This is a genomic window from Geodermatophilus sp. CPCC 205761 (assembly GCF_051383655.1).
In the GTDB taxonomy this organism is placed as follows: Bacteria; Actinomycetota; Actinomycetes; order Mycobacteriales; family Geodermatophilaceae; genus Geodermatophilus.
The window spans coordinates 1-55,994 of the sequence record NZ_JALPKQ010000006.1; the positions used below are offsets into that span (position 1 = coordinate 1).

Below are 55,994 nucleotides of genomic sequence, written 5' to 3' on the forward strand. Positions count from 1 at the left end.
CGACGCCGTCGAGGCGATCAAGGGCCACACCGGCGGCTTCGGGGTCGACGTCGCGATCGACGCCGTCGGCCACCCGGCGGTGTTCGAGCAGGCCTTCTACGCCCGCGACCTGGCCGGCCGCGTCGTCCTGGTGGGTGTCCCCACCCCGGACATGACGATCGAGCTGCCGCTGATCGAGATCTTCGGCCGCGGCGGTGCGCTGAAGTCCTCCTGGTACGGCGACTGCCTGCCCTCCCGCGACTTCCCGATGCTGGTCGACCTGTACCTGCAGGGCCGCTTCGACCTCGACGCCTTCGTCTCGGAGACCATCGGCATCGACGACGTCGAGTCCGCCTTCGAGAAGATGCACCACGGCGACGTGCTGCGGTCGGTCGTGGTCTTCAAGTGACGGCGAGGATCGACAAGACCGTCGTCAGCGGGGTCTTCAGCCTCGACGGTCAGGACTTCGACGTCGACAACAACGTCTGGCTGGTCGGCGACGACAGCGAGGTGCTCGTCATCGACGCCCCGCACCGCGCCGAGCCGATCGTCGAAGCGATCGGCGGGCGCACGGTCACGGCGATCGTGCTCACCCACGGGCACAACGACCACATCACCGCCGCGGTCGACCTCCGCGAGGCCACCGGCGCGCCGATCTGGTTCAACCCGGCCGACCGGATGCTCTGGGACGTCGTCCACCCCGACGCGGCCCCCGACTCCGAGCTGGCCGAGGGCACCCGCTTCGAGGTGGCCGGGACGACGCTGACGGCGCTGCACACCCCCGGCCACTCGCCGGGCAGCACCTGCCTGCACGCGCCCGACCTCAACACGGTGTTCACCGGGGACACGCTGTTCTGCGGCGGCCCCGGCGCCACCGGGCGCTCCTACAGCGACAAGCCGACGATCCTGAGCTCGATCCGGTCGCGGTTGCTCACGCTGCAGGGCGACACCGTGGTGAAGACCGGCCACGGCGACGACACCACCGTCGCCGCCGAGGTCGACAACATCAACTGAGGTTCAGGCAACCGGCACACGGCGCTGGGCGGAGGCGAAGCCCAGCCACGTGTGCCGGTTGCCGGCCCAGCACCAGCCGACCTTGGGCGCGTCCCGCCGCTCGCGGCCGTCGCGGCCGGTCCCGTTGCTGAGCCAGAGCGCCGGCGTCCGGGCGTCGAGCGTGCCGTTCGGCCTGCGCCGCCGGGAGCCGATCGTCATGAAGCAGTGGTTGCGGTCGAGGACCTCGGGGGCCTGCAGGACCCACTGCACGCCCTCCCCGAGGGTCAGCGGCGTCCGGCCGGCACCGGTGACCGCCGGCAGGGCCTCGTCCGGGCTCCAGTTCGCCATGGCGTCCCCGCGGTCGAGCCCCTCGACGAGGTAGACCGGGCCAGGGGGCAGGTCCACGTCCGCGATGGGGGCGAACGCGTCGACGTCGGTCATGTCGCCGACGACGAAGCCGCGGCGGCCCCGCACCTCCAGCAACGGCGCCAGCGCCGAGGCGGGCGCCCGGTCGGGGTGCAGGACGAGCAGCCCGCACCGGTCGCGCGCGGCCGCCGCGACCTCGCGCAGGTCCGCGGCGGAGACCCCCGCGACCTCGTGCGCCCCGACGGCGACGAGCCGCTCGGCCTGGTCCGCGACGGAGGGCAGGGTGGTGAGGGCGACCGGCACGGACACCTCCGGATCGGCGGGGCACGGGCTGGGGGTCAACGCGCCGGTCGCCGTCCTGGTTCCCGGCCGTGACGACCCCTCGGACCGCGGAACGTGGGCACGGTCACCGTGGGGCGCCGCGGGAACGGAGCCCGCCCCGGTACCGTGGTCTGCGTGCCACGCGGTGACGGACGGCTGACGCACGACCTCGACCCCCACTCTCCCGGTCCCCAGGACGCCTGCGGCGTCTTCGGGGTCTGGGCGCCGGGGGAGGAGGTCGCGAAGCTGACCTACTTCGGTCTCTATGCCCTGCAGCACCGTGGTCAGGAGGCCGCCGGGATCGCAGTCTCCGACGGCGCCTCGGTGGTCGTCTACAAGGACCTCGGGCTGGTCAGCCAGGTCTTCGACGAGGCGACGCTGGGCAGCCTGCGCGGCCACCTCGCCGTCGGCCACACCCGGTACTCCACGACCGGCGCCTCGACGTGGGAGAACGCCCAGCCGACGTTCCGGACGACGGACGCCGGCACCGGCCTGGCGCTGTGCCACAACGGCAACCTGGTGAACACCGCCGAGCTGGCCAGCCGGGCCGCCGACGCCGGTGTGCCGGGCGCCTTCGCCTCCACGACCGACTCCGACCTGGTGACGGCGCTGATCGCCGCCCGGCCGGACCTCTCGGTGGAGGCCGCGGCGATGGAGGTGCTGCCGCAGCTGCGCGGCGCCTTCAGCTTCACCTTCATGGACGAGACCACGCTCTACGCCGCCCGCGACCCGCAGGGCGTGCGCCCGCTGGTGCTGGGCCGGCTGGAGCGCGGCTGGGTGGTCGCCAGCGAGACCGCGGCCCTGGACATCGTCGGCGCCTCCGTCGTGCGCGAGGTCGAGCCCGGTGAGCTCATCGCGATCGACGAGGACGGCCTGCGCAGCCAGCACTTCGCCGCGGCGCAGCCGAAGGGCTGCGTCTTCGAGTACGTCTACCTGGCCCGCCCCGACACCACGATCAGCGGCCGCGGCGTGCACGCCGCCCGGGTGGAGATCGGCCGTCGGCTGGCCAAGGAGCACCCGGCCGACGCCGACCTGGTGATCCCCGTCCCCGAGTCCGGCACCCCCGCCGCGGTCGGGTACGCCGAGGCCTCCGGCATCCCCTACGGCCTGGGCCTGGTCAAGAACTCCTACGTCGGCCGCACGTTCATCCAGCCGTCGCAGACCATCCGGCAGCTCGGCATCCGGCTCAAGCTCAACCCGCTGCGCGACGTCATCCGCGGAAAGCGGCTGGTCGTCGTCGACGACTCGATCGTGCGCGGCAACACCCAGCGGGCCCTGATCCGCATGCTGCGCGAGTCCGGCGCCCTCGAGGTGCACGTGCGGATCTCCTCGCCGCCGGTGAAGTGGCCCTGCTTCTACGGCATCGACTTCGCCAGCCGCGCCGAGCTCATCGCCAACGGCCTGGACGTCGACGGCGTGCGCGCCTCGATCAACGCCGACTCGCTGGGCTACGTCTCCGAGCAGGGCCTGATCGCGGCCACCGAGCAGCCGGTCAACCGGCTGTGCACCGCCTGCTTCACCGGCCAGTACCCGATCTCCCTCGGGGAGAGCGAGGTGCTGGGCAAGCACGTGCTCGAGGGCATCGAGCGTCGGGTCGACGGCACCCGCGCGGTCAGCGGCTGGACCGGCCAGCAGGCCGGCAGCGCCACCGTGCCCGGCGGTGCCGACGACGCGCTCACCCGCCCGTGAGCCCTGCCGTGGACGGCGAGTTCACCTACGCCGCCTCCGGCGTCGACATCGACGCAGGCGAGCGGGCCGTCACGCTCATGCGGACGGCGGTCGAGAAGACCAACCGGCCCGAGGTCGTGGGCGGCCTCGGCGGGTTCGCCGGCCTGTTCGCCCTCGACACGACCACGTACCGGCGTCCGCTGCTGGCCTCCTCGACCGACGGGGTGGGCACCAAGATCGCCGTGGCCCGCGCGCTGGACCGGCACGACACCGTCGGCATCGACCTGGTCGCGATGGTCGTGGACGACCTGGTCGCCTGCGGGGCCGAGCCGCTGTTCCTCCAGGACTACGTCGCCTGCGGCCGGGTGGTCCCCGAGCGGATCGCCGCGATCGTCACCGGCATCGCCACCGGCTGCACGCAGGCCGGCGCGGCCCTGGTCGGCGGCGAGACCGCCGAGCACGGGGACCTCATGGCGCCCGACGACTACGACCTCGCCGCGACCGCGGTGGGCGTCGTGGAGGCCGACGCGGTGCTGGGCCCCGAGCGGGTGCGCGACGGCGACGTCGTCGTGGCGATGGCGTCCTCCGGGTTCCACTCCAACGGCTACTCGCTGGTGCGGAAGGTGGTCGCCGCCGCGGGCCTGGACCTGGCCGCGACGCCGGCCGGGCTGGACCGGCCGCTGGGCGAGGAGCTGCTCGAGCCCACCCGCATCTACGCGCTGGACTGCCTGGCGCTGGTCGCCGAGTTCGGCGTCGAGGGCGTGCACGCCTACGCGCACATCACCGGCGGCGGGCTGGCGGGCAACACCGCCCGCGTCGTCCCGGACGGGCTGGCCGCGGTGCTCGACCGCGGCACGTGGGCGCTGCCGGCCGCCGTCTCGCTGCTCGAGGAGCACGGCGTGCCCCGCGCGGAGTCCGAGCGGGCGTTCAACTGCGGCGTCGGGATGGTCGCCGTCGTCGCCCCCGAGGCCGCTGACGGCGTCGTGGCCACCCTCACCGGTCGCGGCGTGCCCGCCTGGGTCGCCGGCACCGTGGGCCCCCGCAGCGGGGACGCCGCCGCCTCCCTGGTCGGCTCCTACCGCTGAGAGAGGACCCCGTCCTCACGCCTCGCACGCTCGGCGCGAGCCTCGGGACGTGGCCACGTGGACGGCTGGGGACGTGCGACGACACCGCGGCTCCCCGGAGGGAGTCGCGGTGTCGTCGCCTCAGACCGCGCGCGTCAGGCGCGGATCAACGGCTGGCTGCCCAGTCGTCGTCCGTGTCGTCGTCCGCCCAGCGGTCGGTGTACTCGTCGTCGTCCTCGTCGTCGTCGGTCGCCCGGTGAGGAGCGGTGTACGACGTCGATGGTGAACCGGCCAGCTCGCGCTGGAGCGCGGAGAGGTCGGTGTTCGGTGAGCTGTACTTGAGCTCACGGGCCACGCGTGTCTGCTTGGCCTTCGCTCGGCCGCGCCCCATCGGCTCGACCCCCTCGTTACGGAGTACGGGAGCCCAGCTCCGGGCTGGACGGCCCGCGTGGCGACCCCGACTGAGTGATTGTGTCTCCAGCGAGCTTACGACACGGATCGACGGCGGGCACGGGTCTCCCCCCGCTGTCCCTCGTCAGGGGGCCGCGAGCGCCGCCGGACCCGTCCGTCCGGGTGTCAGCGGGTCGACCCGGCCCGTGCCTGGTCGGTGGCCGCCCGCGGCCCGGGCACCGTTGCGCCGGCCGTGTCGGACCCGGCGAGTCCCAGCTGGGTGAGGAGGTCCAGCTGGTCGTAGTAGAAGTGGTGCTCCACCGCCACGCCGCCCCGCACGGTGACGATGTCGCACTCGCGGACCCGGATGGCCTTGCCCGTGGCGGGCAGCTCACCTTCCGGTGAGGTGAGCGTCGCCGTGTGCGTCCCGACGATGTAGCCCTCGTCGATGGCGGTGTCGCCGCTCTCGAACTGCCGGCCGTTCTCCCACGACATGTCCGGGAACCCGCGCCGGAAGCCCAACAGGTAGTCGGTGATCGCGTCGGCGCCCTCGAGCCGGGGTCCCTCCGGCCGGTCGGCGACCGCGTCGGGTGCGTACAGCCCGCGCAGGGCATCGGCGTCCCCGCGCACGATCGCCTCGGTCATGCGGTCCGCGATCTCGCGTGCCTGTCCCATGACGACCTCCTCAGCCGTCCGGGCGCCCCCGTCCACATCGACGGCGAGGCGCCGGGCGCCGTCGCGAGCAGCGCGTCCCGGGCCGGGCCCGCGCCTGCGGCGGGACCGCGCCCAGCCTCGTGGGTCCCCCGTGCCGGGGCCAGGGGCGAACGGCCTCGGCGCTCAGCGCGGCAGCCGGATCTGGGCCAGCCGGCCCACCGACCGCATCCGCTCCTCCGCGAGCCGGTCGGCGGCGACGGCGGGGGAGACGCCCTGCTCCTCGGCGGTGCGGAACACCCGGAGGGCGACGTCGAAGATGCCGGCGGCCCGGGCCTCGGCGCGGGGGAACGAGAAGCCGTGCCGCTCGTCCTCGACCTGGATCACCCCGCCGGCGTTGACCAGGTAGTCGGGCGCGTAGAGGATGCCGCGCCGCGTGAGCTGGTCGGGGATGCCGTCGTGGGCCAGCTGGTTGTTCGCCCCGCCGCAGACGACCTCGGCCTCGAGCACCGCGACCGTCTCGTCGTCGAGGGCGCCGCCGAGCGCGCAGGGGGCGTAGACGTCGGACGGCGTGCGCACCAGCGTCGCGGTGTCGGCGACGGCGTCCACGGCCGGGTGGCGGGCCTGCACCCGCTCCACGGCGCCGGCGTCGACGTCGGTGACGACCACGTCGGTACCGTCCTCGACGAGCCGGTCGACCAGCCAGCTGCCCACCTTGCCGACGCCGGCCACCGCGACGGTCCGCCCGGCCAGCGACGGCTTGCCCCAGCGGTGCTGCGCGGCGGCCCGCATGCCCTGGAAGACGCCGAAGGCGGTGAGCACCGAGGAGTCGCCGCAGCCGCCGTTGGCCTCCGACCGGCCGTGCGCGAAGCGGGTCTCGCGGGCGACGACGTCGAGATCGGCGTTGTAGGTGCCGACGTCGCACGCGGTCAGGTAGCGGCCGCCCAGGGCCTCGACGAAGCGGCCGTAGGCGCGCAGCAGCGCCTCGGTCTTGTCGGTGTGCGGGTCGCCGATGATGACCGCCTTGCCGCCGCCGAGGTCCAGCCCGGCGAGGCTGTTCTTGTAGGCCATCGCCCTGGACAGGGCGAGGGCGTCGGCGACCGCGGCCTCCTCGCTGGGGTAGGGGTAGAAGCGCGTCCCGCCCAGCGCCGGCCCGAGCGCGGTGGAGTAGATCGCGATGATCGCGCGGAGCCCGGACCCGGGGTCGGAGCAGAAGACGACCTGTTCGTGCCCGGAGCCGAGAACGTCCACGCGGCGAGCCTAGATCGGGGTCCGTCGCCCGGGGCCCGGGACGCAGGCCTCCCGCCCGGCCCCGCCGGCGGGCGGGCATGATCCTGGGATCGCACACCCCGACGGCTCCCGGGGGTCGACCATGGCTGCTCCCCAGCGACTGCTGGCTCTCGCCGTCGCCGCGCCGCTGCTGCTGGTCGCCTGCTCGACCGACGACGGCAGCGGGGGCGGGAGCGAGGACAGCGGGGACCGCGACCTCACGATCTCGGTGGTCACCCACGGCTCGGCCGGAGACGCCTTCTGGGACGTCGTGCAGAACGGTGCCGACGCCGCCGGCGAGGACCTCGGCGTCTCCGTGGACTACCAGGGCGACGGCGACCCCCAGCGCCAGTCGCAGCTCGTCGACGCCGCGGTCAACCAGGACGTCGACGGCCTGGTCGTCTCGATGGCCAACCCCGACGCGCTGCACGACTCCATCGCCGCCGCCGTCGAGGCCGGGATCCCGGTGGTCACGATCAACTCCGGCGGGGAGCGGTCGGCGGAGTTCGGCGCGATCGGCCACGTCGGCCAGGACGAGGCGATCGCCGGCCGCGGCGCTGGCCGGCGGCTGGCCGCCGACGGGGCGCACGACGTGCTCTGCGTGGTCCACGAGGCCGGCAACGTCGGGCTGGAGCAGCGGTGCGCCGGCGCGGCCGAGGGCCTGGGCCGGGAGCCGGTCCTCCTGGAGGTGGACATCAACGACCTGGAGACGGCGCGGTCGGCGATCACCTCGCAGCTGCAGACCGACGCGGGCATCGACGGCGTCCTCACGCTGAACTCCGCCGTCGCCGCGGTGGCCGTCGCCGCAGCGTCCGACGCGGGGTCCGACGCGCAGATCGCCACCTTCGACCTGAACCAGGACGTCATCCGCGGCATCCAGGCCGGGGACATCTCCTTCGCCGTCGACCAGCAGCAGTACGAGCAGGGCTACCTGCCGATCGTGATGCTCACGCTCTACGCGGAGAACCTCAACACCGTCGGCGGCGGCCGGCCGGTCCTCACCGGGCCGGGCATCGTCGACGCCTCGAACGTCGACGCGATCGCCGACCTCGCCTCCGCCGGTACCCGCTGAGCGCGTGTGCCCCGCCGCACCGCCGGCGGCGCCGGGGTGGCCTGCCGAGAAACCCGCTCGCCTGCCCTCAAGGTCACCCCTCGGGGTGACGAGAACTGAAGGGACAGGAGGGGAGCGGGCGCTCCCGTGAGCACGGTGTGACAACCGTGCCGCGTGTTGCCTTTGTTACTCGATGTGACGATGCGACGCTGCGCCAGCCCCCACGCACCCCTCTTCCCCAGGGAGCGACATGCTGCACTGCCGTGCCCGCCGACGCGGAGCGGAGGCCTCTCCGGCCGCCGCGCGCCGCTCTCGGACGCGCGCCACCGCGGTGCGGGCCCTGCTCGCCGGAGCGGTGACCGGAGCCGTCCTGTTCGGCTCGGCCGCGCCCGCCGGTGCGGTCCCCGCGCCGCCGCCCAACCCCACCGACAGCGACCTCGGGCAGGCGCAGTCCGCGCAGGACGCCGCGGCCGCCGAGGTGGGCCGGATCGCCGCGCTGGTCGCCACCGCCGAGGGGGAGCTCGAGCGGGTGGGTCACCAGGCCGAAGCCGCCGGCGTCGCCTACCTCGTCGCCGAGGAGGCCCTCGTCACCGCGCAGGCCGAGGCGGAGCGGACGGCGGCGGAGCTGCAGGTCGCCGCCGCGGCCGTCGACGCCGCCCTGTCCCGGATCGCCGGCTTCTCCCGCGACAGCTACATGAACGGCAGCTCGCTCTCCACCGCTGCGGTGCTGCTCGACGCCGAGGGGCCGGCCGAGCTGGTCCAGCGCGCCGCCATGCTCGACTTCGTCTCCGCCAACCAGGTCGACGTCCTCGGCCAGCTCGAGGTCGCCCGCGTGCAGCAGGCCAACGCCGACTCCAGCGCCCGCGCCGCCCGCGACCAGATGGCCGCCGCCGAGGCCGAGGCCGAGGCGGCCAAGGCCGCCGCGGACAGCCAGCTGGCCGCTCAGCAGGCCGCCTACGACCAGGTCGCCGCGCAGAAGGCCAGCTACGACCAGCAGCTGCAGGCCGCGCAGATCCGGCTGCTGGAGCTGCAGGGCGCGCGGAACGCCTACCAGCAGTGGGAGCAGCAGAAGGCCGCCGAGGAAGCCGCCGCCGCCGAGGCCGCCCGTCGCGCGGCCGCCGAGGCCGCCGCTGCCGCAGCCGCCGCCCGCAACACCGTCGAGCGGGAGTCCTCCTCCGGGCAGTCCTCGTCGAGCAGCGGAGCCTCCGGGGGCTCGGGCCCGTACGTGAAGCCGACCTCCGGCCGGACGTCGAGCTGCTACGGCTTCCGCTGGGGCACCCTGCACGGCGGCGTCGACATCGCCGCGCCCATCGGGACTCCGGTCTACGCAGCACACTCCGGCGTGGTCCAGCGGGCCGGGACGGCCACCGGCTTCGGCTACGCGGTCTACATCCGCGGGGACGACGGCGCGGTCACCGTCTACGGCCACGTCAACCGCTACTTCGTGAGCGCCGGCGAGCGGGTCTCGGCCGGCGAGGAGATCGCCGAGGTGGGCAACCGCGGCCAGTCCACCGGCCCGCACCTGCACTTCGAGGTGCACCCCGGCGGGGCGCTGCACGGCGGTCAGATCGACCCGGTGCCGTGGCTGCGGGCCCGCGGGGTCACCGTCGGCGGCTGCTGACGAAGGCCCCCTGCAGGGTCCCGCCGCGAGCCTGCGAGCGGTGGGGGCAGGGGGTCCTTTCCCTAGCTCGTCGGCGCCGGGGTGCTGAGGGCGCAGTTCTGGACGACGTAGGTGGTCAGGTTCGTCTGGGCCTGGCCGAGCTCCGCGGTCACCTGGGCCTCGGCGTCGTTGAACTGCTGCTGGCCCTCCGGTGTGTTGAGGTCCAGGCCGGCGGCGGTGTCGGCGAGCCGGCGCAGGGCGTCGAGGATGCCGTTCCAGTCCGGCGCGATGTCCGCCGGCGGCTCCACCGTCTCCAGCGTGGAGATCACCTCGGGCAGCCGCGCGGCCACCTCCGCGTCGGTGGCGGTGCCGAGGGTGGACTCGAGCTGCCCGAACGCCGTCGTCACCTGGGAACAGAACTCGGCGGCGGCCGGGTCGGGCGCGGCGGTCCCGCTCGGGTCGGCGGACGAGGAGGTCGCCGGGCTCGACGACGTCGCGCTGGAGGTGGCCGCCGGCTCGTCGTCCCCGGAACCGCCGCAGGCGGTGAGCAGGACGGCGGCAGCGGCTCCGGCGACGGCCGTGCGGAACAGGGTCGCGGGCTTTCGCATGGCGGCACGCTAGCCGGTACCCGCGCCCGGGCGGGGAGGCGTCACCGATCGGCCCGCGTCCGCTCCTCGCTCGTTCCCCGCCGGTGCTCCCGCGGCCGACGTCCGGCACCGCTAGCGTGCCGGTCGTGCAGATCCCGGCCGACCCGCGCGTCTCGTGGGACCTCCCGGCGCCCGGCGCCATGCCCCGCACGGCCGACCTCGAGCCGCTGGTGACCCGCGTGCTGGCGCCCAACCCCTCCCCGATGACCCTCGACGGGACCAACACCTACGTGGTGGGCGCGCCCGGCAGCGGGCAGGCCGCGCTCGTCGACCCCGGCCCGGACGACCCGGCCCACCTGGCCGCCGTGGAGGCCGCGCTGGCCGAGCGGGGCGCCCGCTGCGTCGCCGTGCTCGTCACCCACCACCACGGCGACCACGCCGAGGCCGCGCTGCCGTGGGGCGCCCGCCTCGGCGCGCAGGTGGCCGCCGCGGACCCGCAGGTGGCGGGGCCCGGTGGGCGCGTGCTCGAGCCCGGGCAGCGGCTGACCCTCGCCGGGACGACGGTCGGTGTCGTCCCCACGCCCGGGCACACCGCCGACCACCTGGCCTTCCGGCTGGAGTCGGGCGCGGTGCTGGTCGGCGACCACGTGCTGGGCCGGGGGACGTCGGTGGTGACCCACCCCGAGGGCGACGTGCTGGCCTACCTGGAGTCGCTGCGCCGGGTGCACGACCTGGGGCCGAGCGCGCTGTACTGCGGCCACGGCCCGGAGCTCACCGAGGACCCCGGCGCGGTTCTCGACTTCTACCTGGCGCACCGGGCGATGCGGGAGGAGCAGCTGCTGGCCGCGCTGCGGACGGGGCCGCGGACGGTCGACGAGCTGGTGGCCGAGGTCTACGCGGCGGTGCCCCGCGAGGTGTGGCCGGCCGCCGCGCAGTCGACCCGCGCCACCCTGGACAAGCTGCTGGCCGAGGGGCGCGTCGAGGGCCGGCTCGACGGGCCGGTGCGGTTGGCGTGAGCGGGGTCGCCGTCGTCCGGGCCGCGGACAGCGAGCGCGACCAGCGCCGCGCGGCGGCGGCGCTGGCCGCCGCCGGCCTGCGTGCCGGCGACCGGCTGCTGGTGTCGGCCGCGTCCTCGCCGGAGCTGCTGGCCGTCGTCCTGGGCGCGCTGCGCACCGGCGTCGTCCCGGTGGTGCTCGACCCCGCGCTCCCCGCCGCCGAGCGGGCCGCGCTCGCCGAGGACGCCGACCCGCGGCTGGACCTCGGCGCCGAGCCGGCGCGGCTGCTGACCGGCACCGCGGAGGGCGAGGTCGCCGAGGCGCCGCTGGCCCGGCCGATGCACTACACCTCCGGGACGACCGGACGGCGCAAGGGCGTGTGGTCCGGCGTGCTGGCCGAGGACGACGCCCGCGCGCTGGCCGCCGAGGAGATCGACCTGTGGGGCTTCGGCCCGGGCGACCGGCACCTGGTGCTGTCCCCGCTGCACCACTCCGCGCCGCTGCGGTTCGCCGTCCACACGCTGCTGGCCGGCGGGGAGGTGCTGCTCCCCGGGCCGTTCGACGCCGCCCGCGCGGCGGAGGCGATCGGCGCGCTGCGGCCCACGACCACGTTCTGCGTGCCCACCCACCTGCACCGCCTCCTCGGGGGCCGAAGTGGCCACCATGGCCCCTCCGAGACCGTCGACTGGTCGTCGTTCCGGCGGCTCGTGCACGCCGGCGCGCCCTGCCCCGCGCCGCTGAAGCGAGCGGTGCTCGCCGCGCTGCCCGAGGGCGCGGTCTGGGAGTTCTACGGCTCGACCGAGGCGCAGTTCACCGTCTGCTCGCCGGAGGACTGGCTGGCGCACCCCGGCAGCGTCGGCCGGGCCCGTCCGGGCCGGCGGCTGGAGACCGACGAGCGCGGCCAGCTGTGGTGCGCGGTGCCGCGGTGGGCGCGGTTCGAGTACTGGCGGGCGCCGGAGAAGACCGCCGCGGCCTGGCGCGGGGACCTCGTCACCGTCGGCGACCTCGGCCGGGTGGACGACGACGGCGTCGTGTGGCTGGACGGCCGCCGCGAGGACCTGGTGATCTCCGGCGGGGTGAACGTCTACCCGGCCGAGGTTGAGGCCGTCCTCGACGCGCACCCCGGGGTGGTGGAGAGCGCGGTCGTGGGCGTGCCCGACGAGCAGTGGGGGCAGCGGGTGGTCGCCGCCTACGTGGGCGATGCGGACCCCGGCGAGCTCGATTCCTGGGCGCGGGAGCGGCTGAGCCCGGCCAAGCGCCCCAAGAGCCTCCACCGGGTGGCCGAGCTGCCGCGGACGTCGACCGGGAAGGTGCGCCGGCTCGACCTGCCGGAGCTCCTGGGCCTGTGACCACGCCGGAGTGGGACGTGGTCGTCGTGGGGGCGGGCACGTCGGGTGCCCCGCTGGCCGCCCGCCTCGCCGACACCGGCCGGCGGGTGCTGCTGCTGGAGGCCGGCGCCGACCACGCCCGGCCCGAGGACTTCCCCGCCGACTTCCGCGACGCCGCCCGGATGGGCGCCGCGGTGCCCGGCCACCCGGCGAACTGGGACCTCACCGGCGTCCTCACCGGAGAGCTGACGTTCCCGGTGCCGCGGGGGCGCGTCGTCGGCGGGTCGAGCGCCCTCAACGGCGGCTACTTCATCCGCGGCACGCCGGCGGACTTCGACGGCTGGGCCGCGGCCGGCAACGACCTGTGGTCCGCCGATCGGGTGCTGCCCGCCTTCGTGCGGCTGGAGGCCGACCGGGACTACGGGGACCGGCCCGGTCACGGCGCCGACGGCCCGGTGCCGGTCGGCCGGCTGCGCGGCGGCCACCCCCTGGTCGAGGCGTTCGGCGCGGCGACCGAGGAGCTCGGCTTCCCCGCGGAACCGGACAAGAACGCCGGCGCCGCGCCCGGCTGGGGGCCGATCCCGTTCAACGTGGTCCGCGGGGTGCGGACCAACACCGCGATGGCCTACCTGTCGCCGCGCCGCGGCTCCCCGGGGCTGACCGTGCGCGGCGGCGTGCACGTGCGGCGCGTCGTCGTCGAGTCGGGCCGGGCGGTGGGGGTGGAGACGGCGGACGGCGTCGTGCGGGCCGGCGAGGTGGTGCTCAGCGCCGGCGCCGTGGGCTCGCCGCAGCTGCTGCTGCTCTCCGGCATCGGGGCGGCCGACCAGCTGCGCGCCCTCGGCATCGCCGTGGTCGCCGACCTGCCCGGCGTCGGCGCCGACTGCACCGACCACCCCGACGTCTACCTCACGTACCGGCCGGCGCGGCGGCTGCCGATGCCGCGCGACCTGCCGCCGCTGCACAGCGTCCTCAACGCCACCTCGGACGGCGCGGCCACCTCCGGCGACCTCGAGGTGCTGCCCTGGCTCAAGCCGTTCAGCCGGGTGATGGTGGGCGGCACCGCGGCGGGAGTGGGTGCCGTCCTGCGCCGGCCCGCGGCCACCCTCCGCGCGCTGCGCGGCACTTCGCTGCACCGGCTGCTGGACACCGCGCGGCGCCGCGACGACATGTTCCTCGGGGTGGCGCTGCAGCGGGAGGACAGCCGCGGCCGGCTGACGCTGACCTCGACCGACCCGGGCGTGCAGCCGCGGATCGAGTACCGCTACCTCACCGAGGAGTCCGACCGGCGGCGGATGCGGGAGGTGGTGCGGCTGGGCGCCGAGCTGCTGCGCACGCCGTCCATGGCCCCGCTGGTCGCCGAGCGGACCGGCCTGCCCGACGACGTCCTGGCCGACGACCGCGAGCTGGACCGCTGGATCGCCCGGCACCTGGCCACCGCCGTCCACCTCTCCGGCACCGCCCGGATGGGACCGGACGGCGACCCCGGGGCCGTGGTCGACCAGCACCTGCGGGTGCGCGGCGTCGAGGGGCTGCGGGTCGTGGACACCTCGGTCATGCCGCGGGTGACCTCGCGCGGGCCGGCCGCGACCGCGGTGATGCTCGGCGAGCGGGCCGCGGAGCTGATGAGCGGGGCCTGAGGGTCAGTTGCCGCCGTTCGGCGGCGGGGGTGCCGGCGGGGGTGCCGGCGGGGGTGCCGGCGGAGGCGGGCCCAGGGGGATGCCCGGCGGCGGGAAGAACACCGGCGGCTCCACCGACAGCACGGGGAACATCGCGTTCCGCCAGATGGGCGCGGCGAGGCCGCCGCCGAACCCGCCGACGTCCACGTTCGCCGTGGGGTTGAACAGCATCACGCTCCCGGCGTAGCGCGGCGTGTAGCCGACGAAGGCGACGGAGGACCGGTCCTGGGCGGTCCCGGTCTTGGTGGCGATCTGGTGACCGGGGATCGCCGCGCGCAGTCCCGTGCCGTACGGCAGCGTCGAGCCGCCGACGAGGATCTGGTTGAGCGTCGTGGCCACCGCCGGGGGGACGGCGTCGGGCGTGCAGGAGGCGCCGTTGCCCACCGGCGCGCCGTCCTCCCGGGTCAGCGGCTGCCCGGACCGGTCGAGCACGTCGACCACCGGTACCGGCGCGCACCGCGTGCCGTTCGCCCCGAGGGTGGAGTAGGCACTGGCCAGCGCCAGCGGGCTGGTCGCCTCCGGACCCAGCGTGAAGGACCCGCGGTTCTGTGCCACGACCTGGTCGGCGACGGGGTCGAGGGAGAACAGGCCCATCCGCTGCGCCATGCGCACCGGGCCCTCGACGCTGCCGAGCTGGTCCTCCAGGGCCACGAAGTAGGTGTTGGAGGAGCGGACCAGCGCCTCCACCATGGTGAGTGTGGGCGGCAGGTCGCCGACGTTCTCGACCGTGTAGGGGTCGAAGCCGTTGCGGTACACGCGGGAGGTGTAGGGGCTCGACGTCGTGATGGTGTTCCAGGGCGGGATCCCGCGCTCAAGCGCGGATGCGGCCACGAACACCTTGTAGGTCGAGCCGGACCCCTTGCTGGCGGCCACGTTGAGGTTGACCGACTCCTGGGTCGGATCGGCCTCGTCGAAGCCGAAGACCCGGTTGGAGCTCATGGCCAGCACGTTGCCGGTGCCCGGCTCCACCACGGTGAAGACCGCGGCGACCGGGTCACCCAGGGGGAGGGCGGCGAGCACGGCAGCGTCGCCGGAGCGCTGCAGGTCCGGCCGGAGCGTGGTGCGGATGGTCAGGCCGCCGTCCTCCAGCCGGTCCTGGGGGATGCCCAGCGCCTGGGTCACGTGCCGCTGCACGAAGTCGCAGAAGAAGCCGCCGATCACGGCGTCGACGCAGCCGTTGGGCGGTGCCGGCGCCGGGGCGGTCTCCACGGGCAGCGCCGAGACCTCGGCCAGCTGCTGGTCGGTGATGTGCCCCTGGGCGTGCATGCGCTCGAGCACGACGTTGCGCCGTTGCCGGGCCTTCTCGGGGTCGGCCAGCGGGCTGTCGGTCGTCGGGGTCTGCACCAGGCCGGCCAGCATCGCCGCCTGCGGGAGGGTGAGGTCGGCGGCGTTGACGCCGAAGTACGTCTGCGCGGCGGCCTGCACGCCGTAGGCGCCCTCGCCGAAGTAGACGATGTTGAGGTAGCGGGTGAGGATCTCCGGCTTGCTGTACGTCTCCTCCAGTGCGATCGCCAGCCGGGCCTCGCGCAGCTTGCGGCCCAGGCTCTGCTCGGTGGCCGCCTGCCGGTCCTCGGGGGTGGTGGCGGTCTGCAGCAGCGTCTGCTTGACCAGCTGCTGGGTGATCGTCGACCCGCCCTCCTGCACCGCTCCGGCGGTCAGGTTCCGCATCAGGGCGCGCAGGGTGCCCTCGAGGTCCAGCCCGCCGTGCTCGTAGAAGCGCTCGTCCTCGATGTCGACCAGCGCCTGCTCCATGACGTCGGCGATCTGGTCGGCCCCCACCGGGGTCCGGTTGTTCCGGAAGAAGTAGGTGATCACCGAGCCGTCCGCGGCGAGCACGACGGTGTTGCCGGGCGGGGTGGCGTCGGTGAGCTCGACCGGCAGCGGCTCCAGGAGCGACGCCGACCTGCTGGCGGCCAGCCCGGGCCCGATGACCCAGGGCATGAGGACCGCGGAGACCAGGGCGCCGGTCAGCGGCAGGACCACCAGCAGCAGTCCGGCGGCGCGCCAACGGGGGTGGGGGCGGCGTTCTCTGACCGACCGTGCCATCTGCGACCTCGCCGAGGCCGGCCCACTCGGAGTGAGCGGGCGGGCGCGGTCCGATGATGACGTACGGAGGCGTTCCGGGACAGGGGAACCGTCGCGGTCCGTCGTCGCACACGCCCGGAGCGTCCCGGCGGCGCGCTGCCCGCAGCCGCCGGGACGCCGGAACCAGGAGCGGTCAGCGGACCGCGGGGATCTCCGACGTGGGAGCCGCCCAGGCGTCGGGGTGGCTGCGGCCGGTGTCGGCCACCCACCCGGTACCGGTGGCCGGTGCACCCGGAGCGCGGGAGGTGGTCGGGCGGGCGCTCAGGCTGACGATGAGGGCGAGCAGGGCGACGAGCCCGACGAGGACACCGCCGACAACCAGGAGCGTCGTGAACATGTACTGACGATATGAGGCGGACCGCTCCGTGCCACAGGGCCAGATCCGACCGACCGCAGCCGGCGATTGCACAGGATCTGCCGGACCCAGACCCGCTGGTCACACCCGTCACGGTCGGATCAGCACAGATGGGCAAGTGGTGCCCGACCGGGTAAGGGACGGTCGACGTCGGCGAAGGAGGACCCCGTGCCCGACCTGCCCCGGACGGCCGGACGCGCTGCCGCCGTCCCGCTCGGTGCCCTGGCCCGCCGGCGGCGCGGGAAGCCGATGCACCCTCGCGGTGTCGTGCTCGACGCCGTCCTCGAGCGGTCCGGCGGCCCGGACGGCTGGGGCGTGCCGTGGCTGGCCGCGACCGCGGAGCAGCGGGTCGTGGTCCGGGTGTCCCGGAGCGTGGGGCTGCCCGCGCCGCTCCCGGACGCGCTCGGCCTCGCCGTCCGAATCCCCGACGGGCCGGTGGACCTGCTGCTCTCCAGCGCCGGCCGCGGCCGGCGCACCCGGCGGCTGATCGTCCCCCGGCGGGACGCGGCGACCGTCTACTCCTCGATCATGGGCTACCGCTCCGCCGCCGGGACGCTGCTGCTCGCCGCGCTGCCGGAGGCGGGGACCGGCCCCCTCCCGTCGGAACCCGAGCCGCTGGCCGCCGCGGTCGCCGGGCGCCGTCCGGCGTTCACCCTCGCGGTGGCCCGGGGCGGCGGGCCGTGGCAGCCCTTCGCCCGGCTGCGGCTGCTCGGTCCGGTCGACGCGCTCGACCCCGACGTGCGCTTCGACGCGGTCCGGAACCCGCCGCCGGGGCTGGTGCCAGACGGCCCGATGGCCCGCTTCCGCGCGCCGGCCTACGCCGCGGCACGGCGGGAGCGCTCCCGGGCGCGCGGCCCCGGGCCGGGGCCGGCGCGGTGACCGCGACGGCGTCCCGCGGCGTCCCGGCCGAGCTGCTGGTGCACCTGCGCCGCGCCCGGGACCACATCGACCGGCACTTCGCCGACGACCTCGACCTGGACCGGCTGGCGCGGGTGGCCGGGGTGTCGAAGTACCACTTCGTGCGCTGCTTCGAGGCCGCCTACGGGGAGACGCCGATCCGCTACCTCACCCGGCGGCGGGTCGAGCGCGGCCAGGACCTGCTCCGCTCGGCGAACCTCACCGTGACCGAGATCTGCATGGCCGTCGGCTTCGCCAGCCTCGGCTCGTTCTCCTCCCGGTTCCGGCAGCTGGTGGGGGAGTCGCCGGTGGCCTACCGCGGCCGGTGGGCGGCCCGCGGCGGCGCGCACGTGCCCGGCTGCTTCCTGTTCATGCGCGGCGTGGTCGACGTCGCCGGGACGACCGGGTCGCGCTGAGCAATCTGGGAGAAGCCGGACGGCGCAGGCGCTCCCTACCGTCGTCGGCATGATCACCCACATCTCGCTGGTCACCGTCTACTGCCTCGACCAGACCAAGGCCCGGGACTTCTACGTCGACGTCCTGGGGTTCGAGCCGCGCACCGACCTCACCATGGGCGAGGGCTTCCGCTGGGTCACCGTCGCCCACCCCAGCCAGCCGGAGCTCGAGGTCACGCTGATGACGCCGGGCCCGCCGCTGGACGACGACGCCGCGGCGTTCGTCCGCGGCCAGCTGGAGAAGGGGTCGATGGGCGGGCTCGGGCTGGCCGTCGACGACTGCCGCGCGACCTACGAGGAGCTCTCGGCCAAGGGGGTGACCTTCCTGCAGGAGCCGGCCGAGCGGCCCTACGGCGTCGAGGCGGTGCTGCGCGACGAGTCGGGCAACTGGCTGGTCCTGGTCGAGCGCCGGGAGTTCAGCCCGGAGGACTTCCGCTGACCGGCGTCGCCTTCCGGACCGTCGCCAGCCCCTCGTCCAGCGCCGTCCACGGGTCCAGCCGGGCGCCGGCGGCCCGCTCGCGGCGGTCCTCGTCGGGGCCGAGCGCTTCGGCGATGGCGTCGGACAGCCGCCGGGCGAGGGGCTGCAGCGGCGGCCAGACGGCGACGCCGAGCTCACGGCGGGCCGCAGCCGCCGACCCGGCCAGCCGGGCGGCCATCGCCGGCTCACCGAGGGCCAGGGCGAGCGCGGCCAGCCCGTCGAGGCAGTAGGCCAGCCCCTCCAGGTCGCGCAGCTGCCGGTGCAGCTCGGCGGCCTCGGCCAGGCTGTCCCGCACGGTGGGCAGGTCGCCGGTCATCAGGGCGTCGAGGGCCAGCTGGTCGTGGAAGGCGGCGGCCAGGTGCTCGTCGCCGATCGTGCGGGCCAGGTCCAGCGCCTCGCGGTGCAGCCCGGTCGCCTCGGCCGGTGCGTCGCCCAACACGGCGACCGCACCCCGGAACAGCAGCGCGAACGCCACCGACCAGGTGTCGCCGCTGGCCCGCAGCGCCGCGACCGCCGCGTCGAGGGTCGGGGCGAGCTCGGCGTCGCCGGGCGGCAGGGTCATCGCCAGGCCGTTGAGCCCGTGGCCGAGCAGCCACTGGTCGCCGCGCGCCCGGGCGTCCTCGACCAGACGCTCCAGCAGCGGCCGGGCCTCCTCGACGCGGCCGAGGGCCACCCGCGTCGCGCCGCGCGCCCACAGCAGCAGACCGGCCAGGTCCGGCGGGAGGTGCGCGGCCGAGGGCAGGCCGGCGGTCCGCTCGGCGAGCTCCGCCATGACGGCGAGCAGCCCGCGCGCCCACCACCAGCGGGCCAGCGGCGCGGCCAGCCGGACGGCGAGCTCGGCGCGGTCGTGGTCCACCGCCCAGCGCAGGGCCGCCTCCAGGTCGGCGGCCTCGGCCTCCAGGCGGGCCAGCCAGAGCCCGTGCTCCGGGCCGGAGAGGCCGGCGCCGGCCTCGGCGCTCAGGTCGGCCAGGTGCATGGCCAGCCGCTCCCTGGTCGCCTCCTCCTCGCCCCGCTCGCGGAGCCGCTCGGCGGCGAAGGCGCGCACCAGTCCCAGCATCCGGAAGCGTGGCTCACCGGCGCCGGGGTCGCTGGAGGTGACCAGGCTGTGTGCGACGAGCTCCGAGAGGGTGTCGACGACGTCGAGGTCGTCGTCGCGGGCGCCGACCGCCTCCGCGGTGTCCAGCGTGCACCCACCGGCGCACACCGACAGCCGGGCCAGCAGCGCGCGCTCGGCCTCGCTGAGCAGGTCGTGGCTCCACGCGATGGTGTCCCGGAGGGTGCGCTGCCGGTCCGGCGCGTCGACGTCCACGGCGCGCAGGTCCAGCGCCCGGCCGAGCCGGCGCAGCAGCAGCGCGGGCGGGAGGGCGCGCACCCGCGCCGCGGCCAGCTCCACGGCCAGCGGCAGCCCGTCGAGCCGGCGCACCAGCTCGGCGACCGCCGCCGCGCTCTCCGGTGTCACGGCGAACGACGGCGCGGCCTGCTGCGCGCGGGCGACGAACAGCTCGACCGCGGGCGCCGCGCCGACCCGGTCGGGCCGCGCCTCACCGGCGTCGGGGACGGCGAGCGGGCCCAGCGGCACGTCGTGCTCGCCGCGCAGTCCGACCACCGAGCGGCTGGTGACCAGCAGCTGGGTGTGTGGGCAGCGGGCCAGCAGGGCCGCGGCCGACGGCGCGGCGTCCAGCACCTGCTCGGCGTTGTCGACCACGAGCAGCACGCGCAGCCCGGCCAGTCGCTCGGCGACCAGGTCCAGCAGCGGACGGCGTCCCTCCGCGGTCACCCCCAGCGCCGCGGCGACCGCGACCGGCACCTCCCGGGGGTCGCGCAGCGGCGCGAGGTCGATCCACCAGACGGCGTCCCGGTCGGGCACCACCCGCTCCGCGACGGCCAGCGCCAGCCGGGTCTTGCCGGTGCCGCCCGGCCCGGTGAGGGTGACCAGCCGCACCGCGGGGTCGGCGAGCATCCCGGTGACCAGCGCGAGCTCGGCCTCCCGGTCGACCATCGGCGTGGGCGGGGTGGGCAGCCAGCCGGAGGACAGGCCCGGGTGCGGCGCGTCCTTCTCGGCAAAGCGCTCGGTGAGCAGCACGGCGAGGTCGTCGGCCACCAGCTCGGCCAGCTGCTCGGGGTCCTCGTACGGCGTCGTCGAGGCCCCGCCCTCGGCCTGGATGCGGGTGATGAGCTCGGTCAGCCGCGGCTCCCGGCCGGGCGCGTCGCGGCGCAGGTAGAGCAGCCGCGGCATGCCCGCCGACAGCTCGAACTCGTCCTCCAGCCCCGAGATCGTCATCCCCGGCGCGGTCCACCCGTAGTGCTCGCCGTAGATGCCGACGAAGACGTCGCTCTGCGCCAGGTAGGCCCGGTAGAGGTCGCGCGGCGGGTGCGGCCGGGCACCGAGCTCGAAGAGGACGGGGGTCAGCCGCATCCGGGTCACCGCGGTCCGGACGGCGCGCCGCTCCTCGGCCAGCTCCTCGATCGTCGAGGAGACGAAGACGCGCAGCCGCTGGTCGGGGGTGGCGATCGGCGGCGGGACGTCGTCGGACGCCGGTTCCGGTCCGACCACGGACACCTCCCCGTCCGGCGCGGTCGGTGGCGCCCAGACCGGCGCTCCTCCCCGGAGTCTAGGGACGGCCCCGGGCTGCGGAAAGGCCGTGACAGCCCGCTGACCCGGTGGTTCGATTCGTCCGTCCGTCCGTCACCGTGCACGGGGGACCGAGGCGCACGGGAGGTCACTTTGGACGCCTCTGCCACGCACACTCCGACTCCGACCGCGCCGCCTCGCACTCTCCTGCCGGGCATTCGGGTGCTGCTGCTCGCCTTCAGCGTGCTCACCGCGCTGGCGGTGGTCGCGCTGTTCGTCCTGGCGCCGCAGACCGACGAGACCTTCGCCTGGACCATCCAGCCGCCGCTGACCGCGGCCTTCCTCGGCGCGGGCTACGCGGCCGGCTGCGTGCTGGTCGTGCTGTCCCTCCGCGACGGGGTCTGGGTGCGCACGCGGGTGCCGCTGCTGACCATCCTGGTCTTCGTCGTGATCACGCTGGCCTCGACGCTGCTGCACCTGGACCGGTTCCACTTCTCGGCCGAGTTCGCCGACCGGTCGATGATCGCGCAGGGCGCGGCCTGGTTCTGGCTGACCATCTACGTCGTCGTCCCCGTGGCGATGCTGGCGCTGCTGCTGCCGCAGGAGCGGACGGCCGGCACCGACCCGCCGCCGCGGCACCCGGTGCCGCGCGTGCTGCGCGGCCTGCTGGGGGTGGAGTCGGTGGTGCTGACCCTGGTCGGGGCGGCGCTGTACGCGGTCCCGTCGACGGCGACCACGCTGTGGCCGTGGCCGCTGACCCCGCTCACCGCCCGGGTGGTGGCCGCCTGGCTGGTCGCCTTCGGCGTCGCGACGGCGCTGGCGGCGCTGGCCGGCGACCTGGAGCGGCTGCGGACGGCGGCGATCGCCTACACCGTCTTCGGCGTCCTGGTGGCCGTGGCCGTGGCGCGCTTCGCCGGCACCGTCGAGTGGGCCGACCCGGCGGCGTGGGTGTTCACCGCGATGGTGGTCGCCGTGATCGGCACCGGAGCGGCCGGGTGGCGGCTCGCGCCGGTCCCGGCGCGGAGGCGGCATGGCTGAGGCGTACCCCGCGGCCCTGGTCGTCGTGTGCCGGGACGAGGCGCCCCGGCTGGCGACCGTCCGTGAGCTCAAGCGGCGCTACGGCGCCGACTACGTGATCATCTCCTGCATCCGCGCCGACGAGGTGCCGGGCGCGCTCGCCGCCTGGGGCGACCCGCCGGTCGCCGCCCTCCTCGGCGGGTTCGGGACGGAGGACCCCGACGGGCTCGCCGTGCTGCGGGCGCTGCACGGTCGCCACCCCGGCGCCCTGGCGGTCGCCCTGATCCGGTGGGGGGCCTGGGAGACGGCCCGCCCGATCTTCGAGGCGCTGACCCTCGGCCAGCTCGACCGGTGGGTCTACGCGCCCGAGGAGAAGGTCGACGAGGACTTCCACCGGGCGCTCACCGAGGTCCTCGACGAGTACTCCGCCCGGCAGGGCGGTGGTCGCGAGGCGGTGGTCATGATCGGCGAGCGCTGGGCACCCCGGTCCCAGCACCTGCGCGACCAGATGAACCGCAACCGGATCCCGCTCGGCTTCTACGAGGCGGGCACCCCGAGGGGCCAGGCGCTGCTCGAGGGTCTGGGGCTGGAGTCGCCGCGGCTGCCGGTGGTGGTCATGCGGTTCCACCCCGAGCGCCCCGTGCTGCAGGACCCCACCGACCTCGAGGTGGCCGAGGCGTTCGGCCTGTTCGAGCCGCTGGACCCCGACGCCGTCTACGACGTCGTGGTGGTCGGCTCGGGACCGGCGGGGCTGGGCGCCAGCGTCTACGCCGCCTCGGAGGGCCTCTCCACGCTGGTCGTCGAGGCCGAGGCGGTGGGCGGGCAGGCGGGGACCAGCTCGATGATCCGCAACTACCCGGGTTTCCCGACCGGGATCACCGGCAACCGGCTGGCCTTCAACTCCTACCAGCAGGCCTGGGCGTTCGGCAGCACCTTCCACTTCATGCGCTACGCCAAGGAGCTGCGCACCGAGGACGGGTTGATCCGCGTCGGTCTCAGCGACGGGACGACGGTGTGCGGGCGGACGGTCATCCTGGCCCTCGGCGCGAGTTGGCGGCGCATCGGCGTCCCGGAGCTGGAGGAGCTGGTCGGCCGCGGCGTCTTCTACGGAGCCGCGGTCAGCGAGGCCCCGGCCATGCGCGGGCGGCACGTCTTCGTCGTCGGCGGCGGCAACTCCGCCGGCCAGGCGGCGGTGCACCTCTCCCGGTACGCCGACCGGGTCACGGTGCTCGTCCGACGGGGCGGGCTGGCCGAGACGATGTCGGACTACCTGATCCGCGAGCTGGAGGCGATCCCGAACATCGACGTCCGGCCGCGGGCGCAGGTGGTCGGCGGGCGCGGCACCGAGTTCCTCGAGTCCTTCACCGTGCGCGACCTCGACTCCGGCGAGGAGACCGAGGAGGCCGGCGTCCTGTTCCTGCTGATCGGCAGCGAGCCGCGCACCGACTGGCTGGCCGGCACGCTCGCCCGCGACCGGTGGGGGTTCCTGCGCACCGGCACCGCGGTGACCGCGCCGGACGCCGACCCGCCCTGGACCCTGGAGCGGTCACCGGCGCTGCTGGAGACGAGCGCGCCCGGCGTCTTCGCGGCCGGGGACGTGCGCTCGGGGTCGGTGAAGCGGGTCGCCTCGGCCGTGGGGGAGGGGGCGCTGGCCATCACCCTGGTGCACGCGCACCTGGCGTCGATGCACCTGACCCCTTCGGGTGGAGGCGCGCACCGAGGGTGACGTCACGGGTTCGGCGTCCGCATGATGGGTACCGGACTGATCCGTACCGTTGACGACGACGTACCGCCCCTGCCGTCGCAGAGCGCGGCCGCAGGAGGACGACGATCGCGTGAGCGTGCCCGGACCTCGGGGGATGCGGGTGGTGACCGTCCCCCACGCCGATGCCTACGTCGACGCCGTCCTGCCGGCGGGCGTGGTCCGCGTCGGGCCGGCGCACGAGCCGAGCCCGTGGCTCGACCCCGCCTACCTCGCGGCGCACGCCGGCCAGGTCGACGTCGTGCACCTGCACTCCGGCTACGGGCACCTGCCCGAGGACGAGGTGGTCAGCTGGACCGAGACGATCCGGCGGACCGGCGTCCCCCTGGTGACGACGGTGCACCAGCTCCGCGACCCGGCGCAGCCCTCGCGGCGCCGGCACGACGCCCACCTCACCGCGCTGCTGGCCACGGCCGAGGTGGTGCTCACCCTCACGCCCGGGGCGGCGGACGAGATCGCCGAGCGGTTCGGCCGGACGGCGATCGTCGTGGCGCACCCCTCGATGGCCACGCCGGTGCCCGGGCTGGGCGCGGAGCGCGGCCTGGTCGGCCTGGCGCTGCGCGGTCACGGACCGGCGCTGCCCGACCCCTCGGGCATGGTGCGGGCCGCCCTGGCGGGTGCGGTGAACGGCGGCGGACGCCTGCGGGTGTTCCTGGCCGACGGCGTCGAGCCCCCGCCGGTACCCGCGGCGGGCGACACCCTCGAGTTCGCGCCGCTCAAGGCGGAGGCGTGGCCGCAGCAGCTGCAGGAGCTGCACGCCGCCGTACTGCCGGAGCAGTGCGGCACCCACTCGCGCGACCTGGAGATCTGCCGGGACGTCGGCACCCGGGTGGTGGCGCCCAGCTGCGGGTGGTTCGCCGACCAGTGGTCCGACGTGGTCGTCTACGACAGCGACGAGGAGAAGGGCTTCGACCCGGTCTCGCTGGACGCCGCGGTCGCCGCCGCGCTCACCCGGCCGGCCCCGCGCCCGGCCGACCGCGCCTGGCGGGACGGTCAGCGCGCCGCCGTGCAGGACGTGCACGAGCAGGTCTACGCCCAGGTCGTCGCCGACCGCACCGGCGGCTGACCGGGGTCCACGCGCGCATGGCGGCGGCTGCGCCGCCGTCCCCGCTGAGCGGGGGAGGGGAGACTGTGTGGGCAGGGGCGGGGTCGAACCGCCGACCTCTCGCTTTTCAGGCGAGCGCTCGTACCGACTGAGCTACCTGCCCCTCCCGGTGTCTCCACCGGGGAAGCGACCCTGACGGGACTCGAACCCGCGACCTCCGCCGTGACAGGGCGGCGCGCTAACCAACTGCGCTACAGGGCCTTGCTGGTGGTGCGTGCCCCCAACGGGGTTCGAACCCGTGCTACCGCCTTGAAAGGGCGGCGTCCTGGACCGCTAGACGATGGGGGCTCGTGTTCGCCGGGGGCAGGACAGAACGATACATGCTCTCCCGATCGGGTCTGACACGGGGTGCCCTCGGTGTCCCGAGCGGGCGCTGCGTTGGTCGCATCTCCGCTGGTGAGAGCGCCGAAAGGTGTCGTACCCCCGGCCTGGGTTCGAGCCGTGTCCAGCGAGAGCGGGTTCGGGGTCGGCCTGGCGGTCGCCGATCCCGGGCTGCCCGCCGAGCTGCCGCCGCCCCCTGGGCGACCGGTGCGGCTGGCCGAGGTGCTGCCGGTCGCGGAGCGGTCGCCGGAGGAGAAGGCGCTGGAGCTGCGGCGGGTGCAGGTGCTGGAGTCCATGCTCGCCGCCTACGAGCTGGAGCTGGTCGCGGGGCTGGCCGCTGACCGGCCCGACTCGGTGGACCGTCGGCCGGAGCAGCCTGGTGCCGCGGCGCCCGAGGATCCGGCCGGGCCGGTGCGGCCGCCGGGTGTGAGTGAGTTCTTCGCCGACGAGCTGGCGATGGTGCTCCGCTGCTCGCGGACGGCCGCCACCGTGCTCACCGAGCAGGCGACCACGCTGACGACCGCGCTGGCCGCGACGCTGGCAGCACTGGCCGACGGCCGGTTTGGACTGGTCGCGGGCGCGCGTGCTGGCCCGGGAGCTGGGGTGGAAGGCCCGCGACACCGATCCTGCGGTGATCTCCGCGGCCTGGGGCCGCAGTGCTGCCCCAGGCCGCTGAGTTGTCGCTCAAGCAGTTGGAGGCGGCAGTGCAGCGGGAGCTGGCCGCCCGCGACGCAGCGGCGTCCGATCGCCGCCGCAAGGAGGCTGCGCAGCTGGCGAACGTGACCGTGCGGCCGGTCGGTGACCGCATGTCGGAGCTGGTGGCGCTGCTGCCGCACGCGCTCGCGTCCGCGTGCCGGCAGGCCGTCGACGGTCTGCTCGGGCGGCCAAGGTCGCCGGGGACGGGCGGCCGCTGGGCGTGCTGCGGGCCGGCGTGCTCGCGGATCTGGTGCTGCGTCCCTGGGCGACCGACCGGGAGCCGGTGGTCGCGCACGTCCAGGTCACCGTGCCGATCGACGTGGTGACGCCGGCCCGCTTCCTGGCCGAGGGCGCGCCACTCCCGGCGGTGTACACCCCCGTCAACGCCGCGGGCGCCGCGGTGCTGCTGCCGCCCGGCTCCATCCCCGCCCCGATCGGGGAGGTGGACGGGCAGCCGATCACCGCCGCGCACCTGCGCGAGCTGCTCACCCAGCTCGACGCGGTGTGTCCCGGCGGGCGCAGGCCCCGGCCGGCGGCAGCCTGGACATCGCCTTCACCGACGCCGGCGGGGCGCTGCGGGCCACCACCACCCGTGTCGGTGACCACTCCCAGCGGCGTGACCCGCACCACCCGACCACCCGGCCAGCACCCGCCAGAGCTGCACCTGCTCGGCCCGCGCGTGCTCGCCGAACCCCCACCCGAGCCACCGCCGGCACCCGACCCCGCCGACGACCCACCACCCTTCTGACCGTCCCGTGCTGCACGGACCTCCGGACCAGGCCGAGGGCTGTCACGCTCACGCCGTGACCCGTCCCGCGGTCCCGCTCGCCGGCTCGTTGCTGCTCTCCGTCGCGCTCCTCGCCGGGTGCGGCGAGGACGGCAGCGCGGCACCGGACGAGACGACCGCGTCCGCCTCGGCCCCCGGTCCGGCGACGGGAGGGCCGACCGGGGGAACAGACGGCGACACCGACACCGACGGCGACGACGACGACGACGGCGGCGATGCGCCGGCTGACGCGCCACCCTTCCCGGCGGACGTCCGCCCCGACACCGGGGAGGCGTCCGCCGACGCGCAGGTCACCGTCACCGACATCAGGACCGGTCGGCACGAGGGCTTCGACCGGGTGGTGTTCGAGGTCGACGGCACCGGGACGCCTGGCTGGGACGTCCGCTACGTCGACCAGGCGACCTCCCAGGGGAGTGGCGCGCCGGTCGAGGTCGCCGGCGACGCGGTCCTGCAGGTCACGCTGACCGGCGTCGGCAACCCGCTCGACACCGGCGTCGAGGAGTGGGCGGGCCCCGATCCGCTGCCCGGCAACGGCACCGAGGTGGTCGCCGAGGTCGCCTGGGACTCGACCTTCGAGGGCACCTCGGTCGCTTTCGTCGGGACGACCGCGGAGTTGCCCTTCCGGGTCTACCCGCTGGATGGCCCCGCTCGCGTGGTGCTCGAGGTGGCCGACCGCGGCTGAGCCACGGCAGCCGGCGCCGGCGGCCGGTCAGCCCAGCGAGGCGGTCACCTCGACGGAGTCGGTCCCCACGGTCGTGCACTCCAGCGTCAGCGGGCCGGCGCTGACCGTCTCACCCTGGGCGCAGGAGACGCTGGCGTCGCCGACGCGCAGCGACGCCCGCCCGTCCTGGACGCCGCCGAAGGCCAGCGACGTCCCGAGGATCTCGACCTCCGAGCCGTCCCCGTCGAGCGTCACCGAGCACGAGCTGCCGCTGCACGAGAAGTTGTTCGAGGTGACCGAGCAGGCAGTGAGCGCGAGCCCACCGGCGAGGGCGGCAGCGGCCAGACGTGCGGCGCGGGTCGTCGTCGTCGCGGACATGGACCGAGGGTAGGGCCGGGACCTCAGTCCGCCGGGGAGGGGGGCGTGACCTCCTCCGTGCCTGCGCCGTCGGACCCGCCGGTGCCGTCCCCGGCCGCCGACGGCGCGACGACGACCCGCTCGATGGTCACCTCGGTCTCACCGAGGCCGCCGAGGGTGATGTCGTCGTAGGCGGTCAGCTCGCCGCTGACCGGGTCGAGGTAGAGCACCGTGCAGGTCAGCGGCTCCGGGAACTCACCCTGCAGGCCGCGCAGACCCGCGCCGCCGGTCGAGCCCTGCACCATCAGCCGGGTGCCGCCGTCGAGCTCGGTGACCTCCCGCTCGTGGGTGTGCCCGGCCAGCACGACCGGGACGACGCCGTCGAGCGGTGTCGCCTGCTCCGGGTCGTGCACCATCGCGATCGCCGGCGGCTCGATCAGCCCCTCGGCGAACGCGGCCAGGCCCTCCCCGCTCTCCTCCAGCGTCTCGGTGTCGCCGTCGGCGCTCTGGTCGGGGGTGAACCGCGGGTCCGGCGTCCCCACGATGCGGATGCCGGCCACGACGGTCGCCGAGTCGTCCAGCACGGTGGCGTTCTGCTGGGCGGCCACCAGCCCGGCGGTCACCCCGGAGTCGTGGTTGCCGCGGACGAAGACGTAGGGGACGTCCAGGTTCCCGACGGCGGTGATCAGCTGGTTCTCCGGCTCGCTGCCCCAGTCGGTGATGTCCCCGGTGTCCAGGACGCCGTCCACGTCGAACTGGTCGACGACCTGGCGCACCAGGTCGAAGCCGGCGGGGTTCAGGTGGAGATCCGACACGTGCAGCAGGGCGACCGTGCTCGCGGCTCCGCCGCCGGGCGGTGGCAGCGCCGACAGGGCCGAGTAGAGGGTGCTGACGTTGCCGACGAGGTCCTCGAGGGAGGCGCGGTAGGCGTCGAAGCGGGCCACGATGTCCTGCGCGCTGCCGATCAGGCTGTTGGCGTTGATCAGCAGCCCGGTGTAGGTCGGTTGCGACAGCGCCTCGGGCCGCCAGGTCGCCGCCGCCAGCCCGGCGGTCCCGGCCACGAGCGCCGTGGACAGTCCCAGCGCGATGAGCGGCTCCTTGCGGCGCCGCAGCACCAGCAGGGACGTCGCCGTCGCCCCCGCCACCGCCGCGACGGCGGTGAGCACGGCCACCCGCTCGACGGCGTCCCGCAGGTCGGCCGCGACCCGGTCGACGACGCCGTCCAGCTGCGCGGGGTTGCTGGCGAGGGCCTGCGCGCGGATCTCGTCGACCCGGCTGATCTGGATCTCCAGCCGCAGGGGGCCGTCGTAGGCGTCGACCTCGAGCGCGCCCAGGGGCGGGACGTCGAGGTCGGCGCCGCCGCCGGCCGGGCGCAGGGCGAGCGTCGCGTCGAACGGGCCCAGCGGAGCGCTCACCCGCCCGAGCACCAGGATGCCGAGCAGCGCGCCGGCCAGCGCGATCAGCAGCCGGACCGACCACCGCCGAGCGCCCCGGAGCAGGGCGGCGCGGCGCGGCGGGCCGGGAGGACTCGGCTCGCTCACCCGGCCCAGGCTAGTGAGCGCGGGGGGAGGGTGCGGTGCTCAGGCCGTGTCGGGGATCTGGTCGCGGAAGATCCACCGCAGCGCGATGAAGCGCATCAGCCCGATCATCGCCGTGACCGCGACGACGCAGGAGACCTGCAGGTAGATGCTCACCGAGCTGAGCGTCGAGTCGAGGACGCCGAGCGTGGCGCTGGTGGCGAACAGGCCGATGACGGTGATGCCGCCGGCCTCCCACTGCGCGGTGAACCAGTGCACGCGCTCACCGGCGCGGAAGGTGAGCCGGCGGTGCATCTCGTTGGCCAGCGCGGTGGACGCCGCCGTCGCCATGATGTGGGCGGGCAGGTACCCGAGCACCTCGAGGGCGATGAAGAGGGCCGCGTAGACCAGCGTCGTCGCCCCACCGACCAGCACGAAGCGGGTGAACTGGCCGAGGGTGTCCTCCGCCCGGACGCGGGCCGTGATGCTGCTGACGGCGCTGCCGACCGCCGGACGGCGGGTGTGCAGCGAAGGGCAGGTCACGACGGTCCTTCCGGTGGTCACGGGAGCAGGGTCCAGGGTGCCCCTGACAATCTCCTGTGGGCCAGCACTTATTCCCTGGTCACCCGGTCGGGGGCTGTGCGGGCGCTCACGTCTGGGCGCGGTCCGACGGCATCGTCGCAGCGCGCCCAGGGTAGAGGCCCGACATGAGCCTCATGGGGATGTTGGACCGGTTGTCGGACGTGGCGGCCTTCGACAAGGCGATCGAGCCGGCCCGCCGCGCGGTGCGGGCCGGGCTTCCGCAGGCCGTCAAGGACGTCCTGCACGGCACCTGGCTCGGCCATCCCCTCCACCCGGTGCTGGTCCAGGTGCCGGTGGGCAGCTGGGTCTCGGCAGGTCTGCTCGACGCCGTCCCGCGGTTCCGCCCCGCGGCCACCGTGCTGATCGGTACCGGCGTCGCCGCCGCGGTGCCGGCCGCGCTCTCCGGTGCCGCCGACTGGGCGGAGCAGGAGGTGGGCGTGCGCCGGCTGGGCGCCCTGCACGCGACCGCCAACACCGTCGCGCTCGGTCTCTTCGTCGGGTCCCTCGCCGCCCGTCGCCGCGGCCGGGACGGGCTGGGCCGGCTGCTCTCGTACGCGGGCCTGGGCGTCGCCACCGGTTCGGCCGCGGTCGGCGGGCACATGTCCTACGCGCAGTCCTCCGGCGCCTCGCACGCGATCACCGCGGCCCGCGCGCTGAGCACCGACTGGATCGACCTCGGTCCGCTGGACGACCTGCCCGAGGGGCGGCCCGCCCGGCGGCCGGGGAAGGGCGCGAGCGTCGACGTGCCGCTGGTCGCCGTCCGCCGCGGCACGCGGGTGGACGTCATGGTCGGGCCCTGCTCGCACCTCTCCGGGCCCCTGTACGACGGGACGGTCGAGGAGGTCCGTGGCCACGAGTGCCTGGTCTGCCCCTGGCACGGGTCGGCGTTCGACCTGGACAGCGGCGAGCCGCGCCGCGGCCCGGCGGCCAACCCGCAGGGGAAGCTCGAGGTGCGCATGGAGGCCGGCCGGGTGATGGCCAGGCTGCCGGGGCGGCACGAGTAGCACCTCCCGGGGTGCGCCGGGCGGTCTTACGCTCCGGCGCCATGAGGCGCGCGGCGGTGGCGGTGGCCGCCGTGCTCTGCGCGGCCTGCGGTGCCGACCCCTCCGCGGCTCGGCCGGCGACGTCGACGTCCGTGGCGCCGGCCCTGCCCACGGTGCCCGGGATCGAGGCGGAGGTGGTGCGGCTGCGCACCGACGTCGCCGTCGGCGGGCAGGTGCACGTCCGCGTCACCGACTCCGGGAACGAGCCGTTCACCGTCACGTCCGTGGCGGTCGAGTCGCCGGGTTTCGCGCCGGCGCCGGTCACCGCGGTCACCGCGGAGTTCGCGCCGGGCCGGGTCATCGACCTCCCGACGCCCTACGGCGAACCCCGCTGCTCGGCCGGGCCGGCCCCGGCGGCGGCCCGGCTGACCGTGGCCCGCGCCGGTGGTGCGGCCGAGGAGGTCCTGGTACCGCTGACCGGGGATGCGCTCGAGCTCGTGCACAGCGAGGAGTGCGCGGTCGCCCGGGTGCGCGCGGTCGTCGACGTCGCCCTGACCGGGCTCACCGGCGGAGCCGAGGAGGTCACGGGCACCGTCGTCCTGACCCGGCACGGGGACGACGACCGCCCGGTGTCCGTGGTCGACGTGCGGCCGAGCGTGGTCTTCGACGTGGCGGTGGACGGGTTGCCGGTCGAGCTGGGGCCGGCGGACGACGAGGTGTCGGCCGACGTCACGTTCACGTCGGTGACCTGCGAGCCGCACGTGCTCGCCGAGACGAAACAGCCGTTCGTCTTCCCGCTCAGCGTGGTCCTCGGCGACGAGGAGCCGGTGCCGGTGCGCCTGCCCGTCGACGAAGGTCAGCAGGGGCTGCTCTGGGACCTGGTGGACCGGGTCTGCGCGCCACCGGCATGAGGCGGACTGGAGTCCGGCCCGGCCGCTCCGGGGGGAACGGTGCGGCCGGGCCGGGGCCTGGAGGGCCACCCCTCAGCGGGGTGACGTCCCCGTCCGGTGCCCCGGCGCGTGTGCGGCGCGGGGTCCCGATCGGGCACCAGTGACGCTAGGTAGCCATGGGCCTGGTCAGGCATCCCCCGAACAGGTGATACGACGTGATGAAGAACACGGACCGTGAAGTTCCGGTTCGAGCCGGGCTCGCGGGGGAACCGGGCTGCGGGTGTTCTTCCTCTTCTCCAGCCGGCTCGGCTGCCTCGGGTCGCTGTTCGTCTCGGCGGTGCTGACCCTGCTCTTCCTCTTCCTGCTCGATGTCCTCTGAGCGGCCGGCGCGAGGGTGGGAGACTCCTCGCCGCAGGGCCTCTAGCTCAACTGGCAGAGCAGCGGACTTTTAATCCGCGGGTTGTGGGTTCGATCCCCACGGGGCCCACCTCGCTGATGTGTTGTTTCGCCTGATGCTCGACCACGGAGCTTCGGGTGATCCCCGACAGTGGTGCGGCTGATGGTCGACAGCTGTTTCGGCTGATCCTCGACGCTCCCTCGATGAGGGAGTCGAACGTCGCTGGGCAGCGCTGTCGGGCGGTGCTGGCGGTGATCGCCGAGGGCCATCCGGTGACCTCGGTGGCCCAGCAGTGGGGCAGACGCTGCACTCATGGATGCGCGGCTGTGAGGACGGCGTGCTGGACGGCCTGGCCGATCGGTCGCATCGGCCCCGGCCGTGTCCGCATCAGATGCCGGCCTGACCGCGGCCTCGGGGTGAGATCAGCCGTGAGAAGTTCGCGGAGTTGGCCAAGCTGCCGATCGCCGATCCGACCACACACACGTCGGCGCTGTACTGCTTCAGCGTGTCATCCCGCGATGAGGTCGATGCGGTCAGCGCCGCTGCGCTGGCGGCGGGCGGCTCTGAGGCGGATGGCGCCGAGGACTACGGCTTCAGATGGACCCGGCGGCGGCGGAGCGGGGCCCCGAGGCGTTCACGGCCTCGATGCAGGACACCGACGCCCGGCCTGACCATCACCACGTGCGGGGCCGGGCCATCATCCCCGCCGTGCCCAGGTCGGCCTCACGACCGTCCCTGCTGCAGCAGCCTGAGCAGCCGCGCCTCGGTCTGCGGCGTGAGCTCCGGCACGGTCACCAGACCGTCGGGCCCGGCACGGGCCTGCAGCCACTGGCAGAACAACATCATCAGCTCATCCCGCGCGATGCGCTCCCGCCGGACCTCGGCAGCCCGCTGGCGGTCCTCCTCGGTGATCCAGATGATCGTCACAACGCCCTCCGCTCTGAGCGGCCCACGGGGGGACAGGCGGTGACACCTGTCCTGGTCGGAGCTGCGCCACACCGAGCCTCCTCCGAGGCGCCGGCTGCACGCCAGCGCCCCATCACGGTCGTGCCTGGCCTCCGTCGGCTCCCCTTGGTCCACCGTTCGGACGCCTGCGGCATGCGCCGGCGGCCATGCCGATCCACGTGAGCACGTAGGTGTCACGGAGAGGCAAGAAGTCCGTGCGGAAGAGCTCGTCACCCAGCGGCAGAGTTGCCACCCACCTTCGCATCGCCTCGGTCACGACAACCGATGACTCCGGCCCGCCGTCGCAGTCGAAACGGTGTGTGCGATGCAGAAGGAGCGGACCCCGATGGACGGGACCCAGCAGACCACGTCGTGTGTGACAGGAGGCGGGCGGACAGGCGGCCTGCCGCCCATGACGGATGGGTTCTGACATGGCGACGATCGAGGACGTCCGGCCGCTGGGCACCGAATTGAGGCGCTCGTACCAGGTGTACGTACGCGGCTGCTTGAAGTTCCGCGTCAAGCAGATCGTCTACGTGGCGTTCTCCGTGGATGAGAGCGTGATGGGCTTCGCGTTCCCCAAGGAGGAGCGGGAGGCGCTGGTCCTGAGCGACCCGCACAAGTTCCAGATGCCGACGGCGTCGGACATGCGCTTCAACTGGGTCGAGGCCCACCTCGCTGCACTGGATCCGACCGAGGCACGCGAACTCGTCGTCGACGCGTGGCGCATGGTCGTCCCCAAGAAGCTCTCCAGCGCCTACGACGTCGTCCACCCCGTCGGCCCGGGCTGAAGCCCGGTCCTCGGAACGACTCTCGTCGGCTCGGGCGCTTGGCAGGCGTCTCCCGACCGTGGGGCGGCCGGAGACAGCGGGTGTTCGGAGCGGTAGGTCGGAACGGCAACGGCCGGGGCGGCGGCGTCGTCCGCGGCAGGAGTACCGCCGGTGGGCAGCGGGGCCGGCGCAGTCCCCATAGCGTGGTGTCGCCACTGGTCGCACAGAGCGGGAACGCCCATGGAGATCGTGCACTCTGCCATCGCGATCCTGGGCGCGATCGTGCTCATCATCAGGTTCAAGGTCGACCCGGTCATCTCCCTGCTGCTCGCGTGCGTGTACCTCGGGCTCGCCACCGGGCTGGGCGCCGAGGGCACCGTGGCTCAGATCACCGGGGGGTTCGGCGAGATCATGGCCGAGGTCGGCCTGCTCATCGGCTTCGGCGTCCTGATCGGGGCACTGCTGCACGCGATGGGCACCTTCAACGACCTGGTGGAGGTTCTCGCCCGCCGAGTGGGTCGCCGCCTGCCGTATGCGATGGCCGGCACCCTGTCCACGATCTTCCCGTCCATCTACGTCGACGTGCAGGTCGTCCTGGCTGCGCCGATGGCCAAGGAGTCGGCGCCGGCCGTCGACCGCCGGATAGGCCTGCCGTGGCTCGCCGGGGCCATGGCCATCGGCATCTTCGCCGGGTACGTGTTCGTCGTGCCCGGCCTCGCCGCGGTCGCCATCGCCGGGCTGATGGAGGTGCCGCTGGGGACCTATCTGCTGTACGGGCTGCCGATCGGGCTGACGACCGCACTGGTCACGACGTTCCTGTTCCGGCTGCTGCTGGGGCGGGGCTACTGGAACGACAAGACCGACTTCGACCCGGACGTGGTCGTCGAGGAGGGGCGTCCGCACGACGAGGTGGAGGACGTGCCGCGGGCCGACGGCGCCGCGCGGTTGCCTCTGTGGGTGCGTCTGTTGCCGATCCTGGTGCCGCTGGTGTTGATCGCGACCGGGGCGATCGCCGGCCTGGTGGAGTTCTCGAACCCGGTGATCGCCTTCCTCGGCGACGCGAACATCGCTCTGTTCGTGGGGCTGCTGATCGCGTTCGGCATGGTCCGGCCGTCGCTGGGCGCGGACGGGGTCGGCACGGTTCTCACAGCGGGCTTCCACACGACCGGCGAGATCCTGCTCGTCACGGGCGTCGGCGGGTCCCTCGGCGCGGTCATCGCCGAGAGCGGCATGGACGAGACGCTCACGACCCTGTTCTCCGCCGACGAGAACGCGCCTGTGATCCTCAGCATCCTGCTCGCCTGGTTCATCGCCGCGGTGCTGCACTTCGCGATCGGGTCGGTGTCGGTCGGGGCGATCACCGCCGCGGGCATCATCTCGCCGATCGTCGGCTCGCTGGCGGTCGATCCGGTCGTCATCGCGCTGGCGATCGCGTCGGGCGCGATGTTCGCCCTCCACGTCAACAGCAACTTCTTCTGGATGTTCAGCACACTGCTCGATCTCTCCACCAAGGGCAGCCTGAAGACCCTGACGATGGCGACCTCGCTCGGGGCCGTCGTCTCCCTGCCGCTCGTCCTGGGAGCCAGCCTGGTGGCCGCGGCCGTCTGAGCCGGTCGAGGCCCGGTGGGCGCCGGCGAACCGAGCGCGGCCGACGCTCGACCGACAGGTGTGATGTCTCGCCGCGGCCCCGCAACCGGAACGGGCACCCACGCGCCGGCGGCTGCCTGCGCGTGGGTGCCCGTCGCGGAGCACCCGGCGCGGCCGGTCGGGCCGCGCCGGTGGGATCAGTGAGCGGCGCGCGCCTGCGTGCGGCCGTGGTCGGCGTTCCAGTCGTCGTCGCCCTCGGGCTCCTTCGCCAGCAGGGCGGCGCCCACCGACCACACGATGCCGCCGAGCAGGCCGATCCACGCGCCGATCTCGGGCGAGAGGTCCGCACCGCGCTCGAAGGCACCGGGCGCGTCCACGATGTAGCCCAGGGACAGCAGGACGGCGGCGATGCCGACGGCCAGGGCGGTCAGCGAGAGGCCGCGGTGCTGGCGGCCCCGGGCGCGCTTGAGGGCGTACTGCAGAGCCACGGCCAGACCGATGCCCACGAACGCGACGAGCGCGATGCTCGTGTCGGTCTCGTAGCCGGAGCCGGTGGTGCCCTGCTCACCGTCGGTGGACACCCAGTCCAGGTACGTGGCGATCAGGAAGACCACGACGCCGGCCGTGGCGACGTGCGCGCCCATCGGGTTCGCCCGGCGGACGTGCTCGGTGGTGCGGCCACCGGCCGTGTTGGTCGAATCAGTTGTTGCCATGACACCGCGTTACCCCCACGCCCATGATCGACACGGAACGTGACTGAACCGTCATTCACTCCCGCAGCGGGCCGGTGCGGCTCGGGTCGACCGGTCACCGGGACGGGGAAGAGCGCAGTCGGGACGGGCAGTGCCCGCACGCGACTCCCTCAGCTCAGTTGTAGCAGGTTTCGGGCGGCCTCATGAGGCTCGGGGATCCGATCTAAGGTCACGGACCTCAGATCGGAGCTGATGACGTGAACCACCTGACCACCAGCGCGTTCGACCTCCCCGACAACCTCATCGCCAAGGCCGATCCGGCGCTGATCGCCGACGACGAGCTGCACTTCACCGCGATCGCCGAGAGCCTCGCGCAGTCGATCGCCGACCTGTCCGACCGCCTCGATGCCGAGCGCAGGGCGAAGGGCGGCACCGGCCAGGCGGCGCTGGACCGGGACCTGGAGATCCACCGGCTGACCGCCCGCCTGCGCACCCTGCGCCGCTTCGGTCTGGACCTGTGCCTCGGGCACATCGTCCGTGCCGACGACCCCGAGCCGGTGTACATCGGACGGCTCGGCCTCACCGACAGCACGGGTCGCCGGCTGCTGCTGGACTGGCGCTCGCCCGCGGCCGAGCCGTTCTTCGGAGCGACGCACGCCAACCCGATGGGCCTGGTCAGCCGCCGCCGGTATCGCTGGACCCGCGGCCGGATCAGCGACTACTGGGACGAGGTGTTCACCTCGGAGGGGTTCGCGGGGCACGCCGCCGCGCTCGACGACCAGTCCGCCTTCATCGCCAGCCTGGGTGGCACGCGATCGGCCCGGATGCGCGACGTGCTCGGCACGATCCAGGCAGACCAGGACGCCGTCATCCGCGCCGGATCCTCCGGCGCCCTCGTCGTCGACGGCGGTCCGGGGACGGGGAAGACCGTCGTCGCCCTGCACCGCTCCGCCTACCTCGTCTACTCCGACCCCCGCCTCGGCCACCACCGGGGTGGCGTGCTCTTCGTCGGTCCGCACCAGCCCTATCTGGCCTACGTCGCCGACGTCCTCCCCAGCCTCGGCGAGGAGGGCGTCCAGACCTGCACGCTGCGGAACCTCGTGGCCGAGGGGGCCGCAGCGGCGGTGGAGACGGACCCGGCGGTGGCCCGCCTGAAGTCGTCCGCCGACCTGGTGGAGGCGGTCGAGACGGCCGTCCGGTTCTACGAGGAGCCGCCGACCGAGGTGCTGACGGTCGAGACGCCCTGGTCCGACATCCGGCTGACCGCGGACGACTGGGCCGAGGCGTTCGAGGCGGCCGAACCCGGCACCCCGCACAACGAGGCGCGCGAGCAGGTCTGGGAGCAGCTGGTCACGATCCTGATGGACAAGGACGACGGCGACGCCGCGCCCGACCTGCTCCGGAAGTCGCTGCAGCAGAACCGGGAGCTGCTCGCGACCGTCAACCGGGCGTGGCCGCTGCTCGAAGCAGCCGACCTCGTCGGAGACCTGTGGTCGGTACCGGCCTACCTGCGGAGGTGCGCTCCGTGGCTCGGCCCGGACGAGGTCCGGACCCTGCAGCGCGAGGACCCGCATGCCTGGACGGTGTCCGACCTGCCGTACCTGGACGCCGCCCGGCAGCGGCTCGGCGACCCGGAGGCGGCACGGCGCAAGCGCCGGCACGACGCCGCGGTCGCCGTCGAGCGCGAGCGCATGGCCACCGTCATCGACCGGCTGATCGAGGCCGACGACGACGGTGAGGGCCTGGTGACGAGCCTGCGCCAGCAGGATCTGCGGGATGCCCTGGTCGACGAGAGCGGGCTGACCGGCGCCGACCCGGACCTCCTCGCCGGCCCGTTCGCGCACGTCGTCGTGGACGAGGCCCAGGAGCTGACCGACGCGGAGTGGCAGATGCTGCTGCTGCGCTGCCCGTCCCGGAGCTTCACCATCGTCGGCGACCGGGCCCAGGCCAGGCACGGCTTCACGGAGACGTGGCAGGAACGGCTCGAGCGGGTCGGTCTCGACCGGATCCGGATGGCCTCCCTGAGCATCAACTACCGGACCCCGGAAGAGGTCATGGCGGAGGCCGAGCCGGTCATCCGGGCAGCGCTCCCGGACGCCAACGTCCCGACCTCCATCCGCAGCAGCGGTCTGCCCGTCGTCCACGGCTCCGTCGCGGACCTGGGCTCGGTCCTCGACACCTGGCTCGCCGCGCACGCCGAGGGGATCGCCTGCGTGATCGGCGATCCCACGTTCCGGGCGACGTCCCGCGTCCGGTCGCTTCCGCCGGAGCTGTCGAAGGGGCTCGAGTTCGACCTCGTCGTGCTCGTCGACCCCGAGGCGTTCGGCGAGGGCATCGAGGGAGCGGTCGACCGCTACGTCGCGATGACCCGGGCGACCCAGCAACTCGTCGTCCTCACGAGCTCCTGACGTCGGAGGAAGTCGCAACCCGTTCCTGGTGATCTTGGGACCGTGCCGGGGTATGCCGAGGTCGGGCCGAGAGAGCGGCCGCCCCGAGGAGGCCCGACATGACGAAGTTCCGCGTGAGCCTGGAGTTCGACCTGGACATCGGCGACGACGCGCAGGCCCGGGCGCTGGCCGCGGACTCGATGCAGCGACGGGTGCGGGCCGTCGAGGCGGACGGCCGTCAGCCGGAGACGTGGCGCGGGGAGTCCCCGGAGGTCACGCTCCACGCCGTGGCACAGGACATGGAGGCGACCGCGGTGATGCTCGCGCTCGAGGTCCTGCGCCGCGGTGCCCGGACCGTGCCGTGGCTGCGGATCACCGAGGTGGACGTCCGCAACGCCCCGACCGTGCGCTGACCGACGGGCCGGCGCCGGTCACCTCGGCACGACGAGTCGCAGCGACGTCCCGCGGCCCGGCGCGGTGGTGAGCTCCAGCGTCGCGCCGGCCTGCTCGGCGAGGTCGCTGAGGACGCGCAGGCCGAAGTGACCGGTCCCGGTCGGGGCCGACGCCTCCGCGGGGTCGAAGCCGACGCCGTCGTCGCGCACCTCCAGGGTGACCGACCCGGCCGTGTCCACGACGGTCACGACGGCGGTCCCGGCACGGGCGTGTCTCACCACGTTGAGCAGTGCCTCCTGGGCGACCCGGAACAGCAGGGCCGCCGTCTCCGGCGGCACGTCGAGGTCGTCCGGCAGGTGCAGCCGGGTGTCGACCCCGCGGGACCGGACGCGGGCGGTCAGGTCCCCGAGGGCCGCCGGCAGGCCGGCCTGCGCCAGGTGGGGTGGGTAGATCTCGATGAGGAGGGACCGGAGGGAGGCCACCGACTGGCGGACGGCGTCGGTGGCGCTGCGCAGGTCCGTCGCGAGCGCCTCGTCGTCCGCGGCCTCGCCCGGCTGTCGCTCGAGGCGCTGGAGCGCCCGGGACATGATCAACGGAGCCGCGGAGAGCTCCTGCACGACGCCGTCGTGCAGGTTGCCGGCGATCCGCCGGCGCTCCTCGGCGGTCGCCTCCGCGGCCCGCGCGTGCAGCCGCAGCCGCTCCCGGTCGGCGGCCCGCACGTCCCGGATCATCCGGCGGGCCAGCGGTACCTGGAGGAGGGTCAGGAGCCCGAGGGCAGCCGCCGAGATCGGGGCGATGTTCAGCCAGATGGTCCGCTGCCGGCTGGTGACCTGGTCGTGGCTGAAGTAGACCTCCAGCACCAGCCGCTCGCCCGAGGGGGTGGTGATCGGCCGGTACACCTCCAGCAGCCGGCCCTCCGAGCGCTCGAACACGTTCTCCGCGGAACCGAGGTCGCTGACCTCGGCGGACATGCCGGCGAGCGTGTCGACCTGGTACTCACCCGCCGGGAAGCTGCGGCCCATCAGCTGGTCCTCGTCCGAGTAGACGATCCGCTCGCTCTCGTCCCAGATCTTGATCCGCACCACCGAGGCGTCACGGAGTTGCCCCTCGACGACGGCGTCCAGTCGTGCCGCCGCCCGGGTGTCCCCGGCGAGCAGGGCGTCGTCGAGGTTGGGCTCGATCAGCAGGGCGGCCAGCAGGTCGGTCCTGCTGCGGGCGTCGGCCAGCGACTCGTTGCGCGCCGCCACGTGGCTCGCCCACACGCTGCTCGCGAGCAGCACCGCCGCTGCGAGGAGGTTGCCGGCCACGAACCGGGCGAGCACCCTGCGGGCGGTCGGGGGAGCGCCGCCGGCGCGCCGCGGGCCGCCCGGCGCGCCGGGACCGGCCAGCCGCACCGGCGGCGCGGTCTCGCCCGCGGGCACCTGCTCAGTCCGTGCGCTCTCGGGTGCAGCCACCGTGACCCCTCCCCGCCCGCACCTGCCGCGGTCCCCCGTCGGTCGCGGTCATGTGGTCAGGGCTCGCGTCGGTACCCTGCGGATCAGAGATCATGGTGCGAACTGCCGCGCTCCGCCGGCAACCCCCGATGGGTGGGGTCGCCGGCGCCCCGGAGCCACCGACGTCAGCGGTGCCGCCGCGGGCTGTCGGCGACGCGGGCGGACGCCGTCCCGTCGGGGGAGGAGGCCACGAGGGAGTCCCAGCCGCTCTCGATGACCGCGCTCGCGGCGGGCGTCCACGCCGTTCCGCCGGCCGCGACCGCCCGGAGGTGGTCCGGCAGTTCCGCGGGGTCGTCGTCCTTGAGCAGGTAGCCGGCCACGCCCAGGGCCCGCGCCTCGAACGCCGTCGCCGGGGTGAGGCCACCGGTGAGGACGACGACGCGCACCTCGGGATGGGAGACGAGCAGCGCCTGGGTGGCCTGGAGGCCGTCCAGCACGGGCATCTTCAGGTCCATCAGGACCACGTGCGGCCGGGTGCGTCCGACGGCGTCGACGATCTGGCCGCCGTCGGAGCACTCGCCGACCACCTCGAAGTCGTCACTGCCGGCGAGGAGCTCGGTGAGGGCGTCCCGGATGAGCTGGTGGTCGTCGGCGATGAGGACCCTGATCGGCATCGAGCACTCCTCGGAACTCCGTTCCCCCTCACCTCTGCTTGGTCGTGCGGAAGCGCGGGTACCCCGCCGGCGACCGACGATGCATGGCTTCACCTGCGGTGACACGCCGGTCGGTGACCGTCGCCCGGGGTCACCGTGCCGGTCGCGACGCCGGTCACGCTCGGCGGGAGCTGCCGGTGTCTACATGTGGGCGCGGCGGGCGGCGGGTCACCGTCCCCGTTCGGGCCGTTGGCAACGATCCGGGAACGCGGGCCCCGCGGCCGGTCGGGCGGAGCCGGTCGGCGGCGCCGACGCGCCTACGTTTCTGCCACCCCCCGCTGCCGGTTCCGGTGGCGCGGGGGCACCGGCGCACTTCCCCCGCGCCGGTCCCATGGACGGGAGTGGTGAGCAGGGTGTCTGGTCTGTCCAGCGGTGAGGTCCTCCTCGGCGGCGCGATCCGGCAGGGCTGGTGGCTGGTGGTCGACGACGACGGCGCGGACCGGATCCTCGCCGGGCCGTTCTCCGACCGCGCCGAGGCCGGCTGGGCCGCCGGCCCGGAGGGTCACGACGGCGCCCGGCCGGTGTACGGCGTGCGCCGGGCCGACGGCGTGCTCGCCCGCCGGCCGTCACCGCAGGACTGGGCCTGGCTGGCCCACCTGGGCGGTCAGCTCGACCGGCTGCCCGAGGACTGGGACGCCGACCTCTCCGACGACGACCCGCTGACCACGCTCGTGGTGGAGATCGCCGCGGTGCTGGCCGAGGCGGGCCTGCCGCTGCACGACGCCGGCGGGTCCGAGGGCGCGATCGGCGGGGCCTGCCTGGTGCTGGAGCCGGCGCTCGGCGGGGTCGTCGTCGGCTGGCGCCAGCACGACCGGGTGAGCGTCGACCAGGTCCACGGCGCCGCCGCGGACGCGATGGTGCAGCAGGTGATGAACCGCGCGCTGGGCGACGTGCTGCGGCTGCGCGGCTTCGCGGTCGAGTCCTTCGGCGACACCGGCGGTGCCGTCGTCCGGTGGGCGGCCTGACCGCGGCCGGTCCTCAGCAGGACGACGGCTGCCCGTCGGCCGTGCCGGCCGCGGTGCCCGCCGTGCTCAGCACCGCGGCGACGGCGTCCAGGGCCCCCGGCACGAGGGCGTAGTAGGCCCAGACGCCGCGCTTGTCACGGGTGAGCAGGCCGGCGTCGACGAGCACCTTGAGGTGGTGGCTGACCGTCGGCTGGGACAGCCCCAGCGGCTCGGTCAGGTCGCAGACGCAGGCCTCGCCGCCGGCGTGGGCGGCGACCAGGGAGAGCAGGCGCAGCCGGGCCGGGTCGGCGAGGGCCTTGAGCGTGCGGGCGAGGTCGGCGGCCTCCTGGGCGGTCAGCGCCTGCCGGACGATCGGCGCGCAGCAGGCGGGAGCGGGGAGGACGGCGAGGCTCACCGGGCCAGTATGCGCACAACATTGACGCCCGTCGATCCCTCGGGCAGCCTGGTGGCATCGACGAGCGTCGATGCCGTCTGCGCCTGCGAAGGGGATCCCGCCGTCCATGAGTGACACCGTCGCCGACACCCCGCGAGCCGGAACGGACCCGGAGACGCCCGTCCTCGCCCGGCTGTCGACGCTGGACCGGTTCCTGCCGGTGTGGATCGTCGCGGCGATGGCCCTCGGGCTCGCCCTGGGCCGCTGGGTGCCCGGTCTGGACGAGGCGCTGACCGCCGTCGAGGTGGGCAACGTCAGCCTGCCCATCGCCGTCGGGCTGCTGCTGATGATGTACCCGGTGCTGGCGAAGGTCCGGTACTCCGAGCTCGACCGGGTCACCGGCGACCGGACGCTGCTCGTCGCGAGCCTCGTGCTCAACTGGGTGCTCGGGCCGGCGCTGATGTTCGCGCTGGCCTGGCTGCTGCTCCCGGACCTGCCCGAGTACCGCACCGGGCTGGTCATCGTGGGCCTCGCGCGCTGCATCGCCATGGTGCTGATCTGGAACGACCTCTCCTGCGGCGACCGCGAGGCGGCCGCCGTGCTGGTCGCGCTCAACTCGGTGTTCCAGATCCTCGCCTTCGCGGCCCTGGGCTGGTTCTACCTGCAGGTGCTGCCCGGCTGGCTGGGCCTGCCGACGACGTCGGCCGAGTTCAGCGTCTGGGCCATCCTCGCCTCGGTGCTGGTCTTCCTCGGCATCCCGCTGCTGGCCGGGTTCCTCACGCGCACGCTGGGGGAGCGGGCTCGCGGCCGCGCCTGGTACGAGGGCCGGTTCCTGCCCCGGATCGGCCCGGTCGCCCTCTACGGGCTGCTGTTCACCATCGTCATGCTCTTCGCGCTGCAAGGCGAGGCGATCACCTCGCAGCCCTGGGACGTCGCCCGCATCGCGCTGCCCCTGCTGGCCTACTTCGCGGCGGTCTTCGGCGGCTCGTTCCTGCTCGGCATGCGCCTGCGGCTGGGCTACGCCAAGACCGCGACGCTGGCCTTCACCGCCGCGGGCAACAACTTCGAGCTGGCCATCGCCGTGGCCATCGGCACCTTCGGCGTCACCTCCGGGCAGGCCCTCGCCGGCGTCGTCGGGCCGCTCATCGAGGTGCCGGTCCTCGTCGCCCTCGTCTACGTGGCCCTCTGGGCCGCCCGCCGCTGGTTCCCCGGCGACCCCACCGTCCCCGACGCGCTCCGGAGCACCCGATGAGCACTCACCGGCCCAGCGTGCTGTTCGTCTGCGTGCACAACGCCGGCCGCTCCCAGATGGCGGCCGGCTGGCTGCGGCACCTCGCCGGGAACGCGGTCGAGGTCCGGTCGGCCGGGTCGCTCCCCGGTGACCGGGTCAACCCCGCGGCCGTCGAGGCGATGGCCGAGGTGGGCATCGACATCTCCGGTCAGCATCCCAAGGTGCTCACCACCGACGCCGTCGAGGCCTCCGACGTCGTGATCACGATGGGCTGCGGCGACGCCTGCCCGGTCTTCCCCGGCAAGCGCTACCTCGACTGGGCGCTGGAGGACCCGGCCGGCAAGGGCGTGGCCGCGGTGCGGCCGATCCGCGACGAGATCGGGTCCCGGATCCGCGGGCTGCTCGCCGACCTCGCGCTTGACCTTGGACCCCGCTCCAAGGCCTAGCGTCCGGCTCATGACGACGACGGTCCGGCGCGGGCTGCGGGTCGCGGAGCTGGCCCGCGCCGTGGGTGTCCGGCCGGACACCATCCGGTACTACGAGCGGGCCGGTCTCCTGCCGGCGCCGGCCCGGACCTCGACCGGGTACCGCGACTACGACGGCGGGGCGGTCGACCGGCTGCGCTTCATCCAGGGCGCCCAGCGGCTGGGCCTGCGGCTGGCCGACATCCGCGGCCTGCTCGCCGTCCGCGACACCGGCTCCTGCCCCTGCGAGCCGGCCGAGGCGCTGCTGCGCCGGCGGATGGCCGAGGTCGACGCCGAGATCGCCCGGCTGGCCGCGCTGCGCGCCGAGATGGCGGCCATGGCCGACGCGCTGCCCGACGCCGACTGCCCGCCCCCGACCCCCGGCACCTGGTGCCCACCGGTGGAGGGAGGTGAGACGACGTGCGCGAGCTGACCCCGATCTGCGACCCCGACTGCTGCGACGGGACGTGCGACTGCGACTGCTGACCCCGCCGCGCTGACGCAGGGACCACTGCCGGGCCCGGGACCGGCAGGGCACCGCCGACCCGCTCACCCCAGCGGGGGAGAGTCGTCAGGGACGGCGCCGTCCCCGTCGATGACCACGTCATGCGGAACCTGGGTCGCCGGCCGGCACGTCAGCACGGACGCGGCGCGCCCCTGTGGCTCTACCTCACGGCGCTCGTGCTCATCCCCGTGCTCGGCGTCGTCGTGCTCACCGCTGTCATCGCGCGGAGCCGGACGGCGGAGGCGGCCGGCGCCGCCCGCGCCGAGGAGGCCGTCCGCGCGGTGGCCCAGCTCGACGCCGCCCGCAGCAGCGTGGAGCACGAGATCGTGCCGGTGCTGTCCCTGGCGGTCATCGAGGACCCCTCGGCCGCGGTGAGCCTCGGCATCCCGTCGTTCCTGCTCGCCGGCCAGCGGGACAGCGCGGTCGCGGCCGCGCAGGAGGCCCGGGAGACGACCGACCGGGCCCTGGCCGCCGTCCCCTCGAGCAGTGACGGCGCGGCCGCCGCGCGGCACGCCGCCGACCGCCTGACCGGGCTGCGTGCCCGGACGGAGAGCGGGGCCTTCCGCATCGAGGACGTCTACGTCGACTACCTCGAGGTCTCCAGCGCGCTGCTGACCGCCCAGCGCCGGGCCGCCGCCGCGGCGAGCTCCGAGGAGGTGCCGGCCACCACGCTGCGGGCCACCCGGGACGTCGAGATCGTCGCCCAGCTGGCCCAGGCCGCCAGCCGGCAGATGCCGCTGTTCCTGGCCGGGCACTTCGACGCCGGTGAGCTCAGCGCGGGTTCGCGCCTGGCCGGGCAGAACGCCTGGCTGGCCTACACCGACGCGCGGCGGCAGATGGACGACCTGTCGCAGGAGTCGCTGCGCACGGCCTGGCTGCAGCTGCGCACCGACCCCGTGACGACCCGGCTCGACCGGCTGCTCTCCGACCAGTTCGAGTCCGGCCAGGCCCGCCTGCCGTTGACCCAGCTCGTCTCGACGCTCCTCCTCGGCAACGAGCGCGACGCGCGGCTCGCCGACCTCGTCGTCCGGGCCGTCGACAGCGCCCAGGCGCTGGCCGCCGCCGACCGCGACCTGGCCAACGGCCGCCTGACCACCACCCTGCAGCTGGGTCTCGGCCTGCTGCTGGCCGCCCTCCTCGGTGCCCTCTTCCTCGGCCGCAGCGTCTCCCGCTCCCTCGGCCTGCTCGCCGGCCAGGCCACCCAGATCAGCGAGGGCTCGCTGGTGGAGGTGCAGGTCGCCGGCCCGCGCGAGGTCCGCACCGTCTCCGGCGCCCTCGGCTCCGCGGTCGCCTCGCTGCGGCGGATCCAGGACCAGGCGCAGGCCGTCGCCCGCGGCGACCTGGCCAACACCGTGCTCGACCAGCCCCTGCCCGGCCCGCTCGGCGAGGTCGTGCACGCCTCCGTCCGGGAGATCGTCTCCTCGGTGCGGGCCCGTGAGGAGCTGCAGTACGCGCTCGCCCACCAGGCGACCCACGACCCGCTGACCGAGCTGCCCAACCGGGCCCAGGCGCTCACCCTGGTCACCGCCGCGCTGCACCGCGCCCAGCGTTCCGGGGAGATGACCGGCCTGCTCTTCGTCGACCTCGACGGCTTCAAGGCGGTCAACGACAGCCACGGCCACGCCTGCGGCGACGACGTCCTGCGGGAGGTCGCCCGTCGCATGGCCGCCGTCGTCCGGCCCGGCGACGTCGTCTGCCGCCTCGGCGGCGACGAGTTCGTCGTGCTGGTCGAGCGGGTCCGCGCCGAGCGGGACCTGCAGGAGCTCGGCGAGCGGCTGATCGCCGCCGTCAGCGAGCCGATCACGGCCGCGGGCCACCACGTCCGCGTCGGCGCCAGCGTCGGGGTCGCGGTCAGCCGCGACGCCGGCACGGACGCCGACCTGCTGCTCGCCGAGGCCGACACCGCCGCCTACCGGGCCAAGCGCCGCGGGCGCGGGCGCACCGAGATGTTCGACGAGACGCTGCGGCTGCAGCTGTCCGAGCGCGCCGAGCTGGAGGCGGCCATCACCGCCGGCCTGGAGAACGGCGAGATGGAGCTGCGCTACCAGCCGGTCGTCGACGTCGGCCGCTCCCGCGTGATCGGCTACGAGGCGCTGATCCGCTGGAACCGCCCCGGGCACGGGATGGTCCCGCCCGACGAGTTCATCCCGGTCGCCGAGGGCAGCCGGCTGATCTGCGACCTCGACCGCTGGGTGCTGCACCAGGCCACCGCGCAGCTGGCCGCCTGGCGGGCCGCCGAGCCGCCCGCTCCCGGCGAGGCCGAGCCGACGATGGCGGTCAACATCTCCGGCCGGCACCTCGCCGACCGCCGGGTCGTCCAGGACGTCGCCGACGCGCTGGTCGCGTCCGGGCTGCCCGCCGCCCTGCTCATCGTCGAGATCACCGAGACCGTGCTGGTGAGCGACCCGGTGGCGATCACCCACCTGGAGGCGCTGCGTGAGATGGGCGTCGCCATCGCCATCGACGACTTCGGCACCGGCTACACCTCGATCGGCCAGCTGCGGAACATGCCGGTCGACACGCTGAAGATCGACCGCAGCTTCATCGCCTCGACCGAGCCCGGCCACCGGGAGCTGGTCGCGCTGATCATCCGGGCGGCGCACACCTTCGGCCTGACCGTCGTCGCCGAGGGCGTGGAGGAGCCGGCCCAGCTGGACCGGCTGCGCGCCGACGCCTGCGACCAGGCCCAGGGCTACCTGCTGTACCGACCGATGCCGGCGGCCGACGCCGGCGCGCTGCGGCGCACCGCCGTCCCCACCGGCTGAGTCCGGTCCGCGACCGTCAGTCGAGGAAGCGCTCGATGACCGGGGCGAGCACGGGGGCGTCGGTGATCAGGGCCAGGTGCCCGCCGCCGTAGACGTGCAGCTGCGCGTCGGGGATCAACCGGGCCATGATCCGCGCGTTCACCACCGGGATGATCGGGTCGTCGTCCCCGGCCACCAGGAGCGTGGGCTGACGGATCAGCCGCAGGAACGGCAGGCTGCTCCAGCCCGCGCTGGCGGCCAGCTGGTAGTAGTAGCCGCGCCGCGGCCCCAGCCGCGTGGCCGAGTGCAGCACCCGCGCCGCCAGGGCGGGGTCGTCCCGGATCGAGCCGCCGTAGATCGTGCCGGCCACCGACCGGGTGTAGTCCGGGTCGCGGTGCCGGCGCGGGGTGAGCATCCGGGCCAGCACCCGCGGGTGCCCGGGCACCATCAGTGACCCCGTACCGGTGGCCGCCAGCACCAGTCGCCGGCAGCGCCGCCGGTGCTGGACGGCGAAGTGCTGGGCCAGCCCGCCGCCCCACGACAGCCCGAGGACGTCGACCGGGTCCTCGTGGCCCAGCTGGCTGAGCACCCCGGCGACCACCGGGCTGAACGTGGCCAGCACGTAGGGGACGACCGGGCGCGGCGAACCGCCCACGCCCGGCACGTCGAACCGGATCACCGTGCGCCGCGGGTCGAGGGCGTCGACGAAGGGCTGCAGCACCTCCAGGCTCGCCCCGATGCCGTTCATCAGCAGGAGCGGTGGCACCGCGTGGTCCTCACCGTGGCGCACCGCCACCCGCAGCGTGCGCCCGGCGACGGTGAGGTTCCGGACCGTCTCCCGGGCGGATTCCCGCCCCGACGCCGCGGTGCGCGGCCGGAGCGGGGGCCTACTTGTCGAAGACATACGTGCCCGGGGCCTCGGCCAGCGGAGGCAGCTCGTCGGAACCGAGCGAGGTCGGGGCGGGCACCTCGTCACCGGTCCGCTCGGCCAGCCAGGACACGTAGTCCGGCCACCACGAGCCCTTCTGCTTCTCGGCCAGCTCCAGCCACCGCTCCGGCTCGGCCGGGGTCTCCGGCGCCACCTGGAACGACGCCTTGGGGTTGCTCGGCGGGTTGACCAGCGACGCGATGTGCCCGCTGGTGGAGAGGACGAACCGGCTCGCCCCGCCGAGCAGCTGCGTGGTCCGGTAGCAGGACTGCCACGGGCAGATGTGGTCGGCGATCCCCGCGGTGACGTAGGCGTCGATCTCCACCTTGGACAGGTCGACCGGCGAGCCCAGCATCGTCGCGGCACCGGGCCGGGTGAGCTTGTTGCCGAAGGCCACGTCGATGAAGTCGCGGTGCAGACCGGCGCTCATCCGGGTGGTGTCGGAGTTCCAGTAGAGGATGTCGAAGGCCGGCGGGGGGTTGCCCTGCAGGTAGTTGTTGACCCAGTAGTTCCACACCAGGTCGTTGGGCCGCAGCCACGCGAAGACCTCGGCCAGCGACGCGCCGTCCAGGTAGCCCTTCTTGCGCGACTTCTCGGTCGCGGCCTTGATGCCCTCCTCGTCCATGAGCGCGCCCAGCGTGCCGGCCTTCCCCCAGTCGAGGACGGTGACCGCGTAGCTGGACGCGGTCACCCGCTCCTGCGCGCCGGTGGCCGCGAGGTGGGCCAGCACCATCGCCAGGATGATCCCGCCGGAGCAGAAGCCCTGGAGCGCGACCCGGTCGCTGCCGGTGATCCGCTCGGCGGCGTCCATCGCGTCGAGGACGGCCTGCCCGTAGGTGTCCATGCCCCAGTCGGCGTGCCGCTCGTCCGGGTTGCGCCAGGAGATCATGAAGACCTGCTGGCCGGCGGCCACGTAGTGCTCGACGATGCTGCGCCCGGGCGCGAGGTCGGTGATGTAGTACTTGTTGATCGTCGGCGGCACCATGACCAGCGGCACCTGGCGAACGGTCTCGGTGGTCGGCCGGTACTGGATGAGCTCGAACACCGGCGTCCGCAGCACGACCGCACCCGGGGTGACGGCGAGGTCCTCGCCCACGGTGAAGGCGTCGGGCTCGACCATCGAGGGCACCCGCGGCTTGGTCGCGAGGTCGTTGACCAGCCGACGTGCCCCGCTGACGGCGTTGCGCCCGCCGGTGTCGATGAACGCCTTCCACAGCAGCGGGTTCAGCGGGGTGTTGCTCGGTGCCAGCGCGTCGACGAGGTTGGTCAGCGTGAAGCGGATCCGCTCGTCGTCCTTCCAGTCGAGGTCGGCGTCGTCGACCAGGCCCACCGCCGCCCGCGCGGCCGCGATGTGCGCCTGCATCGCCCGGCGCATCAGCGGGTTGCCGGTCCAGGCGGGGTCGGCGTAGCGGCGGTCCTTGGGGGAGGGCTCGATGTCGGAGCTGCCGGCGAGCACCCGCCCGAGGTCGCCGGCGAGGTCCTTCGACCGCTGGGCGACCGCGTCGCGGCGGCGGGCCAGCGCGCCCCCGAGGCGCAGCACGGTCTTCGCCGGCGGGATCATCCGGCGCAGCGGGCCCCGGGCGCCGTCGACGAGGAGCATGTCCAGGCCCATCACCGCCTCGCCGGCGTCCTGGGTGGCCCCGTCGGTGGTGCCATCGAGCTTGTTGGTGCTGGCGGCGTCGGTCATGCCGGTCTCCTCGGTGGCTCGCGGTGTGACCGGAGCAACTCAACCACGGCGGACGGTCGTCCGCGCGCCAGCAACGCCCGCTCGGGGGACACTCCGATCAGCTCCGGCCCCCCTCCAGGGCACCGCCCCGAGCTCGCGAGGGGGTGGGGAGGAGGAGGGCCTCTCTCAGGTCGTCTCGGGGACCAGCGGTGTCCGGGGTGCGGTGTTGGGCTCGCGCCGCCAGGAGTGGTTGCGCCGCCAGAACACGTAGGTGCCCAGCCCGAGCGGGATGGGCAGCACGTAGGTCAGCGCCCGGTAGACGAGGACGGCGGCGGCGACCAGGGCCCGGTCACCGCCGGCGGCGGCCAGGCCGGTGATCATGGCGACCTCGACGACCCCGAGCCCGCCGGGGGTGAACGGGACGGCGGTCAGCAGCCGGGCGAACGCGAACACGGCGAGCGCCTCCACCACGCTCACCTGGGCCGCGTCCACCCCCACGAACCGCAGCGCCAGCAGCAGGACGACGAACAGCGAGAGGTGGCTGACCAGCGTCGCGAGGCTGATCCAGTGCCAGCGGGCCCGCAGCAGCAGGATCGTCCGGTCGCGGAACTTCGTCGTCGCGGCGTCCCACCCCTGCACGGGCGGCCGGCCGAACAGGCCGACCACCGCCGACGCCACCCGCCCGAACGCGCGGCCGAGCCGCGCCGCGCCCTCCCGGCTGCGCAGCAGCAGCGCCAGCAGGGCGACGGCGACGACGAGGCCGGCCAGGCCCGCCGCGCCGCCCAGCAGCCGCGCGGTGCTCGGGGTGGAGCCGAACGCCAGCAGGCTCAGCGCCAGCACCGGCAGGGCCAGCTTGGCGAAGTTGTTCCACAGGCCCGAGATCAGCAGCGAGACCGAGGTCCGGGACCGGGAGAACCCCCACGAGGTGTTCATGCCGTAGGTCAGCCCGAGCGCGATCGCCGCACCGCCGAGCACGGTGTTCGACACGGCGGTCGTCGTCATCGTCGACACCGTCGCCTGCCGGAGCGTGAGCCCGGGCATCGTCGAGACCATCACGAACTGGTAGGTCATCAGGTTCCAGACGGTCGCCGCGGCCAGCAGCCCGAGCTCCGCCCCGGTCATCGCCTGCACGGTGTCCCAGACCGCCGAGAGGCTGGTGAACTGGGGCAGGAACCACCAGAGGACGGCGGCGGCCAGGGCCAGCGACGCGGCGGGCACCAGCACCCGGCGCCAGAGCGGGCGCGGTGGCCGGACGGGGGTCTCGGTGGCGGTCACCGCGGGGCCCCGGCGTCCGCGGGTGGGTCGAGCTCCAGCCGCCCGTCGCTCGCCTCGCGCACCTGGTCGGAGAGCTCGTCGCGGCGCAGCACGTCGATGGCCTGCGCGGCGAGGGCGAGCGGTTCCCCGCGGTTGTCGCCGGAGAGCGCGAAGACCAGCGTCAGGCAGCCGCCCTCGAAGAGGTAGTACCGGCTGCCCTGGTACCGCGGGGTGACCTGGCTGACCAGCTCGTAGCGCCGCATGCCGTCCCGGTCGCTCGGGATCTCGGTCGCGCCGTCGGTGTCGCAGGTGCCGGCCAGCTGCACCTCGATGGCGTGCAGCCCGTCGCGGTCGGAGTCCAGCCAGAAGGCCGCCCCGCCGTTCCGGGCGTCCATGCCGGCGAAGTGCCAGCCGAGGGGCAGTCCCTTCACGCAGGGCACGCGCGACGCCGTCGGCACCGACTGGGCCATGAGCACCACGGCGTCGGCCGCGTTCCCGTCGTCCCCGATCTCGCAGGCGGGGGCCTGGCCGAAGGAGGTGCTGGCCGGCGCGACGCAGCCGGTGAGCACCAGCGCGAGCGCGGCGGGCAGCACCGCCCGGGCGCCGGTCACAGCGGGGAGTCCAGCAGGCCGGCGACGACGACCGCCAGGAGGAGCAGCCCCAGGAGCGCCACGAGCGACAGGCCCACGCGGCGCCAGCTCCACCGCTGGATCCGCACCGGCGGCAGCCGGTAGGGCAGCAACTGGAGGAACTGTGCGTGCAGGTCGCGGCTGTCCTGGCGCAGGCAGCGGCGCAGCTGGGTGGGCATGGTCAGGCCGCGGGTGGCGGCGAAGGCCTCGGCGAGCTCCTCGTCGGAGAAGCGCAGCCGGGCGCGGGCGTAGACCCGCTCGGCATCGGTGCGCAGCGCCAGCACCAGCATCATGTTGGCCAGGTCCACCGCCTGCCGCCACGGGCTGGGCCGGACCTCGGCGAACGCGGAGTCGATCAGGTACAGCGTGCCGTCCCGGACCATGACGTTCGCCGGCTTCACGTCCCGGTGCGCCGCGCCGATCTCCCACATCCGGCGCACCACGGCCAGGCCCTGGTCGATGACGGCGTCGTCGACCTCGGCCTCGCCGATCTCCTGCGCGCCGAGGAAGAACTCGTTCACCAGCAGGTACTCGCGCTCGGGGGTGATCTCCACGATCCCCATCGGGTGCGCCACCGGCAGCCCGGCGTCGGTGAACAGCCGCAGGACGTAGTCCTCGTACTGCACCAGCCGCCGCACGCTGTGGAATGGCTTCTCGTCCTCCAGCCCGCCGTAGAGCAGCGTCCGGGCCAGCTTGAACCAGCGGTCGGAGCGCACGTGGGTGGCGGCGTAGAGCTTGCCGAAGACGTAGCTCTCGCCGTCGTCGGCCTTGACCGTGATCCGCAGCGGCGTGGAGCCCCCGGAACCCTCGAGGTTGAACGGCGTCACCTGGGTGGCGAGCAGGCCCAGCTGGTCCTGCAGCGCCCGCACGATCGCCTCGCCGCGGGCGCCGGTGACGTCGAGGTGGGCGGGGCGGCCGCGGCGGTAGCGCACCGGGAAGATGTCGTTGGGCGTCATCAGCCGGAACGCGGCCAGCGGGGTCGCGACGCCGAGCACCACCCCGGCCACCACGCCGGTGGGGTGGTCCTGGGCGAGGTAGAGCCGGGACGCGACGGTGACCGCCAGCAGGCCGACCACGACCCACTTGCCGATCGTGCGGTAGCGGCCGGCCGGGACGAGCGCGTAGACGGTGCTCACCAGGAAGGCGGTCAGCACGGTCACCGGCAGCGACGGCATGGCGTAGCCCGACCACGCGCCCAGCAGTTCCACCTCGAACGGGCGGGGCCGCTGTAGCAGCAGCGTGGCCAGCGACCCGAGGTTCACCACGATCAGCGCCACACCGATCCAGGTGAACAGGTGGTGCCAGCGGCGGAAGACCGCCAGCACGGCCAGGTTGCCCAGCCACAGCGCGTGCACGACCGGCGGCGTGGCCAGCACCCCGGCCACCTCGGCGACGTCGGTGAGGCCGGGCGAGCGCAGCGTGGCGATCGCCTGCAGGACCCGCGTGTCCGCGAGGTCGACCAGCGGCACGCTGTCGGTGACCACGGCCGCCGCCCAGCCGGCGAACACGGCGGCCGTCAGGCCGATCCACCACTTGCCAGAGGCGTTGAGGTGCCGCGGCAGCGGCGGCGGCTCACCGGAGGGACGGCGGCGGCGGCGGACGTGCTGGATCGTCGGCGGTCCGGGTCGCCGGACCGCGCCTGCCTCCGGGGCGGCGTGCGGGGGCGACGCCATGCCGCCCGATGCTGCTCCCCGACGGGCTCCGGGTCCATCGAAATCGTCACCGTCCGGGGCTAGCGTTCTGCTCCGTCGTCCCCGCCGGGAGGGAGTGCCCCCATGCGGCGTCCCCGGGCAGTCCTGGCCGTGCTGCTGCTCGTCGTCCTGACCGGCTGCGGTTCGACGGCGCCCGAGCCGGCGCCGACGACCGGTGACGGAACGGTCCGCATCGCCTCCTACGACTTCGCCGAGAACCAGATCCTGGCCGAGGTGTACGCCGAGGCGGTCCGCCGCGCGGGGCTGCCGGTGTCGGTGCAGCACGGCATCGGCACCCGGGAGGTGGTGCTCCCCGCGCTCGAGCAGGACGTGGTGGACGTCGTCGTCGACTACCTGGGCACCGCGCTGGACTTCGTCAACCCCGGCGGGCCGGCCGTCCGGCGCGAACCGGACCACCTTCGGGCGGAGCTGGCCCGGGTCATGGAGCAGCGCGGGGCGACGGTCCTCGCCTTCGCGGCAGCCGAGGACAACAACGGGTTCGCCGTCCGGACGGCCTTCTCCGAGCAGAACGCCGTCCGGCGGTTGTCCGACCTCGCGCTGGCCGCTCCCGGACTGGTCTTCGGCGGCCCGCCGGAGTGCCCGGAGCGGCGCTACTGCCTGCTGGGCCTGCGCGAGGTCTACGGGCTGGAGTTCGGCGAGGTGCGGTCGATGCCGTCGCGGGCCGCGACGGCGGAGGCGCTGCTGGCCGGGGAGATCGACGTCGGCCTGCTCGAGACCACCGACGCCCGGCTGGCCGACGCCCAGCTGGTGCTGCTCGACGACGACCGCGGGCTGCAGCCGCACGAGAACGTGGTGCCGATCGTGCGGACGGCGGTGCTGGAGGCGGCCGGGGACGGGCTCCGCACGGCCCTCGACGAGGTGAGCGCCCGCCTGGACACCCCCGACCTGGTGCGGCTCAACCGGCTGGTCGCCCTGGACGGGCGGACCCCGGCCGAGGCCGCGGAGCTGTGGTGGGCCGGCCGCTGAGCGCGCATGCCGACGGCGCGTCGCGGGCAGGACCCCGGCTCGACCCGTGACCGGAGAGGGGCCCGCCGTGGTCCGATCGATCGCCGACCAGACGGTGGAGGAGCTGGGTGGTCCCGGCAGCGTGCTGGCCCGCCAGCGCCGCGACCACGTCGAGCTGGACCGGCTGCTGCACGAGCTGGACGGCGCCACCGGCCGGGCGCAGGAGGACGTGCTGACCCGGATCGACCGCCTGGTGTTCAGCCACGCCTTCGCCGAGGAGACGGTGCTGTGGCCGGTCGTGCGGCGGGTGCTGCCCGACGGCGAGGCGCTGACGCTGCGGGTGGAGGAGGAGCACCAGGAGGTCAACGAGCTGGTCACCGAGCTGGAGACGCTCGGCCACGACGACCCCCGCCGCGCCGAGCGACTGGCCCGGCTGGTGGCGGTGCTGCGGGAGGACGTGCGCGACGAGGAGGACGTCCTGCTCCCGCGGCTGCAGGAGCGGCTCGACCCGGCCGAGCTGCGGAGGCTGGGCCGGCAGTGGGAGTTCACCCGGCGCATCGCGCCCACCCGGGCGCACCCGACGGTCTCCCGGCGTCCGCCGGGCAACGCGCTCTCGGCCCTGCCGCTGTCGGTGCTCGACCGCACCCGCGACGTCGTCGACGCGGTCGTCCGCCGCGCACCGGGGCAGCTGGCGCCCGCGGGGGAGGCGGTGAGCCGCGGGCTGGCCGGCCTGGCGGGGCTGGTGGAGCGGGTCCCAGCGGCCCGCCGCGGCGACCGGCCGCCGACGTCCCGCTGATCCCACGACGAGGGCCTCCTCCCGGATCGGGAGGAGGCCCTCGTCGTGGGACCCCCGGGCCCCGGCCCCTGCAGGGTCCCGCCGCGAGCGTGCGAGCGTTGGGCGGCAGGGGGTCCTTCTAGTTCGTCTTGCGGGGCTTCGGCTCGGCGCGGGCGTCGAGCTGGATCTCCTTGTGCGCCTCCGGCACGCCCTCCTTCAGCTCCTTGGTCCGCTCGATCTCGGCGTCGAGCTCGATGCCGAACAGCAGCGCGACGTTGATCAGCCAGAACCAGATCAGGAAGATGACGACCCCGGCGAGCGCGCCGTAGGTCTTGTTGTAGCTGCCGAAGTTGGCCACGTAGAAGGCGAACGCGGCCGAGGCGACCACCGCCACCAGGATGGCGACGCCGGCACCGGGGCTCATCCACTTGAAGCCGCGCAGCCGGACGTTCGGCGTCGAGTAGTAGAGGACGGCGATCATGAGCGCCAGGACGACCAGCATGACCGGCCACTTGACGACGTTCCAGACCGTCAGGGCGGTGCCGCCCAGGCCGATGGCCTCCCCCACGGCGTCGACGACCGGGCCGCTGAGCACCAGCATCGCCACGATCACCGCGGCGAACAGGATGCCGATCAGCGTGACCAGCAGCTGCAGCGGCTTGAGCTTCCAGACCTTGCGGCCCTCGGGCGTCTCGTAGACGACGTTGGCGGCGCGGGTGAAGGCGCCGACGTACCCCGACGCCGACCAGACCGCACCGGCGATGCCGAGGATCAGGGCGAAGCCGGCGGTGCCGGTGTTGCCGGCGATCTGCTGGATGACGGGGTTCAGCGTGCTGGCCGCCTGCTGCGGCACGACCGCGGTGAGGGCGGTGGTGAGCTGCTCGGGGTTGGTGAGCAGGCCCACGATCGACAGCAGCGCGATCAGCGCGGGGAACAGCGCCAGGACGCCGTAGTAGGTCAGCGCCGCGGCCCAGTCGGTGAGGTTGTCCTCGCTGAACTCGCTGAGCGTGCGCTTGAGCGTGCCGACG

53 protein-coding genes and 4 tRNA genes (1 of these 57 running past the window's edge) are annotated in these 55,994 nt (G+C 74.6%); 32 read left to right on the forward strand and 25 right to left on the reverse strand.

Annotated features, from left to right (window positions below; translation table 11 throughout):
- Both MY526_RS04865 and MY526_RS04870 read left to right on the forward strand, forming a co-directional pair.
- Positions 1 to 388: zinc-binding dehydrogenase (locus tag MY526_RS04865; protein WP_436703372.1), on the forward strand; the 388-nt coding region annotated here is incomplete at its 5' end.
- Complete coding sequence (locus MY526_RS04870; RefSeq protein WP_436703373.1) at positions 385 to 993, forward strand: MBL fold metallo-hydrolase; 609 nt, start codon at positions 385 to 387, stop codon at positions 991 to 993. The genes MY526_RS04865 and MY526_RS04870, both read left to right, overlap by 4 nt.
- A 3-nt stretch (positions 994 to 996) precedes the next feature.
- Here the strand turns inward: MY526_RS04870 and MY526_RS04875 are convergent, their stop codons facing one another.
- A complete protein-coding gene (locus MY526_RS04875) occupies positions 997 to 1,641 on the reverse strand; it encodes a DUF5701 family protein (RefSeq protein WP_436703374.1) in 645 nt (214 codons plus the stop codon).
- Between the two features lie 153 nt (positions 1,642 to 1,794).
- On the opposite strand from MY526_RS04875, the gene purF reads away from it, so the two are divergent.
- Together purF and purM are read left to right on the forward strand one after the other, a co-directional pair.
- On the forward strand, positions 1,795 to 3,348 hold the full coding sequence (gene purF, locus MY526_RS04880; RefSeq protein WP_436703375.1) for an amidophosphoribosyltransferase: 1,554 nt from the start codon (positions 1,795 to 1,797) through the stop codon (positions 3,346 to 3,348).
- Positions 3,345 to 4,412: a phosphoribosylformylglycinamidine cyclo-ligase gene (purM, locus tag MY526_RS04885; RefSeq protein WP_436703376.1), complete on the forward strand. Its 1,068-nt coding sequence runs from the start codon at positions 3,345 to 3,347 to the stop codon at positions 4,410 to 4,412. The genes purF and purM overlap by 4 nt, the downstream gene beginning before the upstream one ends.
- Positions 4,413 to 4,557: 145 nt before the next feature.
- Here the strand turns inward: purM and MY526_RS04890 are convergent, their stop codons facing one another.
- The 3 genes from MY526_RS04890 to MY526_RS04900 form a co-directional block, all read right to left on the reverse strand.
- A complete protein-coding gene (locus MY526_RS04890; RefSeq protein WP_436690313.1) occupies positions 4,558 to 4,782 on the reverse strand; it encodes a DUF3073 domain-containing protein in 225 nt (74 codons plus the stop codon).
- Positions 4,783 to 4,967: 185 nt separating this feature from the next.
- Positions 4,968 to 5,456, reverse strand: a complete 489-nt coding sequence (locus MY526_RS04895) for an ester cyclase (RefSeq protein ID WP_436703377.1) — start codon at positions 5,454 to 5,456, stop codon at positions 4,968 to 4,970.
- A gap of 162 nt (positions 5,457 to 5,618) precedes the next feature.
- On the reverse strand, positions 5,619 to 6,683 hold the full coding sequence (locus tag MY526_RS04900; RefSeq protein ID WP_436703378.1) for a Glu/Leu/Phe/Val family dehydrogenase: 1,065 nt from the start codon (positions 6,681 to 6,683) through the stop codon (positions 5,619 to 5,621).
- Between the two features lie 121 nt (positions 6,684 to 6,804).
- On the opposite strand from MY526_RS04900, the gene MY526_RS04905 reads away from it, so the two are divergent.
- Both MY526_RS04905 and MY526_RS04910 read left to right on the forward strand, forming a co-directional pair.
- Entirely contained in the window at positions 6,805 to 7,773 is a 969-nt protein-coding gene (locus MY526_RS04905) for a sugar ABC transporter substrate-binding protein (protein ID WP_436703379.1), read from the forward strand.
- A gap of 334 nt (positions 7,774 to 8,107) precedes the next feature.
- Positions 8,108 to 9,373: a M23 family metallopeptidase gene (locus MY526_RS04910; RefSeq protein WP_436703380.1), complete on the forward strand. Its 1,266-nt coding sequence runs from the start codon at positions 8,108 to 8,110 to the stop codon at positions 9,371 to 9,373.
- 62 nt (positions 9,374 to 9,435) lie between these two features.
- Here MY526_RS04910 and MY526_RS04915 read toward each other — a convergent pair whose 3' ends face one another.
- The gene (locus MY526_RS04915; RefSeq protein ID WP_436690303.1) at positions 9,436 to 9,960 is read right to left on the reverse strand and encodes a hypothetical protein; all 525 of its coding nucleotides are present in this window, start codon (positions 9,958 to 9,960) and stop codon (positions 9,436 to 9,438) included.
- 125 nt (positions 9,961 to 10,085) lie between these two features.
- Between MY526_RS04915 and MY526_RS04920 the strand changes: the two genes are divergently transcribed.
- The 3 genes from MY526_RS04920 to MY526_RS04930 are packed head-to-tail and all read left to right on the forward strand — an operon-like array spanning position 10,086 to position 13,899.
- Positions 10,086 to 10,955 (forward strand): MBL fold metallo-hydrolase, encoded by an 870-nt coding sequence (locus MY526_RS04920; RefSeq protein WP_436703381.1) that lies wholly within the window; start codon positions 10,086 to 10,088, stop codon positions 10,953 to 10,955.
- Positions 10,952 to 12,283 (forward strand): class I adenylate-forming enzyme family protein, encoded by a 1,332-nt coding sequence (locus MY526_RS04925; protein ID WP_436690299.1) that lies wholly within the window; start codon positions 10,952 to 10,954, stop codon positions 12,281 to 12,283. The genes MY526_RS04920 and MY526_RS04925 overlap by 4 nt, the downstream gene beginning before the upstream one ends.
- Entirely contained in the window at positions 12,280 to 13,899 is a 1,620-nt protein-coding gene (locus MY526_RS04930; protein ID WP_436703382.1) for a GMC family oxidoreductase, read from the forward strand. Before MY526_RS04925 ends, MY526_RS04930 begins: the two co-directional genes overlap by 4 nt.
- Positions 13,900 to 13,902: 3 nt before the next feature.
- On the opposite strand, the gene MY526_RS04935 is transcribed toward MY526_RS04930, so the two are convergent.
- Positions 13,903 to 15,984, reverse strand: coding sequence for a transglycosylase domain-containing protein (locus tag MY526_RS04935; RefSeq protein ID WP_436703383.1), 2,082 nt, complete (start codon positions 15,982 to 15,984; stop codon positions 13,903 to 13,905).
- A 172-nt stretch (positions 15,985 to 16,156) separates the two neighbouring features.
- On the reverse strand, positions 16,157 to 16,360 hold the full coding sequence (locus MY526_RS04940; RefSeq protein ID WP_436690293.1) for a hypothetical protein: 204 nt from the start codon (positions 16,358 to 16,360) through the stop codon (positions 16,157 to 16,159).
- A gap of 186 nt (positions 16,361 to 16,546) precedes the next feature.
- Between MY526_RS04940 and MY526_RS04945 the strand changes: the two genes are divergently transcribed.
- Genes MY526_RS04945 through MY526_RS04955 form a run of 3 tightly spaced genes read left to right on the forward strand, consistent with a single transcriptional unit; the run spans position 16,547 to position 18,169 of the window.
- Positions 16,547 to 17,257, forward strand: a complete 711-nt coding sequence (locus MY526_RS04945) for a phosphodiesterase (protein ID WP_436690291.1) — start codon at positions 16,547 to 16,549, stop codon at positions 17,255 to 17,257.
- Positions 17,254 to 17,691, forward strand: coding sequence for a helix-turn-helix domain-containing protein (locus tag MY526_RS04950; protein WP_436703384.1), 438 nt, complete (start codon positions 17,254 to 17,256; stop codon positions 17,689 to 17,691). Before MY526_RS04945 ends, MY526_RS04950 begins: the two co-directional genes overlap by 4 nt.
- A 49-nt stretch (positions 17,692 to 17,740) precedes the next feature.
- Entirely contained in the window at positions 17,741 to 18,169 is a 429-nt protein-coding gene (locus MY526_RS04955) for a VOC family protein (protein WP_436690287.1), read from the forward strand.
- Here MY526_RS04955 and MY526_RS04960 read toward each other — a convergent pair.
- The gene (locus tag MY526_RS04960) at positions 18,147 to 20,762 is read right to left on the reverse strand and encodes an ATP-binding protein (protein WP_436690285.1); all 2,616 of its coding nucleotides are present in this window, start codon (positions 20,760 to 20,762) and stop codon (positions 18,147 to 18,149) included. The two genes, MY526_RS04955 and MY526_RS04960, sit on opposite strands and share 23 nt — an antisense overlap.
- Before the next feature lie 240 nt (positions 20,763 to 21,002).
- Between MY526_RS04960 and MY526_RS04965 the strand changes: the two genes are divergently transcribed.
- From MY526_RS04965 to MY526_RS04975, 3 genes are all read left to right on the forward strand, one after another.
- Positions 21,003 to 21,818, forward strand: a complete 816-nt coding sequence (locus MY526_RS04965) for a hypothetical protein (protein ID WP_436690283.1) — start codon at positions 21,003 to 21,005, stop codon at positions 21,816 to 21,818.
- Positions 21,811 to 23,523, forward strand: coding sequence for an FAD-dependent oxidoreductase (locus tag MY526_RS04970; RefSeq protein WP_436690281.1), 1,713 nt, complete (start codon positions 21,811 to 21,813; stop codon positions 23,521 to 23,523). The genes MY526_RS04965 and MY526_RS04970 overlap by 8 nt, the downstream gene beginning before the upstream one ends.
- 109 nt (positions 23,524 to 23,632) lie before the next feature.
- Positions 23,633 to 24,625 (forward strand): glycosyltransferase, encoded by a 993-nt coding sequence (locus MY526_RS04975; RefSeq protein ID WP_436703385.1) that lies wholly within the window; start codon positions 23,633 to 23,635, stop codon positions 24,623 to 24,625.
- Between the two features lie 68 nt (positions 24,626 to 24,693).
- Here the strand turns inward: MY526_RS04975 and MY526_RS04980 are convergent.
- The 3 genes from MY526_RS04980 to MY526_RS04990 all read right to left on the reverse strand — a co-directional run bounded on the left by MY526_RS04980 (position 24,694) and on the right by MY526_RS04990 (position 24,952).
- Positions 24,694 to 24,767: transfer RNA gene (locus tag MY526_RS04980), tRNA-Phe, on the reverse strand.
- 24 nt (positions 24,768 to 24,791) lie between these two features.
- Positions 24,792 to 24,865, reverse strand: a tRNA-Asp gene (locus tag MY526_RS04985).
- Between the two features lie 14 nt (positions 24,866 to 24,879).
- Positions 24,880 to 24,952 (reverse strand) — tRNA-Glu (locus tag MY526_RS04990).
- A gap of 153 nt (positions 24,953 to 25,105) precedes the next feature.
- Here MY526_RS04990 and MY526_RS04995 point away from each other — a divergent pair.
- From MY526_RS04995 to MY526_RS05005, 3 genes are all read left to right on the forward strand, one after another.
- A complete protein-coding gene (locus MY526_RS04995) occupies positions 25,106 to 25,768 on the forward strand; it encodes a hypothetical protein (RefSeq protein ID WP_436703386.1) in 663 nt (220 codons plus the stop codon).
- Between the two features lie 67 nt (positions 25,769 to 25,835).
- Complete coding sequence (locus tag MY526_RS05000) at positions 25,836 to 26,429, forward strand: hypothetical protein (RefSeq protein ID WP_436690275.1); 594 nt, start codon at positions 25,836 to 25,838, stop codon at positions 26,427 to 26,429.
- A gap of 55 nt (positions 26,430 to 26,484) precedes the next feature.
- Positions 26,485 to 27,150 carry an AMIN-like domain-containing (lipo)protein gene (locus tag MY526_RS05005; protein WP_436690273.1) on the forward strand — a complete coding sequence of 222 codons (666 nt, stop codon included), beginning with the start codon at positions 26,485 to 26,487 and terminating at the stop codon, positions 27,148 to 27,150.
- Between the two features lie 27 nt (positions 27,151 to 27,177).
- Here MY526_RS05005 and MY526_RS05010 read toward each other — a convergent pair whose 3' ends face one another.
- Genes MY526_RS05010 through MY526_RS05020 form a run of 3 tightly spaced genes read right to left on the reverse strand, consistent with a single transcriptional unit; the run spans position 27,178 to position 29,567 of the window.
- Positions 27,178 to 27,507: a hypothetical protein gene (locus MY526_RS05010; RefSeq protein WP_436690271.1), complete on the reverse strand. Its 330-nt coding sequence runs from the start codon at positions 27,505 to 27,507 to the stop codon at positions 27,178 to 27,180.
- Between the two features lie 23 nt (positions 27,508 to 27,530).
- Entirely contained in the window at positions 27,531 to 29,027 is a 1,497-nt protein-coding gene (locus MY526_RS05015; RefSeq protein WP_436690269.1) for a metallophosphoesterase family protein, read from the reverse strand.
- A 39-nt stretch (positions 29,028 to 29,066) separates the two neighbouring features.
- Positions 29,067 to 29,567: a GtrA family protein gene (locus MY526_RS05020; protein ID WP_436690267.1), complete on the reverse strand. Its 501-nt coding sequence runs from the start codon at positions 29,565 to 29,567 to the stop codon at positions 29,067 to 29,069.
- Between the two features lie 143 nt (positions 29,568 to 29,710).
- On the opposite strand from MY526_RS05020, the gene MY526_RS05025 reads away from it, so the two are divergent.
- From MY526_RS05025 to MY526_RS05035, 3 genes are all read left to right on the forward strand, one after another.
- Positions 29,711 to 30,589, forward strand: a complete 879-nt coding sequence (locus tag MY526_RS05025; protein WP_436690265.1) for a DUF2231 domain-containing protein — start codon at positions 29,711 to 29,713, stop codon at positions 30,587 to 30,589.
- A 41-nt stretch (positions 30,590 to 30,630) separates the two neighbouring features.
- Entirely contained in the window at positions 30,631 to 31,479 is an 849-nt protein-coding gene (locus tag MY526_RS05030; RefSeq protein ID WP_436703387.1) for a hypothetical protein, read from the forward strand.
- 393 nt (positions 31,480 to 31,872) lie between these two features.
- Positions 31,873 to 31,945, forward strand: a tRNA-Lys gene (locus MY526_RS05035).
- Positions 31,946 to 32,578: 633 nt separating this feature from the next.
- On the opposite strand, the gene MY526_RS05040 is transcribed toward MY526_RS05035, so the two are convergent.
- Positions 32,579 to 32,782: a hypothetical protein gene (locus tag MY526_RS05040; RefSeq protein ID WP_436690261.1), complete on the reverse strand. Its 204-nt coding sequence runs from the start codon at positions 32,780 to 32,782 to the stop codon at positions 32,579 to 32,581.
- Positions 32,783 to 33,219: 437 nt separating this feature from the next.
- On the opposite strand from MY526_RS05040, the gene MY526_RS05045 reads away from it, so the two are divergent.
- On the forward strand, positions 33,220 to 33,591 hold the full coding sequence (locus tag MY526_RS05045) for an MmcQ/YjbR family DNA-binding protein (RefSeq protein ID WP_436703388.1): 372 nt from the start codon (positions 33,220 to 33,222) through the stop codon (positions 33,589 to 33,591).
- A 219-nt stretch (positions 33,592 to 33,810) separates the two neighbouring features.
- Positions 33,811 to 35,178: a GntP family permease gene (locus tag MY526_RS05050; RefSeq protein WP_436690257.1), complete on the forward strand. Its 1,368-nt coding sequence runs from the start codon at positions 33,811 to 33,813 to the stop codon at positions 35,176 to 35,178.
- A gap of 176 nt (positions 35,179 to 35,354) precedes the next feature.
- Here MY526_RS05050 and MY526_RS05055 read toward each other — a convergent pair whose 3' ends face one another.
- Positions 35,355 to 35,870, reverse strand: coding sequence for a hypothetical protein (locus MY526_RS05055; protein ID WP_436690255.1), 516 nt, complete (start codon positions 35,868 to 35,870; stop codon positions 35,355 to 35,357).
- A gap of 236 nt (positions 35,871 to 36,106) precedes the next feature.
- On the opposite strand from MY526_RS05055, the gene helR reads away from it, so the two are divergent.
- Positions 36,107 to 38,257 (forward strand): RNA polymerase recycling motor ATPase HelR, encoded by a 2,151-nt coding sequence (gene helR, locus MY526_RS05060; protein ID WP_436703389.1) that lies wholly within the window; start codon positions 36,107 to 36,109, stop codon positions 38,255 to 38,257.
- A 98-nt stretch (positions 38,258 to 38,355) separates the two neighbouring features.
- Positions 38,356 to 38,649, forward strand: coding sequence for a hypothetical protein (locus MY526_RS05065; RefSeq protein WP_436690252.1), 294 nt, complete (start codon positions 38,356 to 38,358; stop codon positions 38,647 to 38,649).
- An 18-nt stretch (positions 38,650 to 38,667) separates the two neighbouring features.
- Here MY526_RS05065 and MY526_RS05070 read toward each other — a convergent pair whose 3' ends face one another.
- Positions 38,668 to 40,083 carry a sensor histidine kinase gene (locus tag MY526_RS05070; protein ID WP_436690250.1) on the reverse strand — a complete coding sequence of 472 codons (1,416 nt, stop codon included), beginning with the start codon at positions 40,081 to 40,083 and terminating at the stop codon, positions 38,668 to 38,670.
- A 164-nt stretch (positions 40,084 to 40,247) separates the two neighbouring features.
- On the reverse strand, positions 40,248 to 40,736 hold the full coding sequence (locus tag MY526_RS05075; protein WP_436690248.1) for a response regulator: 489 nt from the start codon (positions 40,734 to 40,736) through the stop codon (positions 40,248 to 40,250).
- A gap of 383 nt (positions 40,737 to 41,119) precedes the next feature.
- On the opposite strand from MY526_RS05075, the gene MY526_RS05080 reads away from it, so the two are divergent.
- Positions 41,120 to 41,740, forward strand: a complete 621-nt coding sequence (locus MY526_RS05080; protein WP_436703390.1) for a hypothetical protein — start codon at positions 41,120 to 41,122, stop codon at positions 41,738 to 41,740.
- 13 nt (positions 41,741 to 41,753) lie between these two features.
- On the opposite strand, the gene MY526_RS05085 is transcribed toward MY526_RS05080, so the two are convergent.
- Positions 41,754 to 42,134, reverse strand: a complete 381-nt coding sequence (locus MY526_RS05085; RefSeq protein WP_436690244.1) for an ArsR/SmtB family transcription factor — start codon at positions 42,132 to 42,134, stop codon at positions 41,754 to 41,756.
- Between the two features lie 106 nt (positions 42,135 to 42,240).
- On the opposite strand from MY526_RS05085, the gene arsB reads away from it, so the two are divergent.
- The 4 genes from arsB (at position 42,241) to MY526_RS05105 (ending at position 47,078) form a co-directional block, all read left to right on the forward strand.
- Positions 42,241 to 43,365 carry an ACR3 family arsenite efflux transporter gene (arsB, locus tag MY526_RS05090; protein WP_436690242.1) on the forward strand — a complete coding sequence of 375 codons (1,125 nt, stop codon included), beginning with the start codon at positions 42,241 to 42,243 and terminating at the stop codon, positions 43,363 to 43,365.
- On the forward strand, positions 43,362 to 43,790 hold the full coding sequence (locus MY526_RS05095) for an arsenate reductase ArsC (protein ID WP_436703391.1): 429 nt from the start codon (positions 43,362 to 43,364) through the stop codon (positions 43,788 to 43,790). Before arsB ends, MY526_RS05095 begins: the two co-directional genes overlap by 4 nt.
- A gap of 10 nt (positions 43,791 to 43,800) precedes the next feature.
- Positions 43,801 to 44,241, forward strand: a complete 441-nt coding sequence (locus MY526_RS05100; RefSeq protein WP_436690238.1) for a heavy metal-responsive transcriptional regulator — start codon at positions 43,801 to 43,803, stop codon at positions 44,239 to 44,241.
- A gap of 173 nt (positions 44,242 to 44,414) precedes the next feature.
- Entirely contained in the window at positions 44,415 to 47,078 is a 2,664-nt protein-coding gene (locus MY526_RS05105) for an EAL domain-containing protein (RefSeq protein WP_436703392.1), read from the forward strand.
- A gap of 16 nt (positions 47,079 to 47,094) precedes the next feature.
- Here MY526_RS05105 and phaZ read toward each other — a convergent pair whose 3' ends face one another.
- From phaZ to MY526_RS05130, 5 genes are all read right to left on the reverse strand, one after another.
- Positions 47,095 to 47,961: a poly(3-hydroxyalkanoate) depolymerase gene (phaZ, locus tag MY526_RS05110; protein ID WP_436690235.1), complete on the reverse strand. Its 867-nt coding sequence runs from the start codon at positions 47,959 to 47,961 to the stop codon at positions 47,095 to 47,097.
- Positions 47,945 to 49,672, reverse strand: a complete 1,728-nt coding sequence (locus MY526_RS05115; protein ID WP_436703393.1) for a PHA/PHB synthase family protein — start codon at positions 49,670 to 49,672, stop codon at positions 47,945 to 47,947. Before MY526_RS05115 ends, phaZ begins: the two co-directional genes overlap by 17 nt.
- A gap of 165 nt (positions 49,673 to 49,837) precedes the next feature.
- The gene (locus tag MY526_RS05120) at positions 49,838 to 50,926 is read right to left on the reverse strand and encodes a lysylphosphatidylglycerol synthase transmembrane domain-containing protein (protein ID WP_436690231.1); all 1,089 of its coding nucleotides are present in this window, start codon (positions 50,924 to 50,926) and stop codon (positions 49,838 to 49,840) included.
- Positions 50,923 to 51,516 (reverse strand): hypothetical protein, encoded by a 594-nt coding sequence (locus MY526_RS05125; protein WP_436690229.1) that lies wholly within the window; start codon positions 51,514 to 51,516, stop codon positions 50,923 to 50,925. Before MY526_RS05125 ends, MY526_RS05120 begins: the two co-directional genes overlap by 4 nt.
- Positions 51,513 to 53,207, reverse strand: coding sequence for a phosphatase PAP2 family protein (locus MY526_RS05130; protein ID WP_436703394.1), 1,695 nt, complete (start codon positions 53,205 to 53,207; stop codon positions 51,513 to 51,515). Before MY526_RS05130 ends, MY526_RS05125 begins: the two co-directional genes overlap by 4 nt.
- Before the next feature lie 102 nt (positions 53,208 to 53,309).
- Here MY526_RS05130 and MY526_RS05135 point away from each other — a divergent pair, with 102 nt between their 5' ends.
- Positions 53,310 to 54,212: an ABC transporter substrate-binding protein gene (locus MY526_RS05135; RefSeq protein WP_436690225.1), complete on the forward strand. Its 903-nt coding sequence runs from the start codon at positions 53,310 to 53,312 to the stop codon at positions 54,210 to 54,212.
- Positions 54,213 to 54,279: 67 nt separating this feature from the next.
- Positions 54,280 to 54,987 carry a hemerythrin domain-containing protein gene (locus MY526_RS05140; RefSeq protein WP_436703395.1) on the forward strand — a complete coding sequence of 236 codons (708 nt, stop codon included), beginning with the start codon at positions 54,280 to 54,282 and terminating at the stop codon, positions 54,985 to 54,987.
- Between the two features lie 118 nt (positions 54,988 to 55,105).
- Here the strand turns inward: MY526_RS05140 and MY526_RS05145 are convergent, their stop codons facing one another.
- Positions 55,106 to 55,994, reverse strand: the 3' portion of a protein-coding gene (locus MY526_RS05145; RefSeq protein WP_436703396.1) for a YihY/virulence factor BrkB family protein. The gene runs 155 nt beyond the window's last position; only the last 889 of its 1,044 coding nucleotides appear in the window; the start codon falls outside the window, past its right edge — the gene reads right to left on this strand; it ends in the stop codon at positions 55,106 to 55,108.

What these genes read in the sequence shown, in the direction of transcription:
- MY526_RS05045 (WP_436703388.1), top strand. Translation starts at nt 33,220, where the DNA reads ATGGGTTCTGACATGGCGACGATCGAGGACGTCCGGCCGCTGGGCACC.
- MY526_RS05075 (WP_436690248.1), bottom strand. Translation starts at nt 40,736, where the DNA reads ATGCCGATCAGGGTCCTCATCGCCGACGACCACCAGCTCATCCGGGAC.
- MY526_RS04915 (WP_436690303.1), bottom strand. Translation starts at nt 9,960, where the DNA reads ATGCGAAAGCCCGCGACCCTGTTCCGCACGGCCGTCGCCGGAGCCGCT.
- MY526_RS05010 (WP_436690271.1), bottom strand. Translation starts at nt 27,507, where the DNA reads ATGTCCGCGACGACGACGACCCGCGCCGCACGTCTGGCCGCTGCCGCC.
- MY526_RS05135 (WP_436690225.1), top strand. Translation starts at nt 53,310, where the DNA reads ATGCGGCGTCCCCGGGCAGTCCTGGCCGTGCTGCTGCTCGTCGTCCTG.
- MY526_RS05115 (WP_436703393.1), bottom strand. Translation starts at nt 49,672, where the DNA reads ATGACCGACGCCGCCAGCACCAACAAGCTCGATGGCACCACCGACGGG.
- MY526_RS05050 (WP_436690257.1), top strand. Translation starts at nt 33,811, where the DNA reads ATGGAGATCGTGCACTCTGCCATCGCGATCCTGGGCGCGATCGTGCTC.
- MY526_RS04895 (WP_436703377.1), bottom strand. Translation starts at nt 5,456, where the DNA reads ATGGGACAGGCACGCGAGATCGCGGACCGCATGACCGAGGCGATCGTG.
- MY526_RS05105 (WP_436703392.1), top strand. Translation starts at nt 44,415, where the DNA reads ATGCGGAACCTGGGTCGCCGGCCGGCACGTCAGCACGGACGCGGCGCG.
- MY526_RS04935 (WP_436703383.1), bottom strand. Translation starts at nt 15,984, where the DNA reads ATGGCACGGTCGGTCAGAGAACGCCGCCCCCACCCCCGTTGGCGCGCC.
- MY526_RS04940 (WP_436690293.1), bottom strand. Translation starts at nt 16,360, where the DNA reads ATGTTCACGACGCTCCTGGTTGTCGGCGGTGTCCTCGTCGGGCTCGTC.
- MY526_RS05055 (WP_436690255.1), bottom strand. Translation starts at nt 35,870, where the DNA reads ATGGCAACAACTGATTCGACCAACACGGCCGGTGGCCGCACCACCGAG.
- MY526_RS05095 (WP_436703391.1), top strand. Translation starts at nt 43,362, where the DNA reads ATGAGCACTCACCGGCCCAGCGTGCTGTTCGTCTGCGTGCACAACGCC.
- MY526_RS04970 (WP_436690281.1), top strand. Translation starts at nt 21,811, where the DNA reads ATGGCTGAGGCGTACCCCGCGGCCCTGGTCGTCGTGTGCCGGGACGAG.
- MY526_RS05130 (WP_436703394.1), bottom strand. Translation starts at nt 53,207, where the DNA reads ATGGCGTCGCCCCCGCACGCCGCCCCGGAGGCAGGCGCGGTCCGGCGA.
- MY526_RS04905 (WP_436703379.1), top strand. Translation starts at nt 6,805, where the DNA reads ATGGCTGCTCCCCAGCGACTGCTGGCTCTCGCCGTCGCCGCGCCGCTG.
- phaZ (WP_436690235.1), bottom strand. Translation starts at nt 47,961, where the DNA reads ATGTCTTCGACAAGTAGGCCCCCGCTCCGGCCGCGCACCGCGGCGTCG.
- MY526_RS04890 (WP_436690313.1), bottom strand. Translation starts at nt 4,782, where the DNA reads ATGGGGCGCGGCCGAGCGAAGGCCAAGCAGACACGCGTGGCCCGTGAG.
- arsB (WP_436690242.1), top strand. Translation starts at nt 42,241, where the DNA reads ATGAGTGACACCGTCGCCGACACCCCGCGAGCCGGAACGGACCCGGAG.
- MY526_RS04955 (WP_436690287.1), top strand. Translation starts at nt 17,741, where the DNA reads ATGATCACCCACATCTCGCTGGTCACCGTCTACTGCCTCGACCAGACC.
- MY526_RS05030 (WP_436703387.1), top strand. Translation starts at nt 30,631, where the DNA reads ATGAGGCGCGCGGCGGTGGCGGTGGCCGCCGTGCTCTGCGCGGCCTGC.
- MY526_RS05025 (WP_436690265.1), top strand. Translation starts at nt 29,711, where the DNA reads ATGAGCCTCATGGGGATGTTGGACCGGTTGTCGGACGTGGCGGCCTTC.
- MY526_RS05100 (WP_436690238.1), top strand. Translation starts at nt 43,801, where the DNA reads ATGACGACGACGGTCCGGCGCGGGCTGCGGGTCGCGGAGCTGGCCCGC.
- MY526_RS05065 (WP_436690252.1), top strand. Translation starts at nt 38,356, where the DNA reads ATGACGAAGTTCCGCGTGAGCCTGGAGTTCGACCTGGACATCGGCGAC.